At 60.8% G+C, this 57,671-nt stretch carries 48 protein-coding genes, 2 tRNA genes, 1 other RNA gene and 1 pseudogene (1 of these 52 running past the window's edge); 31 read left to right on the top strand and 21 right to left on the bottom strand.

Annotated features, from left to right (window positions below):
* From NGJ21_RS08975 to NGJ21_RS08970, 3 genes and pseudogenes are all read left to right on the top strand, one after another.
* On the top strand, positions 1-2,846 hold the 3' portion of the coding sequence (locus tag NGJ21_RS08975; RefSeq protein WP_251962026.1) for a type I restriction endonuclease subunit R. 256 nt of this gene lie to the left of the window's left edge; the window shows 2,846 of its 3,102 coding nt (coding positions 257-3,102); its start codon lies beyond the left edge, outside the window; it ends in the stop codon at positions 2,844-2,846.
* Positions 2,847-2,946: 100 nt separating this feature from the next.
* Positions 2,947-3,096: pseudogene (locus NGJ21_RS25910) on the top strand (HNH endonuclease); the annotation flags it as partial.
* 171 nt (positions 3,097-3,267) lie between these two features.
* Positions 3,268-3,864 carry a hypothetical protein gene (locus NGJ21_RS08970; protein ID WP_251962025.1) on the top strand — a complete coding sequence of 199 codons (597 nt, stop codon included), beginning with the start codon at positions 3,268-3,270 and terminating at the stop codon, positions 3,862-3,864.
* Between the two features lie 327 nt (positions 3,865-4,191).
* On the opposite strand, the gene NGJ21_RS08965 is transcribed toward NGJ21_RS08970, so the two are convergent.
* From NGJ21_RS08965 to NGJ21_RS08910, 12 genes are all read right to left on the bottom strand, one after another.
* A complete protein-coding gene (locus NGJ21_RS08965; RefSeq protein ID WP_251962024.1) occupies positions 4,192-4,467 on the bottom strand; it encodes a hypothetical protein in 276 nt (91 codons plus the stop codon).
* Positions 4,464-5,444, bottom strand: a complete 981-nt coding sequence (locus NGJ21_RS08960) for an integrase domain-containing protein (protein ID WP_251962179.1) — start codon at positions 5,442-5,444, stop codon at positions 4,464-4,466. Before NGJ21_RS08960 ends, NGJ21_RS08965 begins: the two co-directional genes overlap by 4 nt.
* Positions 5,445-6,386: 942 nt before the next feature.
* Entirely contained in the window at positions 6,387-7,643 is a 1,257-nt protein-coding gene (locus NGJ21_RS08955) for an integrase domain-containing protein (protein ID WP_251962023.1), read from the bottom strand.
* A gap of 187 nt (positions 7,644-7,830) precedes the next feature.
* Positions 7,831-8,222, bottom strand: a transfer-messenger RNA (tmRNA) gene (gene ssrA / locus NGJ21_RS08950).
* Positions 8,223-8,321: 99 nt separating this feature from the next.
* Positions 8,322-8,615 carry a PA2433 domain-containing protein gene (locus tag NGJ21_RS08945; RefSeq protein WP_174142461.1) on the bottom strand — a complete coding sequence of 98 codons (294 nt, stop codon included), beginning with the start codon at positions 8,613-8,615 and terminating at the stop codon, positions 8,322-8,324.
* Positions 8,616-8,765: 150 nt separating this feature from the next.
* Positions 8,766-9,014, bottom strand: coding sequence for a DUF3077 domain-containing protein (locus tag NGJ21_RS08940; protein WP_251962022.1), 249 nt, complete (start codon positions 9,012-9,014; stop codon positions 8,766-8,768).
* A 4-nt stretch (positions 9,015-9,018) separates the two neighbouring features.
* Positions 9,019-9,288, bottom strand: a complete 270-nt coding sequence (locus tag NGJ21_RS08935; protein WP_012312628.1) for a hypothetical protein — start codon at positions 9,286-9,288, stop codon at positions 9,019-9,021.
* 391 nt (positions 9,289-9,679) lie between these two features.
* On the bottom strand, positions 9,680-9,928 hold the full coding sequence (locus NGJ21_RS08930) for a DUF3077 domain-containing protein (protein WP_115273536.1): 249 nt from the start codon (positions 9,926-9,928) through the stop codon (positions 9,680-9,682).
* 4 nt (positions 9,929-9,932) lie between these two features.
* Complete coding sequence (locus NGJ21_RS08925) at positions 9,933-10,202, bottom strand: hypothetical protein (protein WP_012312628.1); 270 nt, start codon at positions 10,200-10,202, stop codon at positions 9,933-9,935.
* 764 nt (positions 10,203-10,966) lie between these two features.
* Positions 10,967-13,777, bottom strand: coding sequence for an FAD-binding and (Fe-S)-binding domain-containing protein (locus NGJ21_RS08920; RefSeq protein WP_251962021.1), 2,811 nt, complete (start codon positions 13,775-13,777; stop codon positions 10,967-10,969).
* 73 nt (positions 13,778-13,850) lie between these two features.
* Complete coding sequence (gene lldD, locus NGJ21_RS08915; RefSeq protein ID WP_251962020.1) at positions 13,851-14,996, bottom strand: FMN-dependent L-lactate dehydrogenase LldD; 1,146 nt, start codon at positions 14,994-14,996, stop codon at positions 13,851-13,853.
* 63 nt (positions 14,997-15,059) lie between these two features.
* A complete protein-coding gene (locus NGJ21_RS08910) occupies positions 15,060-16,730 on the bottom strand; it encodes a lactate permease LctP family transporter (protein WP_046788144.1) in 1,671 nt (556 codons plus the stop codon).
* A gap of 257 nt (positions 16,731-16,987) precedes the next feature.
* Here NGJ21_RS08910 and NGJ21_RS08905 point away from each other — a divergent pair, with 257 nt between their 5' ends.
* The gene (locus NGJ21_RS08905; protein ID WP_012312632.1) at positions 16,988-17,755 is read left to right on the top strand and encodes an FCD domain-containing protein; all 768 of its coding nucleotides are present in this window, start codon (positions 16,988-16,990) and stop codon (positions 17,753-17,755) included.
* A 161-nt stretch (positions 17,756-17,916) separates the two neighbouring features.
* Here NGJ21_RS08905 and smpB read toward each other — a convergent pair whose 3' ends face one another.
* Positions 17,917-18,399: an SsrA-binding protein SmpB gene (gene smpB, locus NGJ21_RS08900; RefSeq protein ID WP_012312633.1), complete on the bottom strand. Its 483-nt coding sequence runs from the start codon at positions 18,397-18,399 to the stop codon at positions 17,917-17,919.
* Positions 18,400-18,561: 162 nt separating this feature from the next.
* On the opposite strand from smpB, the gene NGJ21_RS08895 reads away from it, so the two are divergent.
* Positions 18,562-18,996: a type II toxin-antitoxin system RatA family toxin gene (locus NGJ21_RS08895; RefSeq protein ID WP_012312635.1), complete on the top strand. Its 435-nt coding sequence runs from the start codon at positions 18,562-18,564 to the stop codon at positions 18,994-18,996.
* A gap of 62 nt (positions 18,997-19,058) precedes the next feature.
* On the opposite strand, the gene NGJ21_RS08890 is transcribed toward NGJ21_RS08895, so the two are convergent.
* A complete protein-coding gene (locus NGJ21_RS08890) occupies positions 19,059-19,595 on the bottom strand; it encodes an outer membrane protein assembly factor BamE (protein ID WP_046788146.1) in 537 nt (178 codons plus the stop codon).
* 97 nt (positions 19,596-19,692) lie between these two features.
* Here NGJ21_RS08890 and fur point away from each other — a divergent pair, with 97 nt between their 5' ends.
* Positions 19,693-20,097, top strand: a complete 405-nt coding sequence (gene fur, locus NGJ21_RS08885; protein WP_008096237.1) for a ferric iron uptake transcriptional regulator — start codon at positions 19,693-19,695, stop codon at positions 20,095-20,097.
* A 104-nt stretch (positions 20,098-20,201) separates the two neighbouring features.
* Here fur and recN read toward each other — a convergent pair whose 3' ends face one another.
* Positions 20,202-21,875 (bottom strand): DNA repair protein RecN, encoded by a 1,674-nt coding sequence (recN, locus tag NGJ21_RS08880; protein ID WP_115273541.1) that lies wholly within the window; start codon positions 21,873-21,875, stop codon positions 20,202-20,204.
* A gap of 191 nt (positions 21,876-22,066) precedes the next feature.
* Here recN and grpE point away from each other — a divergent pair, with 191 nt between their 5' ends.
* From grpE to NGJ21_RS08840, 8 genes are all read left to right on the top strand, one after another.
* Positions 22,067-22,621, top strand: coding sequence for a nucleotide exchange factor GrpE (grpE, locus tag NGJ21_RS08875; RefSeq protein WP_012312638.1), 555 nt, complete (start codon positions 22,067-22,069; stop codon positions 22,619-22,621).
* Between the two features lie 101 nt (positions 22,622-22,722).
* Complete coding sequence (dnaK, locus tag NGJ21_RS08870; protein WP_046788149.1) at positions 22,723-24,648, top strand: molecular chaperone DnaK; 1,926 nt, start codon at positions 22,723-22,725, stop codon at positions 24,646-24,648.
* 197 nt (positions 24,649-24,845) lie between these two features.
* Positions 24,846-25,970, top strand: coding sequence for a molecular chaperone DnaJ (gene dnaJ, locus NGJ21_RS08865; protein WP_039602362.1), 1,125 nt, complete (start codon positions 24,846-24,848; stop codon positions 25,968-25,970).
* A gap of 13 nt (positions 25,971-25,983) precedes the next feature.
* Positions 25,984-26,787 (top strand): 4-hydroxy-tetrahydrodipicolinate reductase, encoded by an 804-nt coding sequence (gene dapB, locus NGJ21_RS08860; protein WP_046788150.1) that lies wholly within the window; start codon positions 25,984-25,986, stop codon positions 26,785-26,787.
* Between the two features lie 374 nt (positions 26,788-27,161).
* Positions 27,162-28,298: a glutamine-hydrolyzing carbamoyl-phosphate synthase small subunit gene (carA, locus tag NGJ21_RS08855; RefSeq protein WP_039602472.1), complete on the top strand. Its 1,137-nt coding sequence runs from the start codon at positions 27,162-27,164 to the stop codon at positions 28,296-28,298.
* A gap of 105 nt (positions 28,299-28,403) precedes the next feature.
* The gene (gene carB, locus NGJ21_RS08850; protein ID WP_012312643.1) at positions 28,404-31,625 is read left to right on the top strand and encodes a carbamoyl-phosphate synthase large subunit; all 3,222 of its coding nucleotides are present in this window, start codon (positions 28,404-28,406) and stop codon (positions 31,623-31,625) included.
* The gene (gene greA, locus NGJ21_RS08845; protein WP_012312644.1) at positions 31,622-32,104 is read left to right on the top strand and encodes a transcription elongation factor GreA; all 483 of its coding nucleotides are present in this window, start codon (positions 31,622-31,624) and stop codon (positions 32,102-32,104) included. Before carB ends, greA begins: the two co-directional genes overlap by 4 nt.
* Positions 32,082-32,531: a hypothetical protein gene (locus NGJ21_RS08840; RefSeq protein ID WP_012312645.1), complete on the top strand. Its 450-nt coding sequence runs from the start codon at positions 32,082-32,084 to the stop codon at positions 32,529-32,531. Before greA ends, NGJ21_RS08840 begins: the two co-directional genes overlap by 23 nt.
* Before the next feature lie 12 nt (positions 32,532-32,543).
* On the opposite strand, the gene yhbY is transcribed toward NGJ21_RS08840, so the two are convergent.
* Positions 32,544-32,852: a ribosome assembly RNA-binding protein YhbY gene (gene yhbY / locus NGJ21_RS08835; RefSeq protein ID WP_003249945.1), complete on the bottom strand. Its 309-nt coding sequence runs from the start codon at positions 32,850-32,852 to the stop codon at positions 32,544-32,546.
* Between the two features lie 102 nt (positions 32,853-32,954).
* Between yhbY and rlmE the strand changes: the two genes are divergently transcribed.
* The 16 genes from rlmE (at position 32,955) to NGJ21_RS08755 (ending at position 48,923) form a co-directional block, all read left to right on the top strand.
* On the top strand, positions 32,955-33,581 hold the full coding sequence (gene rlmE / locus NGJ21_RS08830) for a 23S rRNA (uridine(2552)-2'-O)-methyltransferase RlmE (RefSeq protein WP_012312646.1): 627 nt from the start codon (positions 32,955-32,957) through the stop codon (positions 33,579-33,581).
* A 203-nt stretch (positions 33,582-33,784) separates the two neighbouring features.
* Positions 33,785-35,689, top strand: a complete 1,905-nt coding sequence (gene ftsH, locus NGJ21_RS08825; protein WP_012312647.1) for an ATP-dependent zinc metalloprotease FtsH — start codon at positions 33,785-33,787, stop codon at positions 35,687-35,689.
* Between the two features lie 8 nt (positions 35,690-35,697).
* A complete protein-coding gene (gene folP, locus NGJ21_RS08820; RefSeq protein ID WP_046788151.1) occupies positions 35,698-36,549 on the top strand; it encodes a dihydropteroate synthase in 852 nt (283 codons plus the stop codon).
* 16 nt (positions 36,550-36,565) lie between these two features.
* Positions 36,566-37,906: a phosphoglucosamine mutase gene (gene glmM, locus NGJ21_RS08815; protein ID WP_046788152.1), complete on the top strand. Its 1,341-nt coding sequence runs from the start codon at positions 36,566-36,568 to the stop codon at positions 37,904-37,906.
* A 66-nt stretch (positions 37,907-37,972) separates the two neighbouring features.
* Positions 37,973-38,728, top strand: coding sequence for a triose-phosphate isomerase (gene tpiA / locus NGJ21_RS08810; RefSeq protein WP_039603947.1), 756 nt, complete (start codon positions 37,973-37,975; stop codon positions 38,726-38,728).
* A gap of 4 nt (positions 38,729-38,732) precedes the next feature.
* Positions 38,733-39,125 (top strand): preprotein translocase subunit SecG, encoded by a 393-nt coding sequence (secG, locus tag NGJ21_RS08805; protein WP_012312651.1) that lies wholly within the window; start codon positions 38,733-38,735, stop codon positions 39,123-39,125.
* Between the two features lie 21 nt (positions 39,126-39,146).
* Positions 39,147-39,232: transfer RNA gene (locus NGJ21_RS08800), tRNA-Leu, on the top strand.
* A 98-nt stretch (positions 39,233-39,330) separates the two neighbouring features.
* A tRNA-Met gene (locus NGJ21_RS08795) sits at positions 39,331-39,407 on the top strand.
* 130 nt (positions 39,408-39,537) lie between these two features.
* Positions 39,538-39,996, top strand: coding sequence for a ribosome maturation factor RimP (rimP, locus tag NGJ21_RS08790; RefSeq protein ID WP_042111874.1), 459 nt, complete (start codon positions 39,538-39,540; stop codon positions 39,994-39,996).
* A 59-nt stretch (positions 39,997-40,055) separates the two neighbouring features.
* Positions 40,056-41,537 (top strand): transcription termination factor NusA, encoded by a 1,482-nt coding sequence (gene nusA / locus NGJ21_RS08785; protein WP_046788153.1) that lies wholly within the window; start codon positions 40,056-40,058, stop codon positions 41,535-41,537.
* A gap of 27 nt (positions 41,538-41,564) precedes the next feature.
* A complete protein-coding gene (gene infB, locus NGJ21_RS08780; protein ID WP_046788154.1) occupies positions 41,565-44,096 on the top strand; it encodes a translation initiation factor IF-2 in 2,532 nt (843 codons plus the stop codon).
* Positions 44,097-44,212: 116 nt separating this feature from the next.
* Positions 44,213-44,611, top strand: coding sequence for a 30S ribosome-binding factor RbfA (gene rbfA / locus NGJ21_RS08775; protein WP_012312655.1), 399 nt, complete (start codon positions 44,213-44,215; stop codon positions 44,609-44,611).
* A 3-nt stretch (positions 44,612-44,614) separates the two neighbouring features.
* Entirely contained in the window at positions 44,615-45,532 is a 918-nt protein-coding gene (gene truB / locus NGJ21_RS08770; protein ID WP_046788155.1) for a tRNA pseudouridine(55) synthase TruB, read from the top strand.
* A 146-nt stretch (positions 45,533-45,678) separates the two neighbouring features.
* On the top strand, positions 45,679-45,948 hold the full coding sequence (gene rpsO, locus NGJ21_RS08765) for a 30S ribosomal protein S15 (RefSeq protein ID WP_012274241.1): 270 nt from the start codon (positions 45,679-45,681) through the stop codon (positions 45,946-45,948).
* A gap of 251 nt (positions 45,949-46,199) precedes the next feature.
* On the top strand, positions 46,200-48,305 hold the full coding sequence (pnp, locus tag NGJ21_RS08760) for a polyribonucleotide nucleotidyltransferase (RefSeq protein ID WP_046788156.1): 2,106 nt from the start codon (positions 46,200-46,202) through the stop codon (positions 48,303-48,305).
* 264 nt (positions 48,306-48,569) lie between these two features.
* Positions 48,570-48,923: a BON domain-containing protein gene (locus tag NGJ21_RS08755; protein WP_039603841.1), complete on the top strand. Its 354-nt coding sequence runs from the start codon at positions 48,570-48,572 to the stop codon at positions 48,921-48,923.
* A gap of 76 nt (positions 48,924-48,999) precedes the next feature.
* Here NGJ21_RS08755 and NGJ21_RS08750 read toward each other — a convergent pair whose 3' ends face one another.
* Positions 49,000-49,302, bottom strand: a complete 303-nt coding sequence (locus NGJ21_RS08750; RefSeq protein WP_046788158.1) for a heme-binding protein — start codon at positions 49,300-49,302, stop codon at positions 49,000-49,002.
* 60 nt (positions 49,303-49,362) lie between these two features.
* Here NGJ21_RS08750 and NGJ21_RS08745 point away from each other — a divergent pair, with 60 nt between their 5' ends.
* Entirely contained in the window at positions 49,363-49,776 is a 414-nt protein-coding gene (locus tag NGJ21_RS08745; protein WP_046788159.1) for a VOC family protein, read from the top strand.
* A 134-nt stretch (positions 49,777-49,910) separates the two neighbouring features.
* Here the strand turns inward: NGJ21_RS08745 and NGJ21_RS08740 are convergent, their stop codons facing one another.
* The 4 genes from NGJ21_RS08740 to pgi all read right to left on the bottom strand — a co-directional run bounded on the left by NGJ21_RS08740 (position 49,911) and on the right by pgi (position 57,568).
* On the bottom strand, positions 49,911-52,847 hold the full coding sequence (locus tag NGJ21_RS08740; protein ID WP_204919642.1) for a DUF748 domain-containing protein: 2,937 nt from the start codon (positions 52,845-52,847) through the stop codon (positions 49,911-49,913).
* 80 nt (positions 52,848-52,927) lie between these two features.
* Positions 52,928-53,797 (bottom strand): oxygenase MpaB family protein, encoded by an 870-nt coding sequence (locus NGJ21_RS08735; protein WP_046788161.1) that lies wholly within the window; start codon positions 53,795-53,797, stop codon positions 52,928-52,930.
* 42 nt (positions 53,798-53,839) lie between these two features.
* Positions 53,840-55,774 (bottom strand): acetate--CoA ligase, encoded by a 1,935-nt coding sequence (gene acs, locus NGJ21_RS08730; protein WP_177010213.1) that lies wholly within the window; start codon positions 55,772-55,774, stop codon positions 53,840-53,842.
* Positions 55,775-55,903: 129 nt separating this feature from the next.
* Complete coding sequence (gene pgi, locus NGJ21_RS08725) at positions 55,904-57,568, bottom strand: glucose-6-phosphate isomerase (RefSeq protein WP_125923576.1); 1,665 nt, start codon at positions 57,566-57,568, stop codon at positions 55,904-55,906.
* Positions 57,569-57,671: the final 103 nt, after the last annotated feature.

The following is a 57,671-nucleotide window of genomic DNA, read 5'->3' as shown; positions in this document are numbered from 1 at the left end:
TTCATCGCCTGCTGGTCGGCGGTGTGCCGGTGCAGTACCAGAAGGACGGAGAGACCCGCGGCGATTTCGTGCGCCTGATCGACTGGGTGGATGTGCAGGCCAACGAGTGGCTGGCGGTCAATCAGTTCAGCATTCAGGGGCCGAAGCACACACGTCGGCCGGACATCATCCTATTCGTCAACGGCCTGCCATTGGTGCTTCTGGAGCTAAAGAACCCGGCGGATGTGAATGCCGACCTGGTCAAGGCCTTCGACCAGCTCCAGACCTACAAGGAGCAGATCCCGGACGTCTTTCATTACAACGAGATTCTGGTGATCAGCGATGGAAGCGAGGCGCGCCTGGGCTCGCTGTCTGCGGATATCGAGCGCTTCGCCCGCTGGCGCACCATCGATGGGGCTACGATCGATCCGCTGGGTGAGTTCAACGAGCTTGAGACGCTGGTTCGTGGGGTGCTGCAGCCGGTGCTTTTGCTGGATTATCTGCGTTACTTTGTGCTGTTCGAGGATGATGGCCGGCTGGTGAAGAAGATTGCCGGCTATCACCAGTTCCATGCCGTGCGTGCGGCGATCCAGCAAGCGGTGATCGCCTCGCGCCCCGGCGGCACGCACAAGGGCGGGGTGGTCTGGCATACCCAGGGCTCGGGCAAGAGCATCACCATGACCTGCTTCGCCGCCCGAGTGATGCAGGAAGCGGCGATGGAGAACCCGACCATCGTAGTCATCACCGACCGCAACGACCTGGATGGCCAACTGTTCGGCGTGTTCTCGCTGTCGCAGGATCTGCTGCGTGAACAGCCAGTACAGGCGCTTACCCGCGGCGATCTGCGCGAGAAACTGGCCAACCGCCCCAGTGGCGGCATTGTCTTTGCCACCATCCAGAAGTTCATGCCGGGCGAGGATGAAGACAGTTTCCCGGTGTTGTCCATGCGCTCGAATATCGTGGTGGTGGCCGACGAGGCGCACCGCACCCAATACGGCTTCAGTGCTTCGCTGAAGGTGCCGGACTTGAAGGTGGCCGATGCCAGTGCTCGCTATCAGGTGGGTTATGCCCAGCACCTGCGCGACGCTCTGCCTAACGCTACCTTCGTGGCCTTTACCGGTACGCCGGTGTCCAGCGAAGATCGTGATACCCGTGCGGTGTTCGGCGACTACATCCACGTCTACGACATGCAGCAGGCCAAGGAAGATGGCGCCACCGTGGCCATCTACTACGAGTCGCGGCTGGCCAAGCTGTCGCTCAAAGACTCTGAGCTGGCGCATATCGACGACGAGGTCGACGAGCTGGCCGAGGATGAGGAGGAGGATCAGCAGTCACGCTTGAAGTCGCGCTGGGCCGCGTTGGAAAAAATCGTGGGGGCCGAGCCGCGTATCAAGAGCGTGGCGGCCGATTTGGTGGCGCACTTCGAGGAACGCAACCAGGCGCAAAACGGCAAGGCCATGGTGGTGGCCATGAGTCGTGAGATCTGCGTGCACCTGTACAACGAGATCATCGCCCTGCGCCCCGAATGGCACGATGAGGATCCGGAGAAGGGCGCGGTGAAGATCGTCATGACCGGTAGCGCATCGGACAAGGCACTGCTGCGCCCGCATATTTACCCGGGGCAGGTGAAGAAGCGCCTGGAGAAGCGTTTCAAGGACCCTGCCGATCCGCTGCAATTGGTGATCGTCCGCGACATGTGGCTGACCGGTTTCGATGCGCCCTGCGTGCATACCCTGTACGTCGACAAGCCGATGAAGGGCCACAACCTGATGCAGGCCATCGCCCGGGTGAACCGGGTGTTCAAGGACAAGCAGGGCGGTCTGGTAGTGGATTACATCGGCATTGCCAACGAACTGAAGGCGGCGCTCAAGGAGTACACCGCCAGCAAAGGCAGGGGGCGGCCCACCGTCGATGCCCATGAAGCCTATGCGGTGCTGGAGGAAAAGCTCGATGTGCTACGTAGCCTGCTGTATGGCTTCGATTACGGCGACTTCCTGACTGGCGGGCACAAGCTACTGGCCGGTGCCGCCAACCATGTGCTGGGGCTGGAGGATGGCAAGAAGCGATTTGCCGACAATGCCCTGGCCATGAGCAAGGCCTTTACCCTGTGCTGCACCCTGGACGAGGCCAAAGCCGTTCGGGAGGAAGTGGCTTTCCTACAGGCCATCAAGGTGCTGCTGACCAAGCGTGACATCAGCGCCCAAAAGAAAACCGACGAAGAACGTGAGCTGGCGATCCGCCAGATCATCGGCAATGCTGTAGTCTCCGACGAGGTGGTGGATGTGTTCGAGGCGGTCGGTCTGGACAAGCCCAACATCGGCCTGCTCGATGATGAGTTTCTTGCCGAGGTGCGCAACCTACCGGAGAAAAACCTGGCGGTTGAGCTACTGGAGCGCCTGCTGGAGGGTGAGATCAAGAGCAAGTTCGCCAGCAACCTGGCCCAGGAGAAGAAGTTCTCCGAGCTGCTCGATAGCGTGATCAAGCGCTACCAGAACCGCTCCATCGAGACCGCCCAGGTCATCGAAGAGCTGATCGAGATGGCCAAGAAATTTGCTGAAGCGAGCAAGCGTGGAGATGTGCTGGGCCTGAATGATGACGAGTTGGCTTTCTACGATGCGCTGGCCAATAACGAGGCCTCGGTGCGAGAGCTGGGCGATGAGATCCTAGCCAAGATCGCCCATGAGCTGACCGATAGCCTGCGCCAGAACGTAACCGTAGACTGGAGTAATCGTGACAGTGTGCGGGCCAAGCTGCGGCTTCTGGTCAAGCGCATCCTGCGTAAATATAAGTATCCGCCGGATCAGCAGGAGGAGGCGGCACAACTAGTGCTGGCACAGGCTGAGACGCTCTGTGAGGCATGGATGTAGGGCTGTACAAATGCCATAACGGTCACCTCATCGCTCGCTCGCCAACTTGGGACTGGCTGAAGCTGGTCCTCAAAAATTAGAAGTCAGTTAATAAAAGCCTATGCGATGTATCTTCTGCAAGTGCGACTCAACAAGCTCACGTAGTGTTGAGCACATCATCCCAGAATCAGCTGGAAACAAAAAACGTGTATTGCCGGCTGGTATTGTCTGTGATAAGTGCAATAACTACTTTGCGCGCAGAGTTGAGCAACCGGTTCTAACTCACTCATGGATGAGAAATGTCCGTGCATGGGAGAAAGTTTCCAATAAGAAAGGAACATATCCATCTCTGGTTGGCCACATTGCAGGTACCGATATCGCAGTGAATATGCGTCGCTCGTCAAGTGGGATGTTTCACCTAAATACGGAAAAAGGTAACGACATGCCTGCTCTTTCTGAAGTCATTATTAATGAGTTTGAGCAGCCACTGATTTTCACAATCAACGATGATCCACCACAACGGGAAATGTCGAGGTTTCTTTGCAAAATGGCTTACGAGGCGGTTGCAGAGTTGTTCTGCGAAAGCCCCCAAGGCCCATCTCATTTGAGCAACGAGCCTTTCTTTGACAATGTTCGCGAATACGCTCGGTATGGAAACAATTTTAAGGAATGGCCATTTTCGCAGAGACGCGTGTTCCGCCATGATACATTGATGCAACACCCTCTCACGAATGAATGGGTTCAAGCCGGCTTTGGCTTTGGACTTTTTATGAACAGGCGGCAGGAAACACTTTTCTGCTTTCTTTTCTATGGTGTCGAGTTCGTCATAAATGTAGGCGGACCATCAATTGCTGGCTATAACGAGTGGATCGATGAGCATGAGGGAATCAGTCCAATGGTTGAGCGCTTAGGTTGTCGCTTAGCACAAGGAGAGGATCGCAAGCACTATCTCCACGGCAACTTTGAAATATCCAAAGGTCTTGAATTTGATAAAAAGCATGGCTATTGTCCTTTCCTCCCGCAGCTCATTGACGTCTAGCAACTGGTTCAAACCGTTCGCCTCGCTCACTGGGACGTGCTAAAGCCCCTCTTAACCAAACGTAAGCTGTCTGAGGTGAGCGATCCTTCTGGTCGATTGCTGCCCTTCGCGAGAGGCGCTATGGGTCCAGGCTGTGTGAAAACCCCTGCTGCTTTTCGATGATCGCGCTCGTACGTGAAATCTGAAAAGAGATGGCGGTTCAGCAGCCCCAGATTTTGCGTAGACGCGCAATTTTTAGGATGTTTTTTGAACAGCCACATCGGTCGAGAGGTTTTCACACAGCCTGGCTCGGTTGCGGTCGGTCGTGATTATCAAGGTCAGACCTTCTTAGCACTTGAAGACCCAAGCTCTTTCTAAACGGCGAGCCAGCAGCCGGATGGTCAGCAGGTAGTAATATCGAGTTGCTTTGCATCGCCTCACTAGTCGGTGGTCGAGAAACCAAGCAACATGTTTTTTCTTCCAACTCCAAGGTGTTTCTAGCTGCCAGCGTTCAGATATCTTTGCTTGGATGAGCTTAGCTTGCCGTAAATGGCGCTGCCGCGTTGCGTACGATCCCGTCAGCACCGCAGCCAAGAACAGTTCCATATCGAATGCCTTACTCATATGCGTCCTCCAATGTAGGCCGCGACCACATCGATTCGACCGTGCCCCAGCTCATAGCTGATTTGCCTCCGGGCCTCACGATCTAGGTTCCTATCTGCCTGGCAACATAAGCCGCCGTTGATAGGCGCAGGGTGTTGCGTGATTTGCTCATAGCGTTCACATGCGTACGCCGCTCGTAGCTCATGGAAGCCTTTGAGGTTGTGTGCATGCAGGATGTCCCGCGCAGGGCGGATGATTTCTTGCAGAAAATCCAGGTAGCTTTTGTTTTGCTCAATCAGGTTGTGGCTTCCCACTGGCGACACCTGCCGTGCAAACTCAAGTGCACCACGAACATGGTCGTCCACTGCTATCCAACGGGGGGCCGTTGCACCGGCACGGCCGCCCTTGGTGCCGTCCTGAATGTTGATCTTGCCAATGTCTTGAGCCTCACGATTTAACCGTGGCAGGTCAGCCAAGATGGCCTCACGCAAGCGCATGCCGGTGGCTCGCGCCAGCAGAACGATCGCGGCGGCCCGTTGTTGATGATGGCGGCAAAGCGCATCGACGATCTGCATAACCTGCTTGCGGTCCTGGCCCTCTGGCACTGAGTGGCGAACCCCGGTGCGCTGCATACCCAACGCCTTGCTCGGGCTGGGCAACTTCACGTACTGATCACCGCGAAGCGCTGCCATGGTCCTGTTAACGCTGGAAAGCCGATTTTGTGCGGTGCTGATGGCGAGGTCACCGCGCCTAACCACCTCGCGCAGATGCGCCGCATAATCGGACAGCACCTTCCGATCAATCTGCCGCGCATCATTGATACCGGGCCCCTGTTCGGAACGGCACCACTTCACGAATGCCTGCCACCGATCAGTGTGCGCCTTGACCGTGCCGTAATGACCGCCGCCGAACATGTCTTTCAGCGCTTGCGGCCCTGCATAGCTCAATTGCCTGCCGTAGCCAAAATTACGGCCATCGCGTCTACCCACCAATGCCATGTCGATCACCTCATCGTCCGCTCTCCGATCCTCGCCCCACGTCATCCCGCCAAGAATGCTGAGTGTTATCAGGGATCAAGGCCCCTGCGACCTGTGGGGAATGTCCTCTACGCGGGACTGGCGGCTCCTTACGACCGGGAGCAAGGGCATCTCATGATCTGGCCTCCTGAGCACCGTTACCGGTGGGCGGGTGGAGACAGCACTGGCTGACGAGACCTGCGCCTGAAGATCCTGAGCCATGTGCAAGCAGCAATGCGATGACCGGGGCATGCCTGACTGTCAGTCAGGTGCAGTCCATTCCTTGGTCTGCGGCACCATCATCTACAGCGCTGTTGCTGGTGACATCGGCGTTTGTCACGCCGATTGTCACGAGGGAGATTGCCGCAAAGCCATGTGCGATCAGGGCTGCAGCAGTGGTAAAAGTGCCCGTCTCTTTCCGAAGAAAGAGACAGGCACAGGTTGGCGCAAGATTCGGCCAATCGGATAGGTTGCTGCAGGGCAGCGAGGTACGGTGTAGCTGGCGCACGAGCGCCATATGTGTAAGAGCATCCATCACATGGGTAGTGACCGGGCGAGCTGCCGGATGCGAATCGCCCTTGGGGAGAACCACCGCGGGAGCGGCGTGACCTTTAAGGCTCGGGTCACCTGGGGTGCTGTCATCGACAGCCTTTGCACGGCCAGTTCTACGCCTGTGGATAAACCCGGTCAAGGGCCGAAATTCAGTGCTCTTGAGGACGTGAAAAGCGGTTATCCATCGGTGGAATTCCGTGGTAAATCCTGGACAACGTCGTGGCTGTTAGCTCTTCAAAGTGAGGTCCATCCAAACAGGGCGGCTTTGCAGCCCTGTTTGGATGGACCCGCGCTGAGAAGCAGATAAGCGAGGCTGCTTGCCCCGAATTTTGGACGCTCAGTTGTTACCGCAATTCTTGCGCCTGCACAGTGCTAACGAATCGGCACCACATTCTTGTCTCTGACTTGGCCGTAGGCTGAGGCAAGCAGGCTGCCGGTGGCGGCTTTCTGGATGTAGTCACTCCACCAAGCCATCATCGGACGCCGGCGCTCGATGTAGTCGGCCCGATTGTAAGCGCTGCGCACCTCATCCTTGTCGACGTGCGCCAGTGCGACCTCAATGAGTTCCGGGTCCCAGCCATGCTCATTCAAGATGGTGCTGGCCATCGAGCGCATGCCGTGACTGACCAATCGATCCTGGAACCCCATGCGTTTCAACGCCATGTTGGCGGTCTGGCTATTGGCGTGGGTGCGCGGATTTCTGTCTGCCGGGAAGACGTATTCTCGATGGCCGCTGTGAGTCTTCAGTGACTCCAACAGTGCGACCGCGTGATCACTCAACGGAATGCTGTGTGGGCGGCGCTTCTTCATTCGCTCCGGAGGGATAGTCCAGACACGCCTTTCAAAGTCGATGTCCGCCCAGCGAGTAGTCGCCGCCTCGGCGGGGCGAGTCATTGTGTGCAACTGCCATTCGATCAGGCAGCGGGTGGTGCGTTTGATGCTGGCGTTCGCAATCTCCAGCATGAGCTCGGGGAGCTCTTCGGGCGGAAGCGCGGCCATGTTTTCTTTCTTGGGCTTCTTGAAGACTGCCCTGATACCGCTGAGCGGGTTGGCGAAGATCAAGCCGGAGTTGACGCCGTAGGTCATGATCTCGTTTAGCCGCTGGCTAAGACGTTTGACTGTCTCCAGGCTGCCCTTCGCTTCGATTGTACGAAGCAATCCGATCACCATCGGCGCGGTGATTTTCGCGAGTGGTGTCGTCCTCAAGTCGGGGAATACATGCAGCGTGAGCGACCGCCAAATGTCCTCGGCGTAGGCCGGGGTGACCGAGTCCTTCTTGAGCTCGAACCAAGCGGTGGCCACGTTCTCGAAGGTGTGTTCGGTTTCCGCGCGTTTGGCTTCATTCAACGTATTGCGCTGCACCTTCGGATCGATGCCCTGTGCGAGCAGTTCGCGCGCATCGACTGCCATCTTTCGTGCATTCGCCAGCGACAGTTCGGGATAGGTCCCGAAGCCGATGTTGATGCGCTTCTTGGTCACCGGTTCGCGGTAGTTGAAATTCCACAGCAACGAGCCGTTGCTGCGTACGCGGAGCTGCAAACCGTCACCGTCAGTGAGGACATAATCCTTGGACGCGGGTTTGACTCCCTTGAGCTGTCGATCGGAGAGGCGGAGGTTTTGAGCAGGCATGAGATTGTCCTCAGGCACTGATTCGGTATTCCAAAGATTAGCACCGGGTGAGCTGGAATACCGTCTGGAATACCCGAACGGCTGGAACTCAAAAACTCTCAAAAGACCGCAAAAGCGCTGGAAGCCGCGTATTTACTGGGTCGCAGGCACAAAAAAAGACGTCCGTGGACGTCTTTTTTTGATCATTTGGTGGAGCCGGGGGGATTTGAACCCCCGTCCGCCAGTACTCCGCTGTCGGTACTACATGCTTAGCCGTGTCTATTGAGTTAATCCGCAGCCGCCCGACGGGCAGGGTGCTTTGGACGAGTTGGGTAAGTTTTAGTCGCTTTGCCCCCAACGTGCTACACGACGATCCTGTTCTGTATGACAATCATTTCGGGTTTACAGGCATCCCCTGATGATTGCTGGAGCCGAAGCTACCAGGAGAGCGGGCTCAGCTGCTTACGCAGCGAGAGCGTAACCCTCGTAGTTTTCGTCATTGGCAACTATAGAAAGTTGCAACAGTGGATTTACGAGTTCTGTTACCAACTCGGCATGCACCTAGAGTTTCGCTACCGGCGTCGAATCCTAATCGGCCCCACACTCAGCTCTAGCTGACGTACCTTTCGGCACGTGCTGCTGAGTATACGCCTTTGCGCGGGCGGCGTCGACAGCCGCTTCTTGCCGCCCGCTCAAAGCTTAGCTACCGCTGCCACCGGCCGAGCCGCTGCCCTTGTCGGTTTTTTCCAGGCGTTCGAGCACTTTGGTGGAGATGGCAATGCATTCTTTGGTGTCGCCCGACGCCTGCGCGGCCTTGGCCTTGTCGACGTGTTCGGTGATGGCCTTGTCCAGGCCTTCGGAGGTGGCGCCGGCGGTGGCCATCTGGTCGTCGATCTTCTGCAGGTTGATAGTGCACAGGTCGTCAGCAGCGAACACCGGTGAAGCCAGGAGGGTAGCGGCCGCGAAGAGGGCCGAAAGCGCGGTACCTTTCATGGGTGTCTCCTTGAAGGCCTCTGGAAGGTGGGCCTGTAAGGGTGGACTGTTGGGGTTTGCCGAGGGTTCAATCGGGGTGCTGGCTTGGCGACATGATGGTGTGCGGCGGGGTGTTGCCGCTGATTGGGCCGCAGCGCGGCCCGGGTGGTATCAGTGGAATTTGTTCAGCCCAAGCTCGATGTCATCGATAAGCGCCTTGGCCATCTCGCTCAGGATGCGCGCCGCGCTGCCGGCCTGGCGGTCGTGTTCCATTTCGGCTTCGGTGGTGAGGTGGCGGATGCAACCGAGCAGTACTGATAGCTGGCTGAAGGCGTGCTCGAAAGGCACGCCCGGTTGCAGGCGAAACAGGTCGAAGGTTTCGCTGCCGGCTGTGGTGACGTTTTTCAACGCGTCATTCATTGAGTCACCTCTGCCTTTGCGCGTTGTAGAGGCCAGTCAAGGCATGCTCGATCAGCGCTCTGGACGTCTCACAGGCATGCTCGGCGTTGCTGAGCATGCTCAGGCCCGGTTCGCCGGCGTGGGTGCGGCAGTGTTCGTCGATGGTTTCGGCGACGCCGCGCAGCAGTTCGCTGGCGTGGGCCAGGGCATCTGGAGGGGGCATGTCGGTGTGGATGGAGAAGTACGGGTTGGTGAGGAGTTTGGAGCGGGGTGGGTCGGGTACGATTTTCTTCATGGTGCAGATCCCAGTTTGATTACTCAACAGGAGCTGCCTACGCGATCCTTTCTCACGGGATTGGGTGGCAGCCATGCGTGGGGTGAGAAACCGGTAAACATGGGAAATCCGGCCAGACCGAGGTCTGCCCACGCAGGGCCGCCATTACGAGGCTGCTGTCATGTTTACGGGGTTCTCACACCCTGTCGTTCGAAAACGACCCAGGGAAGTTAGCCCTGATGGTTGTGAGCAACAACAGCGAAACGGCAGCGGCGGTCGTAGGATAATTCCCAAAGCATTTAATCCAGAAGCATTTGGTTGCAGGTTAGGAAATGTCTTACGGGTGGAGGGCTTAGGTGAGGGCTGTGCCCTCGATCGCCGGCAATTGGGCCGCAGCGCGGCCCGGGTGGCATCAGTGGGATTTGTTCAGCCCAAGCTCGATGTCGTCGATCAGCGCCTTGGCCATCTCGCTCAGGATGCGCGCCGCGCTGCCGGCCTGGCGGTCGTGTTCCATTTCGGCTTCGGTGGTGAGGTGGCGGATGCAACCGAGCAGTACTGATAGCTGGCTGAAGGCGTGCTCGAAAGGCACGCCCGGTTGCAGGCGAAACAGGTCGAAGGTTTCGCTGCCGGCTGTGGTGACGTTTTTCAACGCGTCATTCAATGAATCACCTCTGCCTTTGCGCGTTGTAGAGGCCAGTCAAGGCATGCTCGATCAGGGCTCTGGACGTCTCGCAGGCATGCTCGGCGTTGCTGAGCATGCTCAGGCCCGGTTCGCCGGCGTGGGTGCGGCAGTGTTCGTCGATGGTTTCGGCGACGCCGCGCAGCAGTTCGCTGGCGTGGGCCAGGGCGTCTGGAGGGGGCATGTCGGTGTGGATGGAGAAGTAGGGGTTGGTGAGGAGTTTGGAGCGGGGTGGGTCGGGTACGATTTTCTTCATGGTGCAGATCCGATCGTGGCTGGATTTGAGCTGCCCTTCGTCTTCCTCTCACAGAATAAGGTGGCAGCCGAACGCGGGGTGAGAGACCGGCAAAGATCGGCATAAGCCAGCCAGGCCGAAGCCTGCCCGCGTTGCGGCTGCCATAGCAGTACTGCCGAAGTTTGCGGGCTCTCACACCCAAATCGTCAAAGATGACGACCCAGGGAAGTTAGCCCTGATGGTTGTGAGCAACAACAGCGAAACGGCAGCGGCGGTCGTAGGATAATTCCCAAAGCATCCAATCCAGAAGCATTTGGTTGCAGGTTAGGAAATGTCTTACGGGTGGAGGGCGTAGGCGAGGGCTGCGCCCTCGATCGCCGGCAAGCCGGCTCCCACAAGGTGCTGCGTTAACTTTTAGAAATTGGGTAAGACAGTTGCTCCCACAAGGAGCTGCGTTAACTTTTAGAAATTGGTGAGGCAGTTGCTCCAGGGGCGCGACAGCTTTTAGAAGTTGAGCAAGACAGTTGCTTCCACAGGTAAAGCGCAGGGCTGAAGAACTGCGCGGTCGCGGTGGGAGCCGGCTTGCCGGCGATGGGCTGCGCAGCAGCCCCATAGCGGAGCTGTAATAGCCCGAGCGCGCTCGACGGGACCAGCGAGCATCTGGGGCCGCTTTGCGGCCCATCGCCGGCAAGCCGGCTCCCACCTGGATCGCGCCAGCTTTTAGAGGTTGAGCAAGACAGTTGCTACCACCGGGGGCAGCGCTTGCCGGCGAATCAGCGGGCAGATCAGAGGGTACGTGGGCGGGTGACGCGATCTACCAGGTAGACCAGCCCGTGGTAATCGATCCCGCTGTGGCTGGACAAACCGATCTCACAGGTCCGGCTGGTGGAAATCCCTTCACTGCAATACTGCACTGCGTCCTTAAGGCTGCGCAGTGAGTGGGCATTGAGCTCTGGTGTGGTAAAGCCTTTGTCACCGGCAAACCCGCAACAGTGAATCCCTTCCGGGATCACCACTTGCGTGCTGCAGCGCCGCGCCAGGTCGATCAGCGCCTGGCTTTCACCCAGGTGCTGGGTGCTGCAGGTCACGTGCACCGCCACCGGCTCGTTTTGCGGGGTGAACTCCAGCTTGTCCAGCAGGTGGGTGCGGATGAAGCGCACCGGGTCGTACAGGTCCAGGCGGGTGTCGCCCAGGTCCTGCACCAGGCGCAGGGTGCAGGGGCTGGTGTCGCAGTAGATGGGGTCGAGGCCGCCGCGGCTGGCGTGCAGCAGCGCGTTGATCAGCTCCTGGCGCTTGTGCTCCGCTTGCTCGGGGTAACCTTTGGATGCGAACGGCTGCCCGCAGCACAGGCTGTCGGCGTTGCCGGGGAACACCACCTGGTAACCGGCCTTTTCCAGCAGGGCGCGGGTCTTGTCCATTAGGGAGCTTTGCTCGCGGTCGGCATAGGCCGGGCCCATCACCCGTGACACGCAAGCCGCCAGGTACACCACCCGTGGCCGGGCATCGTTGCTCGCCGGGCCGAAATCGATGCTGCGCAACGGCTGCGGCATGGCGGGGGACCATTGCGGCAGGCGGCCTTTGCTGGCCTTGCTCAACGAGGCACTCAGGCGGCCCAGGCGCGGGGCGCCGAGCAGCTTGCGGGCGGTGTTGGCGGCGGTCAGGGTCAGGCGGGCGCCACCCAGTGCAGTAGGGAAGTGCTCGGCCAGCCAGTCGGCGGTCTTTGCATGCTCGGCGGCCTGGCTGCGCAACTTCTTCACCAGCTCGCCGGTATTGATGCCCACCGGGCAGCGCTGGGCGCACAGGCCGGTGGCGGCGCAGGTGTCGATGCCTTGGTACTGGTAAGTCTGCAGCAGTGCGCGGGTATCGATGCCGGCGCGTTTTTTCGCCTGAATGTCACGCCACATGACGATGCGCTGGCGTGGGCTGAGGGTCAGGCCTTTGGAGGGGCAGACCGGTTCGCAGAAGCCGCACTCGATGCATTTGTCGACGATCTCGTCGGCGGCGGGCAGCGGCTTGAGGTTTTTCAGGTGAATGTCCGGGTCTTCGCTCAACACCACGTCGGGGTTGAGGATGCCGTTGGGGTCGAGCAGGCGCTTGAGCGTCCACATCAGCTGATAGGCGTCATGCCCCCACTCCAGCTCCACGAACGGCGCCATGTTGCGGCCGGTGCCGTGCTCGGCCTTGAGCGAGCCGCCGAACTCCACGGCCACCAGTTGCGCCACGTCATCCATGAAGGCCTGGTAGCGCGCGACTTCTTGCGCGCTGTTGAAACCCTGGGTGAAGACGAAGTGCAGGTTGCCCTCCAGCGCATGGCCGAAAATGATCGCTTCGTCGTAGTGGTGCTTGTCGAACAGCTGGATCAGGCGGTTGACGCCTTCGGCCAGTTGCTCGACGGGGAAGGTGACGTCTTCGATGATCACCGTGGTGCCGGTCTGGCGCACGGCGCCGACGGCGGGGAAGGTGTCCTTGCGGATCTTCCACAGCTGGTTGTACACCGCCGGGTCTTCGCTGAAGTCGACTTTCTGTTCCAGCGGGTATTCGGCGATAGAGGCCATGACCTGTTGCAGTTGTTCGTGCAGCAGGCTCTGGCTGGCGGCGCGGGACTCGATCAGCAGCGCGCAGGCATTGTCCGACAGGCCTTTTACCCACAGCGGCATGCCCGGCATGTTTTGCACCGAACGCAGGCTGCGGCGGTCGAGCAGCTCCACGGCGGAGACCGGCTGGCGCTTGAGCACGGTCACCGCGCGGCAGCAGCTTTCCACGCTGGGGAACACCAGCAGCGCGCTGGCCTTGTGCGGGTGATCGGGCACGGTGTCGTAGGTGACGGCGCTGATGAAGCCCAGCGTACCTTCAGACCCAACCAGCAAATGCTGGAGGATATCCAGCGGCTTGTCGTAGTCCACCAGGGCGTTGAGCGACAGGCCGGTGGTGTTCTTCAGCCGGTACTTGTGCCGGATGCGGTCTGCCAGTGCGGTGTTGGCGCGGGTTTCGCGGCCAAGCCGGTCCAGCGCTTCGAGCAGGTCGGCGTGGCTGTTTTCAAAGGCGGCAACGCTGGCCGGGTCTTCGCTGTCCAGGCGCGTGCCGTCAGCCAGCACCAGGCGCAGGCCGGCCAGGGTGTGGTAGGTGTTCTGCGCGGTGCCGCAGCACATGCCGCTGGCGTTGTTGGCAACGATGCCGCCGATCTTGCAGGCATTGATCGAGGCCGGGTCCGGGCCGATCTTGCGCCCGTAAGGGGCCAGCCAGGCGTTGGCCTGGGCGCCGATAACCCCAGGTTGCAGGCGGATCTGTTCGCCCTGGCCACGGATCTCTTTGTTGCCCCAGTTATCGCCGAGCACGATCAGCACTGAGTCACTGATAGCCTGGCCGGACAGGCTGGTGCCCGCGGCGCGGAAGGTTACCGGCACGCGCTCGCGCTGGGCCAGTTGCAGCAGCCCGACCACTTCGTCTTCCGACTCCACGCGCACGACCAGCTTGGGGATCAGCCGGTAGAAACTGGCGTCGGTGCCGAAGGCCAGGGTGGACGTGGCGTCGTCGAAACGGCGATCGGCGGGTATCAGGCGCTCGGCATCACGCAGGAATGCGGCGGGCAGGCTCATGCTATCTCCTCACCGGGCCACGGCGTCTGGCGCGCCGCATGCCCGGTCATACAGGCGGTGTTTTTGCAGGCGCTCAAGCGCCCAGTTCGCGTACCAGCGAGTCGCGGCTGATCTCGCTGATCGCCTTGGCGCCCGTGAGCACCATGGCCACGCGCATTTCCTTTTCGAACAGTTCGAGCAGGTTCTTCACCCCGGCCTGGCCGTGCACGGCGAGGGCCCAGAGGAAGGCGCGGCCGATCAGTACGGTGTCTGCGCCCAGGGCGATCATGCGCACTACATCGAGGCCGCTGCGGATGCCGGAGTCGGCGAGGATTTTCAGGTCGCCTTTTACTGCGTCGGCGATCGCCGGCAACGCACGGGCGCTGGACAGCACACCGTCGAGCTGGCGGCCGCCGTGGTTGGAGACGACGATGCCGTCGGCACCGAACTTGACCGCGTCACGTGCGTCGTCGGCGTCGAGGATACCTTTGATGATCATCGGGCCGTCCCAGAACTCGCGGATCCATTCCAGGTCCTTCCATGAAATCGACGGGTCGAAGTTGTTACCCAGCCAGCCGATGTAGTCGGCAAGGCCGGTGGGGTTGCCGCGGTATTTGGAAATGTTGCCCAGGTCGTGCGGGCGGCCCATCACGCCAACGTCCCAGGCCCATTCGGGGTGGGTCATGGCCTGCAACACGCGGCGCATTGGCCCGTTGGCACCGCTCATGCCGGAGTGTGCATCACGGTAACGGGCACCTGGCACCGGCATGTCGACGGTGAATACCAGGGTTTTGACCCCGGCGGCCTTGGCCCGCTCCAGCGCGTTGCGCATGAAGCCGCGGTCTTTGAGCACATACAGCTGGAACCACATCGGCCGGTCGATGGCTGGCGCCACTTCTTCGATCGGGCAGACCGACACGGTAGACATGGTGAAGGGGATGCCATGGGCGGCTGCCGCACGGGCTGCCTGCACTTCGCCGCGGCGGGCATACATGCCGGTGAGGCCGACCGGGGCCAGGGCCACGGGCATGCTCAGGGTTTCGTCGAACAGCCGGGTTTCCAGGCTCAGCTCGGACATGTTCTTCAGCACCCGCTGGCGCAGGGCAATGCCGGCCAGGTCCGAGACGTTGTGGCGCAGGGTGTGCTCTGCGTACGCGCCGCCGTCGGCATAGTGGAAGAGGAAGGGGGGCAGCTTGCGTTGGGCCGCGGCGCGATAGTCGGTGGAGGCGGAAATGATCATGGATTCTCGCAGCGTGGGTTGAAGGAGATGCCGGGCGCTCGGTGGCGCCCGGCCCCTTTCACTTTAGTGATGGACCAGCATGCCGGTCAGCCAGTAGGCCTGGACCAAGGTGATCAGGCCGACGATGGTGGCGAAGAACAGGCTGTGCTTGACGGTGAAGCGGAACAGGTCGGACTCCTTGCCGACCAGGCCGGTGGCTGCGCAGGCCACGGCGATCGACTGCGGCGAGATCATCTTGCCGGTCACGCCGCCGCTGGTGTTGGCCGCTACCAGCAGGGTGTCGTTGACCCCGATCTGGTGGGCGGTGGTGGCCTGCAGCGAACCGAACAGGGCATTGGACGAGGTGTCGGAGCCTGTGAGGAACACACCCAGCCAGCCCAGGAACGGCGAGAAGAACGGGAACGCGGCGCCGGTGCCGGCCAGTACCAGGGCCATGGTCGAAGACATGCCCGAATAGTTGGTGACGAAGGCGAAGGCCAGGACCATACCGATCGACAGGATCGGCCAGCGCAGTTCCCAGAAGGTTTCCTTGAAAGTGGTAAGACCAGTTTTGAAGTTGATCTTCAATACGGCCATGGAGATCAGCGCGGACAGGAAGATCGCCGTACCGGTGGCGGAGATCGGGTCGAGCTTGAACACCGCTGGCATGGCGGTCGGCGCGGCGACGATCGGCGCGGTCTTGATCACCAGCTGGTCGAGGTGCGGGATGGCGAAGTTGAACACGAAGTTGTACATCGCACCGCCCGGGGCGAACGCCGCTTTGAACGGTTTCAGGGTCCAGATGGTGACCAGTACGGTGAGGATCAGGAACGGCGACCAGGCCTTGAAGATTTCACCGAAGCTGTAAGGGCTTGGCTGGCTGCCGCCGCTGCTGACCACGGCGGCGCCGACGCTGCCTTTGGCTTCGGCGAACGAGCGCTTGGGCTGCCAGACCTTCAGGAACAGGGTCAGGGCAACAAGGCTGGCCAGGGCCGAGGTGATGTCCGGCAGTTCCGGGCCGATGAAGTTGGAGGTGAAGTACTGGGTGACGGCGAAGCTCAGGCCGGCCACCAGGGCTGCAGGCCAGGTTTCTTTGACGCCGCGCAGGCCGTCCATCATGAACACCAGCCAGAACGGCACGAACAACGACAGCAGAGGCAACTGGCGGCCGGTCATGGCGCCGATGTGGAAGGCGTCGATGCCCGTGACCTGGCCGGCGACGATGATCGGGATGCCCAGGGCGCCGAACGCCACGGGGGCGGTGTTGGCGATCAGGCACAGGCCGGCGGCGTACAGCGGGTTGAAGCCCAGGCCCACCAGCAGCGCGGCAGTGATTGCCACTGGTGCGCCGAAGCCGGCCGCGCCTTCGAGGAAGGCACCGAAGCAGAAGCCGATCAGCAGCACCTGCAGGCGCTGGTCGTCGGTGATCGACAGTACCGAGCTGCGGATCACCTCGAACTGGCCGCTCTTGACCGTGAGTTTGTACAGGAACACCGCGGCTACGATGATCCAGGCGATTGGCCAGAGACCGTAGAGGAAGCCATAGCCCGCGGCAGCGAGGGCCATGTCGACCGGCATCTGGAAGGCGAAGATCGCCACCAGCATCGATAATCCAAGGGTAATGCTGCCGGCGACGTGGCCTTTGAGGCGGAACACGGCGAGGGCCAGGAAGAAGAACACGATGGGTATGACCGCCGCCAGTGCGGACAGGCCAAGACTACCAAGCGGGGAATAGAGTTGTTGCCAGGTTTGCATATGGGGTAGCCCCTAATTGTTGTTGGTCAGGCACTGGCATTGGATAATTGGTAAGACCAATTTACAATGGCTGGACGCTAGGTTAAAAGCGCTGTCATGGGTGTGTCAATTTGTCCTGTGCAAAACTTTGGTCGTGTGCCGATGAGCGGGCGGCTGATGGTGTTTGAAAATCGTCGCCTGATGGGTGTCGGCGTGGCTTGGATCGGCGAGAATAGACGCCCCCCTGAACTTTGCCGGGGGTTTGTGGAGAGCATGTGATGGTTTTTGATCAGGTCCGCCAGCGGCGCCTGTCCGACGACATCGTCGATCGGTTGGAAGGGATGATTCTCGAAGGCACGCTGACCTCAGGCCAGCGGCTGCCGGCCGAGCGCGCCCTGGCCGAGCAGTTCGGTGTGTCGCGCCCCTCACTGCGCGAGGCGATCCAGAAGCTGGTGGCCAAGGGGCTGTTGGTCAGCCGGCAGGGTGGCGGTAACTATGTGGCCGAATCGCTCGGTTCAACCTTCAGTGACCCGTTGCTGCAGTTGCTGGAGCACAGCGCCGAGGCGCAGCGCGATTTGCTCGAGTTCCGTCACACCCTGGAGGCGTCATGCGCCTACTACGCTGCCCAGCGCGCCACCGAGCCAGATCGGGCGCGCCTCAAGGCTGCATTCGACACCCTGCAGGACTGTTATGCGCGGGCTGACCAGGTCACGCGTGCAGAGGAGGGCGCGGCGGATGCGCGATTCCACCTGGCGATTGCCGAAGCCAGCCACAATGCCGTGCTGCTGCATACCATTCGCGGGCTGTTCGACCTGCTAAAGCGCAACGTGGTGACCAACATCGGGGGCATGTACCAGCAGCGTACCGAGACGCGGGACATGCTGATCAGCCAGCACCGTGAGTTGTACCAGGCGATCGTCGAGGGCAGGGCTGACGATGCGCGGGAGGTGTCCAGCCGGCACATTCTGTATGTGCAGGAGGTGCTGGAAGAGGCGCAGAACGAAGCCCAGCGCGTAGCGCGGGCAGAGCGGCGCAGCGGGCGCTGATCGGTTGCCGCTGAATGCGCGCCCTGTAGGAGCGGCCTTGCGTCGCGAAAGGGCCGCGCAGCGGCCCCAGGGATCTCGGCAGCGCCGCAGAAAGCTGGGGCTGCTACGCAGCCCTTTCGCGACACAAGGCCGCTCCTACGGCGGCCGCGCAAGGGCGGGAATTAGTCTTCCTTGCCCTTGTTGCGCACCGCACGCTGCAGCTCGCGGTTGGAATCGCGTTCGCGCACGGTGTCGCGCTTGTCGAATTCCTTCTTGCCCTTGCCAAGCGCAATCTCGCACTTGATCAGGTGCTTGCTCCAGTACAGCGCCAGGGCCACACAGGTGTAGCCCTTCTGCGCCACCGCAGCTTCCACACGCTCCAGCTCGCGCTTGTTCAGCAGCAGCTTGCGCGAGCGGATGGGGTCGGCGATGACGTGGGTGCTGGCAGTGGTCAGCGGGGTGATGTGGCTGCCGAACAGCCAGGCTTCGCCATCCTTGAGCAGCACGTAGCTGTCGGTCAGGTGCGCCTTGCCGGCCCGCAGGCTTTTTACTTCCCAACCGGACAGGACCAGCCCGGCCTCGAACTTGTGTTCGATGAAGTAATCGTGTCGCGCCTTTTTGTTTTGCGCGATGGTCCCGGTCGGATGTTTCTTTTGTTTAGCCATAGGGGCGGCATTATAGGCAAGTCACCGCGTGGTCGGCTACGGGATTTAGGTGCGCTTGAGCCACCGCAATGAATACCGGACAATACAGGCCCTGTCTTACGCACAGAACCTGTTTTTGGCACGCTGCGAAGCCCGCCACCCAGCCTTGGAAGTGACGCCTGGATGACTACCCATATTCAACGCTCCGCCCTGCTGCCGTACCCTGCCCAGGCGCTGTACGACCTGGTCAATGATGTAGCCAGCTACCCGCAGTTCCTGCCCTGGTGCTCGGCTTCGACGGTGCTCGAAGCCAGTGACACGCACATGCGCGCCAAGCTGGAGGTGGCCAAAGGGGGCATGAGCCAGCAGTTCGTGACCCGCAATGTGCTGGTGCCGGGGCAGTCCATCGAGATGAACCTGGAAGAAGGGCCGTTCACCCAGCTGCACGGCGTGTGGGTGTTCAAGGCACTGGGTGAAAAAGCCTGCAAGATCAGCCTGGACCTGTCCTTCGATTACGCCGGGCCGATTGTGCGGGCGACCCTGGGGCCGCTGTTCAATCAGGCCGCCAACACGCTGGTGGATGCGTTCTGCCAGCGTGCCAAGCAGCTCAATACGTGATGCTGCCAAGTCATCAGGCACAAAAAAGCCCGGACTGATCCGGGCTTTTTTTGCGCCTGCATTTACTGCGGCGAGGTTTCCAGCGGGGCAGGTGTCGGCACCGGTGTGGTCTCGATGGTGTCGATCTCGCGCTGGATGGATTCTTCCACCGAACCAGGTTTGGCCGGCTTCTCTTCCGGTTGCGACGCTGGCTGGCCTGGCTGGGTGGCCGGGCTGACCGTGGTATCACCGCTGCCGCCCAGGATTTCCTGGTCGCGGCTCACGCCTGGCATGAAGTCACCCGACAGGCTGACCAGTTGGTCGCTGTCGTTGAAGAAGATGCTCATGCGCTCCTGCTGGCGTTGGCCGCCACCAGGTTGCAGGCTGTACAGGTAATCCCAACGATTGGTGTTGAAAGTATCCTGGAGCAGAGGGTTGCCCATGATAAACCTTACTTGCCGGCGGGTCATTCCGGGGCGTAATTGGTCTATCATGTCTTGCGTAACGACATTGCCCTGCTGGATGTCGATTTTGTAAACCCCGGGAAACGAGCAACCGGCGAGTGCGAGCAGTCCCACGAAGGTGAGGCTGGTTAGCAAGAGCTTGGTGTTGTTTTGCATCGGTGGGCGACTTCCACTATCTTGGCTGGACAACGTAAACCCCGATCATACCCGTATTAAGAGAAGCTGCGAAGCAGCATCGGCGAGAAAGCTGACCATGGTTGAAAATAGCGAATTGCGCAAAGCCGGTCTCAAGGTGACACTGCCTCGAGTCAAGATCCTTCAGATGCTCGACTCGACCGAGCAACGTCACATGAGCGCCGAGGATGTCTACAAGGCGCTGATGGAGGCTGGCGAGGACGTCGGCCTGGCAACCGTTTATCGCGTACTCACCCAGTTCGAGGCTGCTGGACTAGTGGTACGGCACAACTTCGATGGCGGTCACGCAGTTTTCGAGCTGGCGGACGGCGGTCACCACGACCATATGGTCAACGTGGAGACCAGTGAAGTCATCGAATTCATGGACGCCGAAATCGAGCGGCGCCAAAAAGAGATCGTGGCCGAGCATGGCTACGAGCTGGTGGACCACAATCTGGTCCTCTACGTGCGTAAGAAAAAGTAACGATTTCGGTCGTTATTAAGAGCAAAGGCGACCCTGGGGTCGCCTTTGTGCTTTCTGCTGCAGGGGTAGCTGCGTGAGCCGGCTGTCGGCGATGACGCCAAGTATCACGCCTTACCGGACACCACCATCTTGCGCGCATGCGCCAGCGATTCCTTGGTCAGGTCGATCCCGCCCAGCATCCGCGCCACTTCCTCGACCCGCTCGCGCTTGCCAAGGCTGGCCACGGCAGTGTGCGTGGTGTCGCTATTGCGCACCTTGTGCACGAACAAATGATGATGGCCCTGCGCCGCGACCTGCGGCAGGTGGGTGACGGTCAGCACCTGGCCGCGCTCACCGAGGCGGCGCAGTAGCTGGCCGACGATCTCGGCCGTCGGGCCACCGATGCCCACGTCAACCTCATCGAAGACCAGTGTCGGGATGCGTGAGGTTTGCGCCGTGATGACCTGGATCGCCAGGCTGATCCGTGACAGTTCGCCACCTGAGGCCACCTTGGCCAAACCTTTGAGCGGCTGCCCGGGGTTGGCGCTCACCAGCAGCTCTATCTGCTCCAGGCCGTGTGGCGACAGGTCGCTGCTTTCGTTGGGTGTGAGTTCGATGCAGAACCGCCCGCCAGGCATGCCCAGGCGCTGGATCTCCTGTTCGACCGCGATGGCGAGCTGCTGGGCCGCCTGCTGGCGCAGGGCGCTCAACTCGATCGCCCTTTCCTGATAGTGCTTGGCATAGGCCGACAGTTCTTCGCCCAGGCGCTCTATGGATTCGTCGCTGGCATTCAGGCCTTCCAGCTCCTCCATCAACTGCTGCTGCAGGTGGGGCAGTTCGGTCGGGTGCACGCGATGTTTGCGCGCCAGGGTGTAGATGGTGTCGAGGCGCTCTTCCAGGGCCTGCAGGCGCATGGGGTCGGCGTCGAAATTGTCGAGGAAGCGGTTGAGTTCGCCTACGGCTTCTTCTATCTGGATCTGTGCGCTGGCGATGAGGTTGGCGGCTTCACCCAGCGCCTTGGGGGTGTTGGCTGCGGCGCCCAGGCGATTGAGGCTGGAGGTGAGGGCGCCTAGCACATTGCCTGAGTCGCTTTCGCTGCATTGGTCGATGACCTGGCGGCAGATGCCGAACAGGGCCTCAGCGTTGGTCAGGTTCTTGTGTTCCTGCTCCAGCTGCTCCAGTTCGTTTTCACCCAGGCCAAGGTTGTCGAGCTCTTCCAGCTGATAGCTGAGCAACTGGTGGCGTGCGCGCTGCTCATCGCCGGAGTTGGACAGGCGCTCGAGCTCCAGGCGGGTCTGGTTCCAGCGCTTTGCGGCCAACTGGACCTGGCGGGACAGGTCGATGGCGCCGGCATATTCGTCGAGCAGGCGGCGGTGGGTGTCGGTCTTGAGTAGCGACTGATGCTCATGCTGGCTGTGAATGTCGATCAGCAGTTCACCGAGCGCCTTCAGGTCACCCAGTGGGCAGGGCGTGCCGTTTATGTAGCCGCGGCTGCGGCCTTCGGCAGTGATGACACGGCGCAGGATGCAAAGGCCGTCGTTGTTCAGGTCGCGCTCGGCCAGCCAGGTGTGCGCTTCGGGGATATCCACCAGATCGAAGGTGGCCAGGATGTCCGCCTTGTCCGCGCCAGGGCGCACCACGCCGCTGTCGGCGCGATCACCAAGGGCCAGGCCGAGGGCGTCGAGCATGATCGATTTGCCTGCGCCGGTCTCGCCGGTGATGACGGACATGCCGCGGGCGAGTTCGAGATCGAGGTGTTCGACGATGGCGTAGTTGTGAATGGACAGATGCACCAGCATGGGGCGGCTCCCGAGAAGTCAGGTCTGGTTATTTATACAGTACTTTTTTCGAGCCTGCCAATGCCTGCTCGCAGTTTCCATCGTCGACCTGAAAACCGCTTTGCCCCTTGAAGCTGATTTTTCCGGCCCCATATAGCCGGCAGACACGGCGAGCTTTGCTCGTACTACAGAGATTGCGGAGGAGAGACCCCATGGCTGACGAACAGCTGAATGAGAAAGACCTTAACGCCGAAGAGGCTGGTGCAGTGGATAACGGCGCCCGCGTTCAAGAGCTCGAGGAGCAGCTGGCCGCCGCCAAGGATCAGTCCCTGCGTGCCGTCGCCGACCTGCAGAACGTGCGTCGCCGCGCCGAGCAGGATGTCGAGAAGGCGCACAAATTCGCCCTGGAGAAGTTTGCCGGCGACCTGTTGCCGGTGATCGACAGCTTGGAGCTGGCTCTGGCGCACTCCAGCGCTGAAGATGAGCAGGTCAAGAAGATCCGTGAAGGCGTCGAACTGACCCTCAAGATGTTCCAGGACACCCTCAAGCGTTACAACCTCGAAGCCATCGACCCGCACGGCCAGCCGTTCAATGCCGAGCACCATCAGGCCATGGCCATGCAGGAAAGCGCCGAGGTAGAGCCCAACAGCGTGCTGAACGTGTTCCAGAAGGGCTACCTGCTCAACGGCCGCCTGCTGCGCCCTGCCATGGTGGTGGTCAGCAAGGCGCCGAGCGCGCCGCAGCCTTCGATCGATGAAAAGGCTTGAAATCTGACGGGCCATCCCCATCTAGGTGTCAAGCCTTCAAGTATTACCGCAGTTGGCCAAAGTAGTCGCTGCTACCAAATTCAAGTTTCGGGAGAGTAAACATGGGCAAAATCATCGGTATCGACCTGGGGACCACCAACTCGTGCGTCTCCATTCTGGAAAACGGTAACGTCAAGGTCATCGAAAACGCCGAAGGTGCGCGTACCACCCCTTCGATCGTGGCCTACGCCAATGATGGCGAAATCCTGGTTGGCCAGTCGGCCAAGCGCCAGGCCGTCACCAACCCGCACAACACCCTGTTCGCAGTGAAGCGCCTCATCGGCCGCCGCTTCGAAGAAGATGTCGTGCAGAAAGACATCAAGCTGGTGCCGTACAAGATCGTCAAGGCTAACAACGGTGACGCCTGGGTCGAGGCTGCCGGCAAGGAAATGGCGCCGCCGCAGATCAGCGCCGAAGTTCTGAAAAAGATGAAGAAGACCGCCGAAGACTACCTCGGCGAGCCAGTCACCGAAGCGGTCATCACCGTTCCGGCCTACTTCAACGACAGCCAGCGTCAGGCCACCAAAGACGCCGGTCGCATCGCGGGCCTGGACGTAAAGCGCATCATCAACGAACCGACCGCTGCTGCGCTGGCCTATGGCATGGACAAGGCCAAGGGCGACCACACTGTCATCGTTTATGACCTGGGTGGCGGTACCTTCGACGTATCGGTCATCGAAATCGCCGAAGTTGACGGTGAGCACCAGTTCGAAGTGCTGGCCACCAACGGCGACACCTTCCTGGGTGGCGAAGACTTCGACATGCGCCTGATCGACTACCTCGTCGACGAGTTCAAGAAAGAGTCGGGCATGGACCTGAAGAACGACCCTCTGGCCCTGCAGCGTCTGAAAGAAGCCGCGGAAAAGGCCAAGATCGAACTGTCCTCCGCTCAGTCGACCGACGTCAACCTGCCGTACATCACTGCAGATGCGACCGGTCCGAAGCACCTGAACGTGAAGATCTCCCGCGCCAAGCTGGAGTCGCTGGTGGAAGACCTGGTCAACCGTACCATCGAGCCTTGCCGCATCGCCCTGAAAGACGCAGGCATCGACGCCAGCAAGATCGACGACGTGATCCTGGTCGGTGGCCAGACCCGTATGCCGCTGGTTCAGAAGGCCGTTGCCGATTTCTTCGGCAAGGAAGCCCGCAAGGACGTCAACCCGGACGAAGCAGTTGCCATGGGCGCTGCCATCCAGGGTGCCGTACTGGCCGGTGACGTGAAAGACGTACTGCTGCTGGACGTCAGCCCGCTGACCCTGGGTATCGAAACCATGGGCGGCGTGATGACCCCGCTGATCGAGAAGAACACCACCATTCCGACCAAGAAGTCGCAGGTGTTCTCGACTGCCGACGACAACCAGGGCGCAGTGACCATTCATGTGCTGCAGGGTGAGCGCAAGCAGGCTTCGCAGAACAAGTCGCTGGGCAAGTTCGACCTGGCTGACATCCCGCCAGCACCGCGTGGTGTTCCGCAGATCGAAGTGACCTTCGACATTGATGCCAACGGCATCCTGCACGTCGGCGCCAAAGACAAGGCCACCGGCAAGACCCAGTCGATCGTGATCAAGGCCAACTCCGGTCTGTCCGACGAAGAGATCGAAAAAATGGTGCGTGACGCCGAGGCCAATGCCGAGGAAGACCGTAAGTTCGAAGAGCTGGCCGCTGCCCGCAACCAGGGTGACGCGCTGGTTCACTCGACCCGCAAGATGGTCGCTGACGCCGGTGACAAGGTCACTGCCGAAGAGAAGACTGCCATCGAAGCGGCTGTGGTTGCTCTGGAAGCCGCTGTGAAGGGCGATGACAAGGCTGCCATCGATGCCAAGGTCGAAGAGCTGTCCAAGGTCTCCGCGCCGGTAGCCCAGAAGATGTACGCCGAGCAGTCGGCCGAACAGCCTCAGGGCGGCGCTCAGCAGGCCGAGCCGGAAGCCAAGCACGATGACGTGGTTGACGCCGAGTTCGAAGAAGTGAAAGGCGACGACAAGAAGTAATCGTTGCATGTTGTCGGCCAGCCCACCGCCGTTTGGCGGTGAGCTGGTAGGATGTCGCCGCGCGGGGGCTTGCTCCCGCGTTGGCGTATCTGGAATTCGAGAATTTTTACAGCATTTGTCTGGGCCGCATCGGGTCTTCAGGCGGGTGCTGACGGCGCGGCGCGGATGCCGAACGCCCAACAAGGTGCAAATGACCTATGTCCAAGCGTGATTATTATGAGGTCCTGGGTGTCGAGCGCGGCGCCAGTGAAGCAGACCTGAAAAAGGCTTATCGCCGCCTGGCGATGAAGTACCACCCGGACCGCAACCCGGGCGACAAAGAGTCCGAAGACAAGTTCAAGGAGGCCAACGAGGCCTACGAAGTACTGTCTGACGCGAGCAAGCGGGCGGCGTTCGACCAGTATGGTCACGCCGGCGTCGACCCGAGCATGGGTGGCGGCGGTGCAGGCTTCGGTGGCGCCAACTTCTCCGACATCTTTGGCGATGTGTTCAGTGACTTCTTCGGTGGTGGTCGTGGCGGTGGTCGTGGTGGCGCTTCGCGCGGCAGCGACCTGCGCTACACCCTGGAGCTGAACCTGGAAGAAGCCGTGCGCGGCACCACGGTCAGCATTCGGGTGCCGACCCTGGTCAACTGCCAGCCTTGTGACGGCAGTGGTGCGAAGAAGGGTTCGACCCCGTCGACCTGCCCGACGTGCGGCGGTATCGGCCAGGTGCGCATGCAGCAGGGCTTCTTCTCGGTGCAGCAGACCTGCCCGCGCTGCCATGGCCAGGGCAAGATCATCACCGACCCTTGCGGTTCGTGCCACGGTGAAGGCCGTGTCGAGGAATACAAGACCCTGTCGGTCAAGGTGCCGGCCGGCGTCGACACTGGCGACCGCATCCGCCTGTCCGGCGAAGGCGAGGCAGGCACCCATGGTGGCCCGACCGGCGACCTTTACGTGGTGATCAACGTGCGTGAGCACGAGATTTTCCAGCGTGACGGCAAGCACCTGTATTGCGAAGTGCCTATCAGCTATACCGATGCCGCTCTGGGTGGCGAGCTGGAAGTGCCGACCCTCGATGGTCGTGTGAAGCTGAAGATCCCGGAAGGCACGCAGACCGGCAAGCAGTTCCGCCTGCGTGGCAAGGGTGTGGCACCGGTGCGTGGTGGTGGTGCGGGTGACCTGCTGTGCCGCGTTGCGGTCGAGACCCCGGTCAACCTCAGCCGTCGCCAGCGTGAACTGCTCGAAGAGCTGCGCGACTCGCTCGAAGGCGACAGCTCCCACTCGCCCAAGGCCAATGGCTGGTTCGATGGCGTGAAGCGCTTCTTCGGCGATCTCTGACAAGGAACAGGCTATGCGACGTATTGCAGTGATGGGCGCGGCAGGGCGGATGGGCAAGACCCTGATCGAAGCCGTGCAGCAAACCCCGGGTGCCGGGCTGACGGCGGCGATCGACCGCCCGGACAGCTCGCTGGTCGGTGCGGATGCCGGTGAGTTGGCGGCGCTCGGTCGGATCGGTGTGCTGTTGTCGGATGACCTGGCCAAGGTTGCCGACGAATTCGACGTGCTGATCGACTTCACTCACCCTTCGGTGACCCTGAAGAACCTGGCGTTCTGCCGCAAGCATGGCAAGGCGATGATCATCGGCACCACCGGTTTCACCAGCGAGGAGAAGCAGCTGCTGGCCGAGGCGGGCAAGGATATCCCGATCGTCTTCGCCGCCAACTTCAGCGTAGGCGTCAACCTCAGCCTGAAGTTGCTGGACATGGCGGCGCGTGTGCTGGGCGATGATGTCGACATCGAGATCATCGAGGCGCACCACCGGCACAAGGTCGACGCGCCGTCAGGCACTGCGCTGCGCATGGGTGAGGTGGTTGCCAATGCCCTGGGCCGTGATCTGCAGGAAGTGGCGGTGTATGGTCGTGAGGGCCAGACGGGCGCGCGTGATCGCCAGACCATCGGCTTTGCCACCGTGCGTGCCGGCGATGTGGTCGGTGACCACACCGTGCTGTTCGCCGCTGAAGGTGAGCGCCTGGAAATCACCCACAAGGCTTCCAGCCGCATGACCTTCGCCAAGGGTGCGGTGCGTGCCGCGCTGTGGCTGGATGGGCGCGAGGCGGGCTTGTACGACATGCAGGATGTGCTGGAGCTGCGTTAAGCCGTTCCCTCGGGCTACATGTGATCCCTGGTAGGAGCGGCCTTGTGTCGCGAAAGGACTGCTCAGCAGTCCCAGGATATCTGTGGCGCCGCTGATATCCTGGGGCCGCTTTGCGACCCTTTCGCGACACAAGGCCGCTCCTACGCGCGTGTTCATTGCCCAAGAAGGTCAGCCTGTCGCAATCATGTGTTTTAGAGGCACATTTGCGGTAGACCAAAAAAGCACTTTTCTGTAAGCTACAGCTTTAGTGTGTCCACTAAAAGCGCGCAGCGAATTGAATTCAGCACATAGAAGCGGGGTGACGTGTCCATACGTCACTCCGCTTTTTTGCAACCTGCGATCGCCCTTTCATGCTTGATTTACGGGAGGTCTTCTTGACAAAGCCAGCCATACTCGCCCTTGCCGACGGCAGTATTTTTCGCGGTGAAGCCATCGGAGCCGACGGTCAGACCGTTGGTGAGGTGGTGTTCAACACCGCTATGACCGGCTACCAGGAAATCCTTACAGACCCTTCCTACGCGCAGCAAATCGTTACTCTGACCTACCCGCACATTGGCAACACCGGCACCACCCCGGAAGACGCCGAGTCGAACCGTGTCTGGTCCGCCGGCCTGGTCATCCGTGACCTGCCGCTGCTGGCCAGCAACTGGCGTAACACCCAGTCGCTGCCTGACTACCTCAAGGCCAACAATGTCGTTGCCATCGCCGGCATCGACACCCGTCGCCTGACCCGTATCCTGCGTGAAAAGGGCGCTCAGAACGGCTGCATCCTCGCCGGTGACAACATCAGCGAAGAAGCCGCCATCGCCGCTGCCCGCGCCTTCCCTGGCCTCAAGGGCATGGACCTGGCCAAGGTCGTTTCCACCAAGGAGCGTTACGAGTGGCGCTCCAGCGTTTGGGAGCTGAAAACCGACAGCCACCCGACCCTGGAAGCTTCCGAGCTGCCGTACCACGTTGTTGCCTTCGACTACGGCGTCAAGCTGAACATCCTGCGCATGTTGGTCGCCCGTGGCTGCCGCGTGACCGTGGTGCCTGCCCAGACCCCGGCCAGCGAAGTGCTCGCGCTCAACCCCGATGGTGTGTTCCTGTCCAACGGCCCTGGTGATCCAGAGCCATGCGACTACGCGATCCAGGCGATCAAAGAGATCCTCGACACCGATATTCCGGTGTTCGGCATCTGCCTGGGCCACCAGCTGCTGGCGCTGGCCTCTGGCGCCAAGACCGTGAAAATGGGCCACGGCCACCATGGTGCCAACCACCCGGTCCAGGACCTGGACACCGGTGTGGTCATGATCACCAGCCAGAACCACGGTTTCGCCGTAGACGAAGCCACCCTGCCGGGTAACGTCCGCGCCATCCACAAGTCGCTGTTCGACGGCACCCTGCAGGGTATCGAGCGTACCGACAAGAGCGCGTTCAGCTTCCAGGGCCACCCTGAAGCGAGCCCGGGCCCGACCGACGTCGCGCCACTGTTCGATCGTTTCACCGATGCCATGGCCAAGCGCCGCTGAGCATCCTGCTTCAAGGCCCCGGGCCGGCACCTGCCGCGCCCGGAAGCGCCTGACCCAGATTGTTCAAAGCGGCTTGCCGACTGACCCCGGATTTGAGTGACCACCATGCCAAAACGTACAGACATCAAAAGCATCCTGATTCTCGGCGCTGGCCCGATCGTGATCGGCCAGGCCTGCGAATTCGACTACTCCGGCGCCCAGGCCTGTAAAGCCCTGCGCGAGGAAGGTTTCCGCGTCATCCTGGTGAACTCCAACCCAGCCACCATCATGACCGACCCGGCCATGGCCGACGCCACCTACATCGAGCCGATCAAGTGGCAGTCGGTGGCCAAGATCATCGAAAAAGAACGCCCGGACGCCGTATTGCCGACCATGGGTGGCCAGACCGCACTGAACTGCGCCCTGGACCTGGAGCGCCACGGCGTTCTGGAGAAGTTCGGCGTAGAGATGATCGGTGCCAACGCCGACACCATCGACAAGGCCGAAGACCGCTCGCGCTTCGACAAGGCCATGAAGGACATCGGCCTGGAGTGCCCGCGCTCCGGTATCGCCCACAGCATGGAAGAGGCCAATGCGGTCCTTGAGAAGCTTGGCTTCCCATGCATCATCCGCCCGTCGTTCACCATGGGTGGCACAGGTGGTGGTATCGCTTACAACCGTGAAGAGTTCGAAGAAATCTGCACCCGTGGTCTGGACCTGTCGCCGACCAAAGAGCTGCTGATCGACGAATCGCTGATCGGCTGGAAAGAGTACGAGATGGAAGTGGTCCGCGACAAAAAGGACAACTGCATCATCGTCTGCTCGATCGAAAACTTCGACCCGATGGGCGTGCACACCGGTGACTCGATCACCGTTGCTCCGGCGCAGACCCTGACCGACAAGGAATACCAGATCATGCGCAACGCCTCGCTGGCGGTGCTGCGTGAAATTGGCGTTGAAACCGGCGGTTCCAACGTGCAGTTCGGTATCTGCCCGAACACCGGCCGCATGGTCGTGATCGAGATGAACCCGCGTGTTTCGCGTTCCTCGGCGCTGGCTTCCAAGGCAACTGGCTTCCCGATCGCCAAGATCGCCGCCAAGCTGGCCATTGGTTACACCCTGGACGAACTGCAGAACGACATCACTGGCGGCCGTACCCCGGCGTCCTTCGAGCCGTCGATCGACTACGTCGTCACCAAGCTGCCACGCTTCGCCTTCGAGAAATTCCCGAAAGCCGACGCCCGCCTGACCACCCAGATGAAGTCCGTGGGTGAAGTCATGGCCATCGGCCGTACCTTCCAGGAATCCCTGCAGAAAGCCCTGCGTGGCCTGGAAGTCGGTGCTTGCGGTCTCGACCCTAAAGTCGACCTGGCCAGCCCGGAAGCCGCTGGCATCCTCAAGCGCGAGCTGACCGTGCCGGGCGCCGAGCGCATCTGGTACGTGGCTGACGCCATGCGTTCGGGTATGACCTGCGAAGAGATCTTCGCCCTGACCGGCATCGACATGTGGTTCCTGGTTCAGATGGAAGACCTGATCAAGGAAGAAGAGAAGGTCAAGACCCTGGCCCTGTCGGCGATCGACAAGGACTATATGCTGCGCCTCAAGCGCAAGGGCTTCTCGGACCAGCGTCTGGCCAAGCTGCTCGGCATCACCGACAAGAACCTGCGCCGTCACCGCCACAAGCTGGAAGTGTTCCCGGTGTACAAGCGCGTCGACACCTGCGCTGCCGAGTTCGCCACCGACACCGCCTACCTGTACTCCACCTACGAGGAAGAGTGCGAGGCCAACCCGTCGACCCGCGACAAGATCATGATTCTGGGTGGCGGCCCTAACCGTATCGGTCAAGGCATCGAGTTCGACTATTGCTGCGTGCACGCGGCACTGGCACTGCGTGAAGACGGTTACGAGACCATCATGGTCAACTGCAACCCGGAAACCGTCTCCACCGACTACGACACCTCCGACCGCCTGTACTTCGAGCCGTTGACCCTGGAAGACGTGCTGGAAGTCTGCCGCGTCGAGAAACCAAAGGGTGTCATCGTCCACTACGGCGGCCAGACCCCGCTGAAACTGGCTCGCGCCCTGGAAGAGGCCGGCGTACCGATCATCGGTACCAGCCCGGACGCCATCGACCGTGCCGAAGACCGTGAGCGCTTCCAGCAGATGGTTCAGCGCCTGAACCTGCTGCAGCCGCCAAACGCTACCGTGCGCAGCGAAGAAGAAGCCATCCGTGCCGCGGGCGGTATCGGTTACCCGCTGGTGGTGCGCCCTTCCTACGTACTGGGCGGCCGTGCGATGGAGATCGTCTACGAACTGGACGAGCTCAAGCGCTACCTGCGTGAAGCCGTGCAAGTGTCCAACGACAGCCCGGTACTGCTGGACCACTTCCTCAACTGCGCCATCGAGATGGACGTGGATGCGGTCTGCGACGGCACCGACGTGGTGATCGGCGCGATCATGCAGCACATCGAGCAGGCCGGCGTTCACTCCGGTGACTCGGCGTGCTCGCTGCCGCCTTACTCGCTGAGCAAGGACGTGCAGGACCAGGTTCGCGATCAGGTACGCAAGATGGCCCTGGAGCTGGGCGTGGTTGGCCTGATGAACGTGCAGTTGGCCTTGCAGGGCGACAAGATCTACGTGATCGAAGTCAACCCGCGCGCCTCGCGTACCGTGCCGTTCGTGTCCAAGTGCATCGGCACTTCCCTGGCGATGATCGCTGCCCGCGTCATGGCTGGCAAAACCCTGAAAGAGCTGGGCTTCACCCAGGAAATCATCCCGAACTTCTACAGCGTCAAGGAAGCCGTCTTCCCGTTCGCCAAGTTCCCGGGGGTTGACCCGATCCTCGGCCCTGAGATGAAATCGACCGGTGAAGTCATGGGTGTCGGTGACAGCTTCGGTGAAGCGTTCGCCAAGGCTCAGATGGGTGCCAGCGAAGTGCTGCCAACGGGCGGTACCGCGTTCATCAGCGTACGTGACGACGACAAGCCGCAAGTGGCTGGAGTTGCCCGTGACCTGATCGCCCTGGGCTTCGAAGTGGTCGCTACTGCAGGTACCGCCAAGGTCATCGAGGCGGCTGGCCTGAAAGTGCGCCGCGTGAACAAGGTGACCGAAGGCCGTCCGCACGTGGTCGACATGATCAAGAACGACGAAGTGTCGTTGATCATCAACACCACCGAAGGCCGTCAGTCGATTGCCGATTCCTATTCGATTCGTCGCAATGCGTTGCAGCACAAGATTTACTGCACCACGACCATTGCGGCTGGTGAAGCCATCTGCGAAGCGCTGAAATTCGGCCCTGAAAAGACCGTTCGTCGCTTGCAGGATCTGCATGCAGGACTTAAAGCATGAGCATTACCAAGTATCCGATGACCGTTCAGGGCGCTCGCGCCCTGGAAGAGGAGCACCTGTTCCTGAGCAAGACCGAGCGCCCGCGCCTGAGCCAGGCCATTGGCGAAGCGCGCGAACTGGGCGACCTCAAGGAAAATGCCGAATACCATGCCGCCCGTGAGGAGCAGGGCATGGTCGAGGCGCGTATCCGCGACATCGAAGGCCGTCTGCAGAACTCGGTAGTGATCGACGTGACCACTATCCCTCACACCGGCAAAGTGATTTTCGGCACCACTGTGGTGCTGGCCAACACTGAAACCGATGAAGAGGTGAGCTACCAGATCGTTGGTGAGGATGAAGCCGACGTGAAGCAAGGCAAGCTCTCGAGCGGCGCACCGATCGCCCGTGCCATCATCGGCAAGGAAGAAGGTGATACTGTCGTCGTCAAGACGCCAAGCGGCTCGGTCGAGTACGAGATTGTCGAAGTCAAGCACATCTGACCGGCGCCTGCGGGCGCCATCCCTTGAGGGGATCCTCTGGCAACTGGCCCAGGTTTTCTGGGTCGGTGGCCTTTGGGTGTTCCATGTTGGGCTGGTGCCTGCGCTCAAGGTCAGTGGCCTGGCACCTTTGCTGGTACAGGATATCGCCGGGCAGATTGACCGTTGGTTGATTGGCGTGGCGTTGCTCGGGCTGCTGACGCAGCTGGCAGTACTGGCGAGGGTCGATGGCCTGGCGGCCTGGTGGCGGCAATTTCGTGGCCAGATGCTGTTGCTGGGCTTTGCGGCCTGCGTGGGGTATTACACCTTGCGCTATGGCATCTCGGTCGGCGAGCGCTGGCAGATGTTCTGTTTTCTGGTTCTGGGTTTTTCCGGCATCGTGCTGGTGGCTCAACCGGTACCGGTCAGGGCGCGCCAAGCGCGCCACTGATCGGCGCCACCGTTACTTGTAGCGGTGGATGTTGGACAGCTGTTTGTTCGGCTGTGGGTTCTTGCGGTAGATCAGCGCTTTCTTGCCGATGGTCTGCACCAGCTCGGCGCGGCCGGCCTTGCACAGCTCTGCGATGGTCTCGGCGCGCTCTTCGCGATCTTCCGAGCGAATTTCGACCTTGATCAGCTCGTGGTCGACCAGTGCGCGCTCCAGTTCGGCGATCACGCCTTCATTCAAACCGTTGCCAGCAACGATCAGGACCGGTTTCAGGTCATGACCAATGGATTTGTATTGCTTCTTCTGCTCGTTATTGAGCGGCATAATCTGACCCTTTCCGTCTGATTCTGTAAAATTGACGGGCATTTTACCCGAGGGCCTGTGGCTCCGCCCAGTCAAACACGACGCATATCATCGAGGTGCCCCGTGGTACAACGTTCCAAAAGCAGCGCTAACTGGCTGCGAGAGCATTTTAACGACCCTTTTGTTAAGCAGGCGCAGAAGGATGGCTACCGCTCGCGTGCGAGCTACAAACTGCTTGAGATCCAGGAGAAAGACCGCCTGATCCGCCCAGGCATGAGCGTGATCGACCTGGGCGCGGCGCCGGGTGGCTGGTCGCAGGTGACCAGTCGTCTGATTGGTGGCCAGGGCCGTCTGATCGCTTCGGACATTCTGGAAATGGACTCGATCCCGGACGTTACCTTCATTCAGGGCGACTTCACCCAGGATGAGGTCCTGCAGCAGATCCTCGATGCGGTCGGTGATTCGCACGTAGACCTTGTGATTTCCGACATGGCCCCCAATATGAGTGGTACGCCTGAGGTGGACATGCCGCGCGCCATGTTCCTCTGTGAGTTGGCCCTGGACCTGGCAACCCGTGTGCTCAAGCCCGGCGGTGATTTTCTGATCAAGATTTTCCAGGGCGAAGGCTTTGACATGTACCTGAAGGATGTGCGCACCAAGTTCGACAAGGTGCAGATGCGCAAGCCGTCCTCTTCGCGGGATCGCTCGCGTGAACAGTACCTGTTGGGTAAGGGTTTCAAGGGCGCTTGAATGGCGTGCTGCGGGGTGGTCGATAGTTATTTCCAATCGGCCGCCCCGTCTGGATTGTCCGAACTTGGTGTAGTCTAGATTTCACAAAGGGTTACAGACGGTGCCTGCGGTTGCGTAGGTAATGTAGTAAGTTAGGGCGATGAATATCATGCGAGGCACGGCTGCGTCGTGCGCCGGCCTCAGAGGGTAGCGAATTGAACGACATGGCAAAGAATCTGATCCTGTGGTTGATCATCGCAGCTGTCCTGGTGACAGTGATGAACAACTTCTCCAGCCCTAACGAGCCGCAGACCCTCAACTACTCCGACTTCATCCAGCAGGTCAAGGATGGCAAGGTCGAGCGTGTGACCGTCGACGGCTACATCATTACCGGCAAGCGCGCCGACGGCGACAGCTTCAAGACCGTTCGCCCGGCCATTACCGATAACGGCCTGATCGGCGACCTGGTCGACAATAACGTGGTCGTCGAAGGCAAGCAGCCCGAGCAGCAGAGCATCTGGACTCAGCTGCTGGTGGCGAGCTTCCCGATCCTGGTGATCATTGCCGTGTTCATGTTCTTCATGCGCCAGATGCAGGGCGGTGCAGGCGGCAAGGGCGGGCCGATGAGCTTCGGCAAGAGCAAGGCGCGCCTGCTTTCCGAAGACCAGGTCAAGACCACTTTGGCTGACGTTGCAGGTTGCGACGAGGCCAAGGAAGAAGTCGGCGAGCTGGTCGAGTTCCTGCGCGACCCGGGCAAGTTCCAGCGTCTGGGTGGCCGCATCCCGCGTGGTGTGCTGATGGTCGGCCCGCCGGGTACCGGTAAGACCTTGCTGGCCAAGGCGATTGCCGGCGAAGCCAAGGTGCCTTTCTTCACCATTTCCGGTTCGGACTTCGTCGAGATGTTCGTCGGTGTGGGTGCCAGCCGTGTGCGCGACATGTTCGAGCAGGCCAAAAAGCACGCCCCATGCATTATCTTCATCGACGAGATCGACGCCGTTGGTCGCCACCGTGGCGCCGGCATGGGCGGTGGTCACGACGAGCGTGAGCAGACCCTCAACCAGTTGCTGGTCGAGATGGACGGCTTTGAAATGAACGATGGCATCATCGTCATTGCCGCCACCAACCGTCCGGACGTACTGGACCCGGCCCTGCTGCGTCCTGGCCGCTTCGACCGCCAGGTGGTGGTCGGCCTGCCAGACATCCGTGGTCGTGAGCAGATCCTCAAGGTTCACATGCGCAAGGTTCCGATCGGCGAGAACGTCAACCCGGCAGTCATTGCCCGTGGTACTCCAGGCTTCTCCGGTGCTGACCTTGCCAACCTGGTCAACGAAGCTTCGCTGTTCGCTGCGCGCTCCAACAAGCGCCTGGTCGAGATGAAAGAGTTCGAACTGGCCAAAGACAAGATCATGATGGGCGCCGAGCGCAAGACCATGGTCATGTCCGAGAAGGAAAAACAGAACACCGCTTACCACGAGGCCGGTCACGCCATCGTTGGTCGCCTGGTGCCTGAGCATGACCCGGTTTACAAGGTCTCGATCATCCCGCGCGGTCGCGCCCTGGGTGTGACCATGTTCCTGCCCGAGGAAGACCGTTACAGCCTGTCCAAGCGTGCTCTGATCAGCCAGATCTGCTCGCTGTACGGTGGCCGTATCGCCGAGGAAATGACCTTGGGCTTCGACGGTGTTACCACCGGTGCCTCGAACGACATCATGCGTGCCAGCCAGATTGCCCGGAACATGGTCACCAAGTGGGGCCTGTCCGAGAAGCTCGGCCCGCTGATGTATGCCGAAGAAGAGGGCGAGGTTTTCCTCGGCCGCAGCGCCGGCAGCCAGCACGCCAGTGTTTCTGGCGAAACGGCCAAGCTGATCGACTCGGAAGTGCGCAGCATCATCGACCAGTGCTACGCCACTGCCAAGCAGCTGCTGACCGACAACCGCGACAAGCTCGATGCCATGGCCGAAGCGCTGATGAAGTACGAGACCATCGACGCCGACCAGATCGACGACATCATGTCCGGTCGTACGCCTCGCGAACCGCGTGACTGGGATGACGACAAGACTTCGGGCACGCCTGCTGCCCAGAATGATCGCCCTGAATCGCCGATCGGCGGCCCAGCGGCTCAACACTAAGGGCATCTATGAGCTCTAAGCTGTACCCGACCCGGTTGCCTTGCGGCAACCGGGTTCTTGATTTGTCCCGTACCCATGTCATGGGTATCCTCAATATCACCCCCGATTCCTTCTCTGATGGCGGGCGCTTCAGTCAGCGCGACGAGGCCCTGCGTCATGCAGAAGCCATGGTTGCGGCGGGCGCGACGCTGATCGACATCGGCGGCGAATCGACGCGCCCCGGCGCCCGTGCGGTCTCGGTGACCGAGGAGCTCGAGCGTGTGGCGCCGATGGTCGAGGCGATCAACAGTCGCCTTGATGTGGTGATTTCGGTCGATACTTCAACGCCTGCCGTCATGCGTGAGTCAGCTCGCCTCGGTGCTGGCCTGATCAACGACGTGCGTGCGCTGGAGCGCGATGGCGCCCTCGATGCCGCTGCAGATACCGGGCTGCCGGTGTGCCTGATGCACATGCGCGGTGAGCCGGGGAACATGCAGGACGACCCGCATTACGAGGATGTGACCGCCGATGTAACGCGCTATCTTGAACAGCGGATGGCGGCTTGCGCAGCAGCGGGTATCGGTGCCGAACGCATCATCCTCGACCCGGGTTTCGGGTTCGCCAAGACACTGGCGCATAACCTGAGCCTGTTCAAGCATATGGAAGCACTTTACAGTCTCGGGCGCCCGTTGCTGGTGGGTGTTTCACGCAAGAGCATGATCGGCCTGACGCTGGATCGTCCGGTTGGTGAGCGGCTGTACGGCAGCCTGGCGCTGGCGGCCTTGGCCATGACCAAGGGTGCCAGCATTCTGCGCGTCCATGATGTGGCCGAGACCGCCGATGTGGTGCGCATGATTGCTGCGGTACAGAACGCCGAATAAGAACATTGGAGTCCCTATGAGCAGAAAATACTTTGGTACCGACGGCATCCGTGGCCGCGTCGGCGAATACCCGATCACCCCTGACTTCATGCTGAAGCTGGGCTGGGCGGCGGGCATGGCCTTCCGCAAGCAGGGTAACTGCCGCGTGTTGGTGGGCAAGGACACGCGCATTTCCGGTTACATGTTCGAGTCCGCGCTCGAGGCGGGCCTTTCTGCTGCAGGTGCTGACGTCTTGCTGCTCGGGCCGATGCCTACCCCGGCCATCGCCTACCTGACCCGTACCTTCCATGCTGAAGCGGGTATCGTCATCAGTGCTTCGCACAACCCGCACGATGACAACGGTATCAAGTTCTTCTCAGGCCAGGGCACCAAGCTGCCCGATGAAATCGAGCTGATGATCGAGGAGCTTCTTGACCAGCCGATGACGGTGGTCGGCTCGAGCAAGCTGGGCAAGGTCTCGCGTATCAACGATGCCGCTGGCCGCTACATTGAGTTTTGCAAGAGCAGTGTGCCGTCCAGCACCGGCTTCGAAGGGCTCAAGCTGGTGGTCGACTGCGCCCATGGCGCCACCTACAAAGTCGCGCCGAGCGTGTTCCGCGAGCTGGGTGCCGAAGTGACGGTGCTGCATGCGCAGCCTGACGGCCTGAACATCAACGAAAGCTGCGGCTCGACCCACATCGAGTCGCTGCAGGCGGCAGTGCTGGTCGGTCACGCCGACTTGGGCATCGCCTTCGACGGTGATGGTGACCGGGTGTTGATGGTCGATCATACCGGCGCGATCGTCGATGGCGACGAGCTGCTGTTCATCATCGCCCGGGACCTGCACGAGCGGGGCAAGCTGCAGGGCGGGGTGGTCGGTACGCTGATGAGTAACCTGGGCCTGGAGCTTGCACTCAAGGACCTGGACATTCCTTTCGTGCGGGCCAAGGTTGGCGACCGTTACGTCATGGCCGAGCTGCTGGAGCGCGGCTGGCTGGTGGGGGGGGAGAACTCCGGGCATGTCGTGTGCTGCAACCACACCACCACCGGTGATGCGATCATTGCCGCACTGCAGGTACTGCTGGCGCTCAAGCGCCGCGGCGAGACCCTGGCGCAGGCTCGCCAGGCCTTGCGCAAGTGCCCGCAGGTGTTGATCAATGTGCGCTTCGGCGCCAGCAAGGTCGACCCCCTGGAGCATCCGGCTGTCAAGGAGGCCAGTGCCAAGGTTACCGAGGACATGGCGGGGCGTGGGCGTGTGCTGTTGCGCAAGTCGGGCACCGAGCCGTTGGTGCGGGTGATGGTTGAAGGTGACGATGAAAGCCAGGTGCGCACGCATGCCGAAGCCCTGGCCAAACTGGTCGCTGAAGTTTGTGTCTGAATTGGGCTTGCCAGCGCAGATCTGGTTGGGTAAGATCTGCGCCCACTTTGACCGACGAGGTAAAGCATGCGTCGCCCCATGGTAGCTGGTAACTGGAAGATGCACGGTACCCGCGCCAGCGTCGCTGAGCTGACTCAGGGCTTGGGCAATATGCTCATTCCCGAAGGTATCGAAGTCGCGGTTTTTCCTCCGGCCCTGTTCATCAATGAAGTCATTGATGGCCTCAAAGGCAAAGGAATCATCGTTGGAGCACAGAATTCTGCAGTACAGCCCGAACAGGGTGCGCTGACTGGTGAAGTTGCACCGAGTCAGTTGGCTGAAGTGGGTTGCAAGTTGGTGTTGATTGGTCACTCCGAACGTCGCCAGGTTATCGGTGAAAGTGAAGAAGTGCTTAATCGCAAGTTTGCAGCTGCTCAGAAAAGTGGTTTGACGCCGGTGCTCTGCATAGGGGAAACTCTACAAGAGCGCGAAGCAGGCAAGACGCTTGAAGTTGTAGGGCGTCAACTAAGCAGTGTTATCGACGCGTTCGGTATTGCCGCTTTTGCCAATGCAGTAATTGCCTATGAGCCTGTATGGGCCATCGGTACAGGTTTGACGGCCTCGCCACAGCAAGCTCAGGATGTGCATGCAGCCATCCGTAAGCAGTTGGCAGCGAAGGACGCCGAAGTTGCACAGAATGTGCAGCTTCTCTACGGCGGTAGCGTGAAGGCGGCCAATGCGGCCGAACTGTTCGGCATGCCGGATATTGATGGGGGGCTCATTGGTGGAGCATCCCTGAACGCAGACGAATTCGGTGCAATTTGTCGCGCCGCAGGAAACTGAACAAATGCTGGAAACAGTCATCGTTGTTTTTCATCTGTTGGCAGCGCTGTCGCTTGTAGTGCTGGTGCTGTTGCAACAGGGTAAGGGTGCGGAAGCAGGTGCATCTTTCGGCGCAGGTGCTTCAAATACTGTGTTCGGAAGCCAAGGTTCTGCTACCTTCCTGAGTAAATTCACTGCTATACTTGCTGCCACTTTCTTTTTGACAGCACTTGGGTTAGGATACTTCGCCAAGCAACAAGCTCACCAGCTTGGTCAGGCGGGACTTCCGGATCCAGCGGTGTTGGAAGTAAAGCAGCCAAAGCCGGCAGTAAATGATGATGTACCGGTGCTCCAGGAGCAGAAGAGCGAAACCACCCCAGCGGGTGACGTACCTCCTCCAGCCGAAGAGCAGAAGTAACGGGTTTCAAGAAGTAATATTGCCGAGGTGGTGGAATTGGTAGACACGCAACCTTGAGGTGGTTGTGCCCATAGGGTGTAGGGGTTCGAGTCCCCTTCTCGGTACCAATTAAAGCTTGAGAGCCCGCTTTAGCGGGCTTTCTTGCAGGTGGAGGTTAGATTGACCCAGCGACGGGTTCAGTCTTATACTTTCGCCCCAGCTTTGTCGCGGGGTGGAGCAGCTTGGTAGCTCGTCGGGCTCATAACCCGAAGGTCGTTGGTTCAAATCCAGCCCCCGCAACCAGCTTCAGCGGAGCCCCTTTTCAGGGGCTTTTTGCTAGCCGAACAGTTTACGGCGTCGTTGTCCAACGGCGCTTTCAGGGATGGGCGCTTCGCCCATTTTTTATTTGCACAGCATGCACGAGGGGGTTCAGGTGTCGAGCAAGCTAGAACAGTTGCAGGCCTTGTTGGCCCCGGTGGTCGAGGGTCTGGGCTATCAATGCTGGGGGATCGAGTACGTTTCCCAGGGTAAGCATTCGGTATTGCGCATCTATATCGACAAGGAAGGCGGCATTCTGGTGGAGGACTGTGAAGCGGTCAGCCGTCAGGCCAGCGCCATTCTTGATGTGGAAGATCCGATCAGCAGTGAATATACCCTTGAGGTGTCCTCTCCAGGCATGGATCGCCCGCTGTTCACGCTGGAACAGTTTGCCTCGCATGCCGGCGAACAAGTGAAGATCAAGCTGCGTACGCCCTTCGAGGGTCGTCGTAACTTCCAGGGCCTTCTCCGCGGTGTGGAGGAGCAGGATGTGGTGGTCCAGGTGGACAGTCATGAGTTCCTGTTGCCGATCGACTCGATCGACAAGGCCAATATTATTCCCAGTTTTGACTGAGACGTGCCGGGCCCGGCGGACTATCCGGGCCCAATGGCTTGCGCAAGGCGAGGCGTACGATGAGCAAAGAAGTACTGCTGGTTGTTGAATCGGTATCCAACGAAAAAGGTGTACCGCCCGGCGTCATTTTCGAAGCGCTGGAAGTGGCCTTGGCTACTGCAACCAAAAAACGTTTTGAAGACGAAGTCGACCTGCGTGTGGAAATCAACCGCCACACCGGTAGCTACGAGACCTTCCGTCGCTGGACCGTGGTCGACGAAGCCGATCTGGACGATCCGGCAATCGAGACCTGGCTGGCCAAGATCCACGAGACTCACCCTGAAGCCAAGGTGGGTGACGTGATCGAGGAGAAGATCGAGTCCATCGAATTCGGTCGTATCGCCGCCCAGACCGCCAAGCAGGTCATCGTGCAGAAGGTCCGTGAGGCCGAGCGCGCCCAGGTGGTCGATGCCTACCGCGAACGCGTTGGCGAGATCATCTCCGGTACTGTCAAGAAGGTTACCCGCGACAACGTCATCGTCGACCTGGGCAACAACGCCGAGGCGCTGCTGGCTCGCGAAGACATCATTCCACGTGAGACCTTCCGGGTTGGCGTGCGCTTGCGTGCGCTGCTCAAGGAAATCCGCACCGAGAACCGCGGTCCGCAGCTGATCCTGTCGCGCACCGCGCCACAGATGCTGATCGAACTGTTCCGCATCGAAGTGCCGGAAATCGCAGAAGGCCTCATTGAAGTCATGGCCGCTTCCCGTGATCCGGGATCGCGTGCCAAGATCGCCGTCCGCTCCAAGGACAAGCGCATCGACCCGCAGGGTGCCTGTATCGGCATGCGCGGTTCGCGCGTCCAGGCCGTATCCGGCGAGCTGGGTGGCGAGCGTGTGGATATCGTCCTGTGGGACGAGAACCCGGCGCAATTTGTCATCAACGCCATGTCGCCGGCTGAAGTCGCGGCGATCATCGTTGACGAAGATGCCCATGCCATGGACATCGCCGTTGCCGAGGACAACCTGGCCCAGGCCATTGGCCGTGGTGGTCAGAACGTTCGCCTGGCCAGTCAGTTGACCGGCTGGACCCTGAACGTGATGACCGAGAAGGACATCCAGGCCAAGCAGCAGGCGGAAACCGGTGACATCCTGCGCAACTTCATCGAGGAACTGGAAGTCGACGAGGAGCTGGCCCAAGTGCTGGTCGACGAAGGCTTTACCAGCCTTGAAGAAATTGCCTACGTACCGTTGGAAGAAATGCTCAACATCGATGGCTTTGACGAGGATATCGTCAATGAGCTCCGCGCTCGAGCCAAGGACCGTTTGTTGACCAAGGCCATCGCTACCGAAGAAAAACTGGCAGACGCCCATCCGGCCGAAGACCTGCTCTCCCTTGAGGGCATGGACAAGGACCTGGCGGCGGAACTGGCGGTGCGCGGCGTGGTTAACCGCGAAGACCTGGCCGAGCAGTCGATTGACGACCTGCTCGACATCGACGGCATCGACCAAGAGCGTGCCGGCAAGTTGATCATGGCCGCCCGAGCCCACTGGTTCGAGTAATTAGGCGCGGCCTGAGGAGAGAAGTGCATGACGCAAGTCACGGTGAAAGAACTGGCCCAAGAGGTCGAGGCACCGGTAGAGCGCCTGCTGCAGCAGATGCGTGAGGCAGGTCTGCCGCACACCGACGCCGGTCAGGTAGTGACCGACAATGAGAAGCAGACTCTGCTGACCCATTTGAAGAGCAGCCACAAGAGCAAGGCGGAAGAGCCGCGCAAGATTACCTTGCAGCGCAAGACCACCAGCACCCTGCGTGTCGCCGGTAGCAAAAGCATCAGCGTAGAAGTACGCAAGAAGAAAGTATTCGTTCAGCGCAGCCCTGAAGAGATTCAGGCTGAGCAGAAACGTGAGCAGGACGAGCGCCGTGCGGCTGAAAATGCCGCGCGTGACAAGGTCGACGCCGACGTTCGCCAGCGTAACGAAGAGCAGGCTCGTCGCCACGCGACCGCTACTGCTGCCGCTGCGCCGGCTGCCAAGGCCGAGCCGGCACCGGCTGCTGCTGCTCCGGCACCAGCACCGGCCGTCGCTAACGCCCCGGCTTCCGAAGACGCTGCAGCCCGTGCTGCCGAGCGCAAGAAGGACGAGACCCGTCGCAACGAAAGCCGTACTCGCGATGACGACCGTCGCCGTGGCGAGGCGCCACGTGTGTCGATCAAGGTCAAGGTGAAGGAGAAAGAAAAGGCTCCGACCCCTCGTGCCGCTCCGCGCACCACCGACGAAGAGAGCGATGGCGCTCGCCGTGGTCGTGGTGGCAAGGGCAAGCTGAAGAAGCGTAACCAGCATGGCTTCCAGAACCCGACCGGTCCGGTCATCCGTGACGTGACCATCGGCGAGACCATCACCGTCTCGGAACTTGCGCAGCAGATGTCGGTCAAGGCCGCTGAAGTCGTCAAGTTCATGTTCAAGATGGGCACTCCGGTCACCATCAACCAGGTGCTCGACCAGGAAACCGCTCAGCTGATCGCAGAAGAGCTGGGCCACAAGGTCACCCTGGTCAGCGATACCGCCCTGGAAGATTCCCTGGCCGAATCGCTGAAGTTCGAAGGCCAGGCCGAGTCGCGTGCACCGGTCGTTACCGTCATGGGTCACGTTGACCATGGCAAGACCTCGCTGCTCGACTATATCCGTCGTGCCAAGGTTGCCGCTGGCGAAGCCGGTGGTATCACCCAGCACATCGGTGCCTACCACGTGGAAACCGACCGCGGCATGGTCACCTTCCTCGATACCCCAGGCCACGCTGCGTTCACTCAGATGCGTGCCCGTGGTGCCAAGGCGACCGACATCGTCATCCTGGTGGTGGCGGCGGACGATGGCGTGATGCCACAGACCCGTGAAGCCGTTCAGCATGCCAAGGCAGCTGGCGTCCCTCTGGTGGTTGCGGTGAACAAGATCGACAAGCCTGGTGCTGACCTCGATCGCATCCGTAACGAGCTGTCCGTCGAAGGCGTGACCTCCGAGGAATGGGGTGGTGACACGCCGTTCGTCAAGGTTTCGGCGAAGATGGGTACGGGCGTCGACGAACTGCTTGAAGCCGTATTGCTGCAGGCCGAAGTCCTCGAGTTGACGGCCACTCCGACCGCGCCTGGTCGTGGTGTGGTTGTCGAATCGCGCCTGGACAAGGGCCGCGGCCCGGTGGCGACCATCCTGGTTCAGGACGGTACCCTGCGTCAGGGCGACATGGTCCTGTGCGGCTCCAACTATGGCCGCGTGCGTGCCATGCTGGACGAGAACGGCAAGCCTGTTAAGGAAGCCGGCCCGTCGATCCCGGTCGAAATCCTCGGCCTGGATGGCACTCCGGAAGCCGGTGACGAGCTGTCCGTGGTTGCCGACGAGAAGAAGGCCCGCGAGGTTGCACTGTTCCGTCAGGGCAAATACCGCGAGGTCAAGCTGGCCCGTGCTCACGCCGGCAAGCTGGAAAACATCTTCGAGACCATGGGTCAGGAAGAGAAGAAGACCCTCAACATCGTCCTCAAGACCGACGTGCGCGGTTCCCTGGAAGCACTGCAGGGTTCGCTCGGCGGCCTGGGCAACGACGAAGTTCAGGTTCGCGTGATCGGTGGCGGCGTCGGTGGTATCACCGAGAGCGATGCCAACCTGGCGCTGGCGTCCAATGCGGTGCTGTTCGGCTTCAACGTGCGTGCCGATGCCGGTGCGCGCAAGATCGTCGAGCAGGAAGGTCTGGATATGCGTTACTACAACGTGATCTACGACATCATCGAAGACGTCAAGAAGGCCCTGACCGGCATGCTCGGCAGCGATGTTCGCGAGAACATCCTGGGTGTGGCCGAAGTGCGTGACGTGTTCCGTTCGCCGAAGTTCGGCGCCATCGCTGGCTGTATGGTCATCGAGGGTACCGTGTACCGCAACCGTCCGATCCGCGTACTGCGCGACGACGTGGTCATCTTCGAAGGCGAGCTGGAATCGCTGCGTCGTTTCAAGGACGACGCTGCAGAAGTGCGTTCGGGCATGGAGTGCGGTATTGGCGTCAAGAGCTACAACGACGTCAAGGTCGGCGACAAGATCGAAGTCTTCGAGAAAGTCCAGGTTGCTCGTACCCTTTAAGGGCGAGCAGGGTGTCGGCCCCCGCCCCAGGGCGGTGGGCAGCCCCTCAGTAGGTAGCGCCCGGTCAGGCTTCAGCCTGACCGGGCGTTTGCCGCTTTAAGTTACAGGTAGCAAGAATGGCCAAAGAATACAGCCGTACCCAACGTATCGGTGATCAGATGCAGCGCGAGCTGGCAGAACTGATCCGCCGTGAAGTCAAGGACCCACGCGTCGGCCTGGTGACCATCACCGCCGTGGACGTCAGCCGCGACCTGGGCCATGCCAAGGTCTTCATCACCGTCATGGGTGAAGAAACGCCGGACGCAGTGCAGCAATCGCTCAAGGCGCTGAACAGCGCTGCCAGCTTCCTGCGCCTGCACCTGGGCCGCTCGATGCAGCTGCGCAGCGTGCCGCAGTTGCACTTCCATTTCGATGAGAGCGTCAGCCGTGGTGTCCACCTGTCGGCGCTGATCGAGCGTGCAGTGGCCGAAGACCGCCTGCACAAGGATACCGACGAGCAGGACACCAAGGAGTAACCGGTGGCCCAGGTCAAACGTATCCGCCGCAACGTCAGCGGCATCATCCTGCTCGACAAGCCACTGGGGTTCACCTCCAACGCCGCACTGCAGAAAGTGCGCTGGTTGCTCAACGCGGAAAAGGCCGGCCACACCGGCAGCCTCGACCCGTTGGCCACCGGCGTGCTGCCGCTGTGCTTCGGCGAAGCGACCAAGTTTTCGCAGTACCTGCTCGATTCCGACAAGGGCTACGAAACCGTCATGCAGCTGGGGCAGACTACCAATACTGCCGATGCTGAAGGCGAGGTCCTGCAAACCCGTGAAGTGACCGTTGGTCGTGCCGACATCGAGGCGCTACTGCCACGTTTTCGCGGCCCGATCAGCCAGATACCGCCGATGTACTCGGCGCTCAAGCGTGACGGTCAGCCGCTTTACAAGCTGGCACGTGCAGGAGAGGTAGTGGAGCGCGAGGCGCGTTCTGTTACTATTAACCGCTTGGAGTTGCTCGAGTGCGAAGGCACCCGTGCACGGCTGAGCGTAGGATGCAGCAAAGGCACCTATATCCGCACCCTGGTGGAGGATATCGGCGAGGCCCTCGGCTGTGGCGCCTATGTTGCCGAGCTGCGCAGGACCCACGCCGGGCCCTTCGAGCTGGCCCAGACCGTGACCCTCGAGGAACTCGAACAGGCCCACGCCGAAGGCGGCAACGAAGCGCTCGATCGCTTCCTCATGCCTTCGGACAGTGGCCTGCAGGACTGGCCGCTGATCGGCTTGTCCGAACACAGCGCGTTCTACTGGCTGCATGGCCAGGCGGTACGTGCTCCGGACGCGCCGCAATTTGGCATGGTTCGGGTACAGGATCACAATGGTCGTTTCATCGGTATCGGTGAAGTGAGCGAAGACGGGCGTATTGCGCCGCGTCGACTGATTCGGTCGGAATGATCGAAACCGCAGGCTTTGGCTCATGCTGTGGCCTGCGGATACAAGGGTGGCTGTCAGTAGGCACGGTCACACCTTTTTTATTAATACAGGGATTTGTCCCTGGCCTATTGGACCTGCTTGCGGGTTCCGTTATCAGGAGAAGCCACATGGCCCTCAGCGTTGAAGAAAAAGCTCAAATCGTTACCGACTTCCAGCAAGCTGCTGGTGACACTGGTAGCCCGGAAGTTCAGGTCGCTCTGCTGACCGCGAACATCAACAAGCTGCAAGGCCACTTCAAGGCCAACGGTAAAGACCACCACTCGCGTCGTGGCCTGATCCGCATGGTTAACCAGCGTCGTAAGCTGCTGGACTACCTGAAGGGCAAAGACACCACTCGTTACAGCGCCCTGATCGGTCGCCTGGGCCTGCGTCGCTAATAGCGGCCTGGTCAGTGGTGTGCATGGCGTGTCGCATGCTTCGCCAGCGCTGCTTGGCAGCGTTTGCGTCGGACACGCCACGCGTATCTTCGAGGTTGGCAGCCTGGCAACGCCGAGCGGTTTTTTCCGCTCGGCGCCAGGCTCCCAGCCTCGTGTTGTATCTGGACGGTCAATGGGGCCGATTCCCCGTTCTGCCCAAGAATTCGCAAGAAACCAGTTCCCCCAGAGCCACTGAAAAAAGGTAGGAAACCGTGAACCCGGTAATCAAGAAATTCCAGTTCGGTCAATCGACCGTTACTCTCGAAACGGGCCGCATTGCCCGTCAGGCAACCGGCGCCGTGCTGGTTACCGTCGACAACGATGTCACCGTGCTGGTGACCGTGGTCGGTGCCAAGCAGGCCGATCCAGGCAAGGGCTTCTTCCCTCTGTCGGTCCACTACCAGGAAAAGACCTACGCCGCCGGCAAGATCCCGGGTGGCTTCTTCAAGCGCGAAGGCCGTCCTTCCGAGAAAGAGACGCTGACCTCGCGCCTGATCGACCGTCCGATCCGCCCGCTGTTCCCTGAAGGCTTCATGAACGAAGTCCAGGTCGTCTGCACCGTGGTATCGACCAGCAAGAAGACCGATCCGGACATCGCTGCGATGATCGGTACCTCGGCTGCGCTGGCCATCTCCGGCATCCCGTTCGAAGGCCCGATCGGCGCTGCCCGTGTTGCCTTCCACGAAAGCACCGGCTACCTGCTGAACCCGACTTACGAGCAACTGGCTGCCTCGAGCCTGGACATGGTCGTTGCCGGTACTTCCGACGCCGTGCTGATGGTTGAGTCGGAAGCCCAAGAGCTGACCGAAGACCAGATGCTGGGCGCTGTACTGTTCGCCCACGACGAATTCCAGGCCGTTATCCAGGCTGTCAAAGAGCTGGCTGCCGAAGCTGCCAAGCCGACTTGGGACTGGAAACCTGCCGTTGCCAACACCGAGCTGTTCAACGCCATTCGCGCTGAATTCGGCGAAGCCGTTTCGCAGGGCTACACCATCACCGTCAAGGCCGACCGCTACGCGCGCCTGGGCGAGCTGCGCGACCAGGCGATCGCCAAGTTCTCCGGTGAAGAAGGCCAGCCATCGGCCAGCGAAGTAAAAGAAATCTTCGGTGAAATCGAATACCGCACCGTTCGCGAAAACATCGTCAACGGCAAGCCGCGTATCGATGGTCGTGACACCAAGACCGTTCGCCCGCTGAACATCGAAGTCGGCGTTCTGCCGAAGACGCACGGTTCGGCACTGTTCACCCGTGGTGAAACCCAGGCCCTGGTCGTCGCGACCCTGGGTACTGCCCGTGACGCCCAGCTGCTGGACACCCTCGAAGGCGAGAAGAAAGACCCCTTCATGCTGCACTACAACTTCCCGCCGTTCTCGGTGGGCGAGTGTGGTCGCATGGGCGGTGCTGGCCGTCGTGAAATCGGTCACGGCCGCCTGGCCCGCCGTTCGGTACAGGCCATGCTGCCTGCCGCTGACGTGTTCCCGTACACCATCCGTGTTGTGTCGGAAATCACCGAGTCCAACGGTTCCAGCTCCATGGCGTCGGTCTGCGGTGCTTCCCTGGCACTGATGGATGCCGGTGTACCGATGAAGGCACCGGTGGCCGGTATCGCCATGGGCCTGGTCAAGGAAGGCGAGAAGTTCGCAGTCCTGACCGACATCCTGGGTGATGAAGACCACCTGGGCGACATGGACTTCAAGGTTGCCGGTACTGCCAAAGGCGTTACCGCACTGCAGATGGACATCAAGATCAACGGCATCACCGAAGAGATCATGGAAATCGCCCTGGGCCAGGCCCTGGAAGCGCGCCTGAACATCCTCGGCCAGATGAACCAGATCATTGGCCAGTCGCGTACCGAGCTGTCGGCCAACGCCCCGACCATGATCGCGATGAAGATCGACACCGACAAGATCCGTGACGTCATCGGTAAAGGCGGCGCCACCATCCGTGCCATCTGCGAAGAGACCAAAGCTTCGATCGATATCGAAGACGATGGCTCGATCAAGATCTTCGGCGAAACCAAAGAAGCTGCAGAAGCCGCGCGTCAGCGCGTTCTGGGCATCACCGCTGAAGCCGAGATCGGCAAGATCTACGTGGGCAAGGTCGAGCGTATCGTCGACTTCGGCGCCTTCGTCAACATCCTGCCTGGCAAGGACGGCCTGGTACACATCTCCATGCTCAGCGATGCACGCGTAGAGAAAGTGACCGATATTCTGAAAGAAGGTCAGGAAGTCGAAGTGCTGGTACTGGACGTGGACAACCGCGGCCGTATCAAGCTGTCGATCAAAGACGTTGCCGCGGCCAAGGCCTCGGGCGTCTAAGCGACCTGCAACGTTGTACAAAAAGGGCCCTTAGCGGGCCCTTTTTTATTGTCTGCACGGAACCTTTTGCACACTTGCATCTTGCACGCAGATTTATCTCGCAGGTTGCAATTTGCACGATTGATGACTTGTTGTGATTTTAGTAAGTAGTTGATATGCAAGGAAAAAATTAAATATTAAAACCTGGCACAGCCCGTGCAACTACCTTCATACCTGCCGCCAGGACATACGGCGCAGACCTTTCGAAAAACAGGAGTGACTCACATGAAGAAGTTCGCCATTGCTGCCGCTACTGCTACTGCCCTGACCCTGACCATGGCTAATGGTGCGTTCGCCGCCGAGCCTGTCCAGGCTCCAGTCATGCTGGCTGCCAACGACACTGTGGACAACATGCAACAGGAAGGCTCCGACACTTGGATCACCACCAAAGTCAAAGCTGACCTGATGACTGAAAAAGGCGTTCCAGGCAGTGACATCAAAGTCGAAACCAGCCAAGGCGTCGTGTCGCTGTCTTCTGACGTGAAGGTCACCGATTCTCAGAAAGAAGAAGCGGTCCGCATTGCCAAGAACATCAAGGGCGTCAAGAGCGTCATGTCTGATGGTCTGAAGTCCGAATAAGGAATGTCCCGTCGGCCAAAGGATCTGGCCACCTTTCAAAACAGCCCCGGCCTTGGCCGGGGCTTTTCGTTACCGCTCAATTCACTGGGTTACGCGCGATAACGTTGCTTTCGAAATACTCCTGCTCGGCGATCAGAGGCTCTACAAGGGGGCGGCTGTCACGAAAGTGCGCAGTGCGGGTATGCGCTTCATATGCCTCGTCGTCGCGGTAGATTTCGTACAGGTAGATTACCTCCGGATCGACCCGGTCCTGTGACACATCGAACACCAGGCACCCGGGTTCCGTGGCCACGGAGGCGGCAGCGTTTACCTTGATGGCCGTGAGAAAGCGTTCGGCGCAACCAGGCTTGACGCGCGTCTTGATGAACAAGCTATACACATGAGGCTCCTTTTGTTTTAAATTCTATTATGAATTGTATACAAAAATGGAGTCGCGCTAATGTCTGAATTACCTGCCCGCCCCGGTCGTCTCAATGGCCTGCGCCATATCGCCCTGCTGGTGCCCAACCTTGAAGAGTGCGAGCGTTTCTATGTCGATGTGCTGGGCATGGAGGTGTTGAATCGGGCCAACGAGGATCTGGTCTACTTGACGTGTGGTAACGACAATCTCTCGCTGGGGCGGGGGGCAGGGGCTGCCAATGGCCTGCAGACGCTGGATCACTACGGCTTCATCGTCGACAGCGTGGAGGAATTGGAGGCCTGGTATCAGTACTTCAAGGCTCGTGGGGTGACCTTGCTGGACCGGCCTTTCAATCATGGGGATGGCGCGCGCAGCTTCCACTTGCTGGACCCGGCAGGCAACAAGGTGCAGCCGCTGTACCACCCGGCGGTATCCGGGCAGCGGCTTTCGTAGGAGCGGCCTTGTGTCGCGAAAGGGCTGCGCAGCAGTCCCAGGATAGCTGTGGCGCCGCTGATATCCTGGGGCCGCTTTGCGGCCCTTTCGCGACGCAAGGCCGCTCCTACAGGGCGCGTCAGGGCAGAAATTGTTTACTCAGCATCCAGATGCATCGGCGTAATCACCCGGCCATCTGATTCAGCCTGCCCCAGCGTGGTATCGATGAAATACACCCGGTCATCCTCAAGCTTGCCCTTGTCGACCAGGTAGTCCTTGATACTGCTGGCCCGCTCCTGGCCCAGGGTGCGCAGCAATGCGGCACTTTCGGCCCATGATTTGATTACCGCCTCGCGCAGCCTGGCGGTGCGCTCCTCGCGGCTCAGCTGTTCCCAGTCGGCCGGCGGTTGCTGTTTCAGACGGGTACGGTAGATGCCTTCGAGCATGGCCGGTTTGTCGCTGTCGTCGACCACCAGCATGGAGGCGTTGGCCGGCACCTTGTCGCCACGGCGTTGCAGGATCTTGTACCAGGTGGCCTGATACTCCCGCTCCAGGCGCTGCTGAGCGAGCAGTGGGCCATCACTGCTCTGGGCACTGGTGCCTTCGATTTCCAGGCGCAGTTCAGGGCGCTCCTTGAGGGCCGAGGCGAGTTTGTCCAGGGCCGATTGCGCATCGCCACTGAGCTCGCTGGAACCTGGGGCGAACGATACATTGCCGAGGTCTTGCGAGCCGCCGCCAGCAATCAGCCCGCCGATGAATTTGAAAGGCGCCTGAGCCGCACGCAGCACCAGGTTGCGCAATGTCTGCCAGACGATAGGCATGACGCTGAATTGCGGGTTGTTGAGGTCGCCGGTCACCGGCAGCTCGATCGAAATCTTGCCTTCGGTGTCTTTGAGCAGCGCGACCGCCAAGCGAATGGGCAGGTCGACCGCATCCGGGCTATCGACCTTCTCACCCAACTGCAATTGCTCGACCACCAGTTTGTTCTCGGCCTTCAATTGGCCATTGGTGATCAGGTAGTGCAGGTCGAGGTTCAGGCGGCCCTTGCGGATACGGAAGCCGGCGAACTTGCCAGAGTAGGGCGTCAGCGTGGTCAGCTCGACACGTTTGAAGCTGGTGGCGATATCCAGGCTTGCCATCGGGTTGAACGGGTTCAGCGCGCCTTTGATGGTAACCGGTGCATAACGGTCGACCTTGCCCTTGATGTCGACCTTGGCCGGCGCCGGCTTGCGGTTGTCGATGGTGCCGATCTGACCGTTGAGCTGCTGCACCGCCGTGGCGAAGTTAGGTGTCAGAGTGAGGTCGGCAAAGTTGGCTGAACCATCGTTGATGCTGATCTGCCCGATGCGGATGCCCAGCGGCTTGCTGCTTTGGGTGCTGGCCGGCTTGGCTTGGCTTGGCGCGGGGGCATTGGCAGGCTGCGGGATCAGCAGGTCATCGACATTGGTGGTGCGGTCTTCGTTGATGATGAAGCGGGCATAAGGCTGCAGCAGGGTTACCTTGTCGATCGACAGGGCATCACCGTGCACATAGGCCAGGCCGTCCACATTCACCTGTTGCCATTTGACGAAGTCGCGGTTCTTGATGGTGTCCAGGGTGTGCAGCTGGTTGACCTGCGCCTTGCCGGCCACGGTGAAGGCCAGTGGTTCGGTGCCTTTGAGGTCGACCTTGAGGTCGCTGGCAAGCATGCCGCTGCGCAGCTCCAGGCGGATGAACGGGCTGATGTAGGCCTGCGCAATACGCAGGTCGATGTCGCGTGTGCTGACATCGAGCCTGGCGCTGACCGGCGCCAGGTTGACCTCGCCACTGGCCTGCAACTTGCCCTGCTTGCCAATGCCGGTGTCGAGCTTGAGGGTGAAGGGCGACTGGTTGAGGCTGTCGAAACCCTGCATGTCGACGTTCAGAGGCCCAACGTCCAGCGCAACTGGCTCTTTCTGGCTACGGTCGGCCAGGTGCACCTGATAATTGCGCAGCTGAACGTCCTTGAGTAGCACTTGCCATGGCTTGCCTGGTTCCTTGGCTGCCTTGTCGTTGGCAGCCGGTTCTGCGGCGGCCGGCTCTGCCTTTTCCGTCGGCGTGGGCTTGGCCGGCTGGCTGGCGAAGAGTTTCTGCCAGTCGAGCTGGCCGTCCTGCTCCAGGGCGGCCCAGGTTTCCAGTTTTTCACTGCGGATCTTGCCCACGGTAACCCGCTGTTTGGCCAGGTCGATGCTGGTTTCGCTGACATCGAGGCTCGCCAGGCGTACCAGTGGGCGACCATCTGGCGCCTTTATGGCGAATGGCGCGACACGTACCGAGGTGTTGTCCAGCAGCAGCTCGGTTTCCTTGGACAGGTTGAGCGTGTAGTGCGTGTCGAGGTTGACCACGCCGTCCTCCAGCACCAGCGGCACGGCATCGCGAACGTAGGGCCAGAACAGCTTCATCTTGCCGTCGGTGATTTTCAGAGTGCCCTTTGAAGCTATAGGCGCAAGGCTCAAGGTGCCGTTCCAGTCGATGCGCCCACCGTTAGGGCCCAATGCCACCAACGTCATGTCAGCGTTGTCGTCCGGCAAGGTGCTGAGGTTTTTCAGCTCCAGGTTCATGTCGTCGTAGATGAACTCGATCGGCTCGCTTGGACGCGCATCGGCAAAATGCAGGTAGCCAGCGCTGAGCTTGATGCTGCCGATGCGCAAGGGGAACGGATCGGATGCAGGCTCTTGAGCTTTGGGTTCGCTGGCTGGCAGCTTGAACAGCTGGGTGAGGTTGAGCGTGCCGTCCTTGGCGAACAGCACTTCGTTGCGGGGTTTGTCGAGTTCGATCGCCTGCAGGTGCAGGGCGCCGCTCCACAGGCTGTCGAGCGCAAGGTTGGCATACAGCCGCTCAAACCCTACCTGTTCTTTGCCCGGTTCGCCGATCTGCAGGCCCCACAGCGTCAGCTCGAGGCTGAACGGGTTGAGCTCGATACGCTGAAGGTGCGCCGGCAGTGTGGCGTATTGGGCCAGCTGCTGGTTGGCGATGCGCAGGGCAACGCCAGGAACGATGAGGAAGCCAAGCAGGCTGTAGAGGGCCACGAGAGCCAACAGGGCGCCGAGGGCGCGAGTCAATCCTTTGTACATGTGTCGCTTCGTCTGTCCAGGCAGGAGAGCTTGGAGTATGGCAGGTTAAATCGGTTCCGCTGGGGGCGCGGCATTTGCGCTCACTCGATCCCCATGCGCCTTTTGGCGCGATGCGCCGAACCGTCACGCATGGCCCAACGCAGTACCGGGGCGGTGCGGCTTAGCCCCAAACGGATCATGCGCTGCTGCAGCGGGCCCTGATGCAGGCCGAGCATGGCCTGGGCCCAGGCCGGCAACAGGTCGATACCCGCTTGCAGCATCAACCTGCCAACCGGCTGGGCAAGACGGCTCGGTGCAGGGGCCTGAAGCAGGATCTCGATCACTTCCAGGCTGCGCGCGTCGCAGTGCAGTTGAGGGCGCATACGCTGCAGGTACTCGTCGACCTGCTGGCATGAACGGGGCACATCGCGGGCGCCGAGGCGTTCGGCGATCAGGGCGATTTCGTCGTAATAGGCATCCTGCTCGGTGCGTGACAGCTGCGGGTCGCGATAGCGCAGGTGGGCCGCGAGGAAGCTGCTGACTTCGGCCACATGTACCCAGGTCAGCAGATCGGGGTCGCTGGCAGCGTATGGACGGCCATCGGGCGCAGTCCCGGTCACTTGCAGGTGAATGGTGCGCACCTTGTCGATCAGCCACTCGGCGTCACGGGTCGAGCCGAATGTCGTGCCCGAAATGAATTGGCTGGTGCGGCGCAAGCGGCCGAGCAGGTCTTGGCGAAAGTTGGAGTGGTCCCACACGCCCGCCAGTGCCAGCGGGTGCAGCAGTTGCAGCATCAGGGCGCTGATACCGCCAACCAGCATGCTGGGGAAATCGCCATGCACCCGCCAGCTCATGCTGTGCGGGCCGAACAGGCCGGGGTCACCTTTGGGGGATTCCAGGTCGAGCTGGCCGAGGGCCAGCCCGGTGAGGCTCATGACCTGGGTTTCGATACGGCGGCGTAGGGCTTCCATGGTGACCTGTCGTTCAGGGCGGCCATGAACAGGTGCCGCCGGCTATTGGTTGAGGCGTTTGTCGATCAACCCCTGCACCACGCTCGGGTCAGCCAGGGTCGAGGTGTCGCCCAGGGTGTCGAGTTCGTTGCAGGCGATCTTGCGCAGTATACGCCGCATGATCTTGCCCGAGCGGGTCTTGGGCAAGGCCGGCGCCCACTGGATCAGCTCGGGTTTGGCGAAGCTGCCGATTTCCTTGCTGACCAGTGCCAACAGTTCCGCTTTCAGGGCATCGTCCGCTGTCACGCCGTTCATGGTCGTCACGAACGCATACACACCCTGGCCCTTGAGGTCATGGGGGTAACCGACCACTGCGGCCTCGGCGACGCTTTCATGCAATACCAGTGCGCTTTCCACTTCGGCGGTACCGATGCGGTGGCCGGAAACGTTGATCACATCATCGATGCGGCCGGTGATCCAGTAGTCGCCATCGGCATCGCGCCGGGCACCGTCGCCGGTGAAGTAATAGCCGGGCATGGGCTTGAAGTAGGTATCGACCATGCGTTGGTGGTCGCCGTAGACGCTGCGGATCTGCCCCGGCCAACTCGCCTTTATCGCCAGCAGGCCGGCGCCGGGCCCTTCGATCAGCTTGCCTTGGTCATCCAGCAGCACCGGTTGCACGCCGAACATGGGTTGTGTCGCACAACCTGGCTTGAGCTTCTGTGTGCCGGGCAGCGGGGTGAGCATGATGCCGCCGGTTTCGGTCTGCCACCAGGTGTCGACGATGGGGCAGCGTTTTTGGCCGACTTCCTCGAAGTACCATTCCCACGCCTCTGGGTTGATCGGCTCGCCGACGCTGCCGAGCAGGCGCAGGCTCTTGCGCGACGTACCCTGCAACGGGCCAGAGCCTTCACGCATCAGAGCGCGCAGTGCGGTGGGCGCGGTATAGAAAATATTGACCTTGTGCTTGTCCACCACCTGCCAGAACCGCGAGGTGTCCGGGTAGTTGGGAACGCCCTCGAACATCAGTGAAACCGCGCCGTTGGCCAGCGGGCCATAGACGATGTAACTGTGGCCGGTGACCCAGCCCACGTCGGCGGTGCACCAGAACACCTCGCCGTCACGGTAGTCGAACACCACCTTGAAGGTCATGGTGGCCTGCAGCAGGTAACCGGCGGTGGTGTGCAGCACGCCCTTGGGCTTGCCGGTGCTGCCGGAGGTGTAGAGGATGAACAGCGGGTCTTCGGCCTCCATGGGTTCAGGTGGGCAGTCGTCACCCGCGTTTTCCGTTGCCTGGTCATACCAGAGGTCGCGGCCCTCGCTCCAGGCTACATCGGTACCGGTACGGCGCACCACCAATACGCTGCTGACGTCCGGGCAACTGGCCATTGCCTTGTCGACATTCTGCTTGAGTGGGATGCGTTTGCCGCCGCGCAGGCCCTCATCGGCAGTAATCACGGTGCGGCAGTCAGCATCGAGAATGCGGTCGCGCAACGCATCCGGGGAGAAGCCGCCGAACACCACCGAGTGGATCGCGCCAATCCGCGTGCAGGCAAGCATGGCGTAGGCAGCTTCGGGAATCATCGGCATATAGATGCATACCCGGTCGCCTTTCTTCACGCCACGTGCCTTGAGTGCATTGGCCAAGCGACAGACCTGGCGGTGCAACTCTTGGTAGGTGATGGCCTTGGAGTCCGCAGGATCGTCGCCTTCCCACAACAGGGCGGTCTGCTCGCCGCGTTGGGCTAGGTGGCGATCGATGCAGTTGTAGCTGACGTTCAGCTGGGCACCTTCGAACCAGCGGGCTTCGCCGGTCTTGAGGTCGCATTGCTGTACCCTGGACCACGGTTTGATCCAGGCCAGGCGTTTGGCCTGTTCGGCCCAGAAGGTGTCGGGGGCTTCGACCGACTGGCGGTAGAGGCGGCTGTAGTCGTCGGTAGAAAGGCTGGCGGACTGGCTGACGGCCAGGGCCTGGGGGTAGTCGCGTATATCGAACATGGCAGGTGGTCCTTTGCTCTTGTCGGGGCGGTGGACTGCAACGGCTATTCGATTGGACAGTGTAGCTGGAAGAGGTGTTCAACCTGTGCCGGCGTCTTCGCGGGCTGGCCACGAAGACGCCGGCATCGGTCAGCCGCGGTGACGGCCGCGGAAGTAGTTGATCAGGCCCTGGGTGGAACCATCTTCGGCGCTGTCTTCCAGGCTGCCGACGATACGCTGGTAGACACCCTTGCCCAGCTCCTTGCCCAGTTCCACGCCCCATTGGTCAAAGGCGTTGATGCCCCAGATCACGCTCTGTACGAACACCTTGTGCTCATACATCGCCACCAGCGCGCCAAGGCGACGCGGGCTGATGCGTTCGACCACAAGGGTGTTGCTCGGGCGGTTGCCCGGGATCACCTTGTGTGGAGCGAGCTGTTCGATGTCGGCTTCATTCAGGCCCTTTTGGCGCAATTCGGCCTCGGCCTCCTCACGCGTTTTGCCCAGCATCAGCGCCTGGCTTTGCGACAGGCAGTTGGCGTACAGCCACTGATGGTGGTCGGCAACCGGGTTGAAGCTCACCACCGGGACAATGAAGTCGGCCGGGATCAGCTGGGTGCCCTGGTGCAGCAACTGGTGGTAGGCGTGCTGGCCGTTGCAGCCGACGCCGCCCCAGATCACCGGGCCGGTATCGGTCTTCACTGGCGTACCGTCGGTCAGCACGCTCTTGCCGTTGGACTCCATGTCCAGCTGCTGCAAGTGTTTGGTGATGTTGCGCAGATAATGATCGTAAGGGAGGATCGCGTGGCTGCGGGCACCCCAGAAATTACCGTACCAGACGCCCAGCAGGGCCAGCAGCACCGGCATGTTTTTCTCGAACGGCGCGGTCTGGAAGTGCTGGTCCATGGTGTAGGCACCCGACAGCAGTTCCTTGAAGTTGGCGGTACCGATGGCCAGGGCGATCGGCAGGCCGATGGCCGACCACAGCGAATAGCGCCCGCCGACCCAGTCCCACATGGGGAAGATGTTCTCTTCGCGGATGCCGAAGGCTACGGCGGCAGCCTTGTTGCTGGATACGGCGATGAAGTGGCGATACAGCTCGGCTTCCGAACCGCCCTGGGCCAGGTACCAGGTACGTGCGGCCATGGCGTTTTTCAGGGTCTCGAGGGTGTTGAACGACTTGGACGAGACGATGAACAAGGTGGTTTCGGCGCGCAGGTTGGCCGACAGCTCATGGAACTCACTGCCATCGATGTTGGCCAGGTAGTGGCAGCGCACGCCGCGCTGGGCGTAGGGCAGCAGCGCCTCGGAAACCAGTTCAGGGCCCAGGAAAGAACCGCCGATGCCGATATTGACCACATCGGTGATCGGCTTCTCACTGTAGCCACGCCACAGCCCGTCATGGATACGCCCCACCAGCTCGGTGATCTGGTTGAGTACCTTGTGCACCTCGGGCATCACGTTGACGCCGTTGACGCTGAGCTTGTCACCCACCGGGCGGCGCAGGGCGGTGTGCAGCACCGGACGGCCTTCGGAGGCGTTGATGATTTCGCCGCTGAACATCGACTTGATCGCATCCTGCAGGCCGACTTGTTCGGCCAGCTGCACCAGCAGGTCGCGGCTTTGTTCGTTGATCAGGTTTTTCGAGTAGTCGAGGAACAGGCCGCAGCAGCTCAGGGAAAACTCGTCGAAGCGCTTGGAGTCGGCGGCGAAGGCTTCGCGCATGCTGAAATCCTGCATGGCGTCGCGGTGCTGCTGGAGGGCCTGCCAGGCTGGCAGGGCCGTAACATCATGGGGTGTCCGGTAATACGCCATTGCGCAGAATTCCTTGTTGCGTAGTGTGGCCTTGGACAGGGGCGTCATGGCCAGGTTCAGGCTGGCCATCATTATAGGCATTGGTTGCGCGCAGGGAATGGGG

Source organism: Pseudomonas sp. Marseille-Q5299, assembly GCF_943737035.1.
Taxonomy (GTDB): domain Bacteria; phylum Pseudomonadota; class Gammaproteobacteria; order Pseudomonadales; family Pseudomonadaceae; genus Aquipseudomonas; species Aquipseudomonas putida_E.
The sequence above is the reverse complement of the archived record's forward strand: the minus strand, read 5'-3'. Positions and strand labels throughout refer to the sequence as shown.

Bases quoted from the DNA above. Each gene is read 5' to 3' on its own strand.
- NGJ21_RS08970 (WP_251962025.1), top strand. From the start codon at position 3,268: ATGCCTGCTCTTTCTGAAGTCATTATTAATGAGTTTGAGCAGCCACTG.
- NGJ21_RS08965 (WP_251962024.1), bottom strand. From the start codon at position 4,467: ATGAGTAAGGCATTCGATATGGAACTGTTCTTGGCTGCGGTGCTGACG.
- NGJ21_RS08960 (WP_251962179.1), bottom strand. From the start codon at position 5,444: ATGGCATTGGTGGGTAGACGCGATGGCCGTAATTTTGGCTACGGCAGG.
- NGJ21_RS08955 (WP_251962023.1), bottom strand. From the start codon at position 7,643: ATGCCTGCTCAAAACCTCCGCCTCTCCGATCGACAGCTCAAGGGAGTC.
- NGJ21_RS08945 (WP_174142461.1), bottom strand. From the start codon at position 8,615: ATGAAAGGTACCGCGCTTTCGGCCCTCTTCGCGGCCGCTACCCTCCTG.
- NGJ21_RS08940 (WP_251962022.1), bottom strand. From the start codon at position 9,014: ATGAATGACGCGTTGAAAAACGTCACCACAGCCGGCAGCGAAACCTTC.
- NGJ21_RS08935 (WP_012312628.1), bottom strand. From the start codon at position 9,288: ATGAAGAAAATCGTACCCGACCCACCCCGCTCCAAACTCCTCACCAAC.
- NGJ21_RS08925 (WP_012312628.1), bottom strand. From the start codon at position 10,202: ATGAAGAAAATCGTACCCGACCCACCCCGCTCCAAACTCCTCACCAAC.
- NGJ21_RS08920 (WP_251962021.1), bottom strand. From the start codon at position 13,777: ATGAGCCTGCCCGCCGCATTCCTGCGTGATGCCGAGCGCCTGATACCC.
- lldD (WP_251962020.1), bottom strand. From the start codon at position 14,996: ATGATCATTTCCGCCTCCACCGACTATCGCGCCGCGGCCCAACGCAAG.
- NGJ21_RS08910 (WP_046788144.1), bottom strand. From the start codon at position 16,730: ATGCAAACCTGGCAACAACTCTATTCCCCGCTTGGTAGTCTTGGCCTG.
- NGJ21_RS08905 (WP_012312632.1), top strand. From the start codon at position 16,988: ATGGTTTTTGATCAGGTCCGCCAGCGGCGCCTGTCCGACGACATCGTC.
- smpB (WP_012312633.1), bottom strand. From the start codon at position 18,399: ATGGCTAAACAAAAGAAACATCCGACCGGGACCATCGCGCAAAACAAA.
- NGJ21_RS08895 (WP_012312635.1), top strand. From the start codon at position 18,562: ATGACTACCCATATTCAACGCTCCGCCCTGCTGCCGTACCCTGCCCAG.
- NGJ21_RS08890 (WP_046788146.1), bottom strand. From the start codon at position 19,595: ATGCAAAACAACACCAAGCTCTTGCTAACCAGCCTCACCTTCGTGGGA.
- fur (WP_008096237.1), top strand. From the start codon at position 19,693: ATGGTTGAAAATAGCGAATTGCGCAAAGCCGGTCTCAAGGTGACACTG.
- recN (WP_115273541.1), bottom strand. From the start codon at position 21,875: ATGCTGGTGCATCTGTCCATTCACAACTACGCCATCGTCGAACACCTC.
- grpE (WP_012312638.1), top strand. From the start codon at position 22,067: ATGGCTGACGAACAGCTGAATGAGAAAGACCTTAACGCCGAAGAGGCT.
- dnaK (WP_046788149.1), top strand. From the start codon at position 22,723: ATGGGCAAAATCATCGGTATCGACCTGGGGACCACCAACTCGTGCGTC.
- dnaJ (WP_039602362.1), top strand. From the start codon at position 24,846: ATGTCCAAGCGTGATTATTATGAGGTCCTGGGTGTCGAGCGCGGCGCC.
- dapB (WP_046788150.1), top strand. From the start codon at position 25,984: ATGCGACGTATTGCAGTGATGGGCGCGGCAGGGCGGATGGGCAAGACC.
- carB (WP_012312643.1), top strand. From the start codon at position 28,404: ATGCCAAAACGTACAGACATCAAAAGCATCCTGATTCTCGGCGCTGGC.
- greA (WP_012312644.1), top strand. From the start codon at position 31,622: ATGAGCATTACCAAGTATCCGATGACCGTTCAGGGCGCTCGCGCCCTG.
- yhbY (WP_003249945.1), bottom strand. From the start codon at position 32,852: ATGCCGCTCAATAACGAGCAGAAGAAGCAATACAAATCCATTGGTCAT.
- ftsH (WP_012312647.1), top strand. From the start codon at position 33,785: ATGGCAAAGAATCTGATCCTGTGGTTGATCATCGCAGCTGTCCTGGTG.
- folP (WP_046788151.1), top strand. From the start codon at position 35,698: ATGAGCTCTAAGCTGTACCCGACCCGGTTGCCTTGCGGCAACCGGGTT.
- glmM (WP_046788152.1), top strand. From the start codon at position 36,566: ATGAGCAGAAAATACTTTGGTACCGACGGCATCCGTGGCCGCGTCGGC.
- tpiA (WP_039603947.1), top strand. From the start codon at position 37,973: ATGCGTCGCCCCATGGTAGCTGGTAACTGGAAGATGCACGGTACCCGC.
- secG (WP_012312651.1), top strand. From the start codon at position 38,733: ATGCTGGAAACAGTCATCGTTGTTTTTCATCTGTTGGCAGCGCTGTCG.
- nusA (WP_046788153.1), top strand. From the start codon at position 40,056: ATGAGCAAAGAAGTACTGCTGGTTGTTGAATCGGTATCCAACGAAAAA.
- infB (WP_046788154.1), top strand. From the start codon at position 41,565: ATGACGCAAGTCACGGTGAAAGAACTGGCCCAAGAGGTCGAGGCACCG.
- rbfA (WP_012312655.1), top strand. From the start codon at position 44,213: ATGGCCAAAGAATACAGCCGTACCCAACGTATCGGTGATCAGATGCAG.
- rpsO (WP_012274241.1), top strand. From the start codon at position 45,679: ATGGCCCTCAGCGTTGAAGAAAAAGCTCAAATCGTTACCGACTTCCAG.
- NGJ21_RS08755 (WP_039603841.1), top strand. From the start codon at position 48,570: ATGAAGAAGTTCGCCATTGCTGCCGCTACTGCTACTGCCCTGACCCTG.
- NGJ21_RS08745 (WP_046788159.1), top strand. From the start codon at position 49,363: ATGTCTGAATTACCTGCCCGCCCCGGTCGTCTCAATGGCCTGCGCCAT.
- NGJ21_RS08740 (WP_204919642.1), bottom strand. From the start codon at position 52,847: ATGTACAAAGGATTGACTCGCGCCCTCGGCGCCCTGTTGGCTCTCGTG.
- NGJ21_RS08735 (WP_046788161.1), bottom strand. From the start codon at position 53,797: ATGGAAGCCCTACGCCGCCGTATCGAAACCCAGGTCATGAGCCTCACC.
- acs (WP_177010213.1), bottom strand. From the start codon at position 55,774: ATGTTCGATATACGCGACTACCCCCAGGCCCTGGCCGTCAGCCAGTCC.
- pgi (WP_125923576.1), bottom strand. From the start codon at position 57,568: ATGGCGTATTACCGGACACCCCATGATGTTACGGCCCTGCCAGCCTGG.